Source organism: Pseudoflavonifractor sp. An184 (assembly GCF_002160305.1).
Lineage (GTDB): Bacteria > Bacillota > Clostridia > Oscillospirales > Oscillospiraceae > Lawsonibacter > Lawsonibacter pullicola.
The window spans coordinates 1-56461 of sequence record NZ_NFKI01000013.1 but is presented as its reverse complement, the minus strand read 5'-3'; the positions used below and the strand labels follow the sequence as shown (position 1 = coordinate 56461).

51 protein-coding genes and 1 tRNA gene (1 of these 52 cut by a window edge) are annotated in these 56461 nt (G+C 62.9%); 11 read left to right on the top strand and 41 right to left on the bottom strand.

Annotated features, from left to right (window positions below; translation table 11 throughout):
• The 5 genes from B5F19_RS06540 to B5F19_RS06520 all read right to left on the bottom strand — a co-directional run.
• Positions 1–198, bottom strand: the beginning of a protein-coding gene (locus tag B5F19_RS06540) for a hypothetical protein (RefSeq protein ID WP_087289158.1). 645 nt of this gene lie to the left of the window's left edge; only the first 198 of its 843 coding nucleotides appear in the window; its start codon is at positions 196–198; its stop codon lies beyond the left edge, outside the window.
• A 2-nt stretch (positions 199–200) separates the two neighbouring features.
• Positions 201–3071, bottom strand: coding sequence for a DEAD/DEAH box helicase family protein (locus tag B5F19_RS06535; protein WP_087289156.1), 2871 nt, complete (start codon positions 3069–3071; stop codon positions 201–203).
• A 129-nt stretch (positions 3072–3200) separates the two neighbouring features.
• Positions 3201–3276, bottom strand: a tRNA-Thr gene (locus B5F19_RS06530).
• A gap of 549 nt (positions 3277–3825) precedes the next feature.
• Positions 3826–4386, bottom strand: coding sequence for a 4'-phosphopantetheinyl transferase superfamily protein (locus B5F19_RS06525; protein WP_087289154.1), 561 nt, complete (start codon positions 4384–4386; stop codon positions 3826–3828).
• Positions 4387–4458: 72 nt separating this feature from the next.
• The gene (locus B5F19_RS06520; RefSeq protein ID WP_087289151.1) at positions 4459–4974 is read right to left on the bottom strand and encodes a DUF6512 family protein; all 516 of its coding nucleotides are present in this window, start codon (positions 4972–4974) and stop codon (positions 4459–4461) included.
• Between the two features lie 146 nt (positions 4975–5120).
• Here B5F19_RS06520 and B5F19_RS06515 point away from each other — a divergent pair, with 146 nt between their 5' ends.
• Together B5F19_RS06515 and sstT are read left to right on the top strand one after the other, a co-directional pair.
• Entirely contained in the window at positions 5121–5561 is a 441-nt protein-coding gene (locus tag B5F19_RS06515; RefSeq protein ID WP_087289150.1) for a SpoVA/SpoVAEb family sporulation membrane protein, read from the top strand.
• Positions 5562–5699: 138 nt separating this feature from the next.
• Positions 5700–6917: a serine/threonine transporter SstT gene (gene sstT, locus B5F19_RS06510; protein ID WP_087289148.1), complete on the top strand. Its 1218-nt coding sequence runs from the start codon at positions 5700–5702 to the stop codon at positions 6915–6917.
• 265 nt (positions 6918–7182) lie between these two features.
• On the opposite strand, the gene B5F19_RS06505 is transcribed toward sstT, so the two are convergent.
• Together B5F19_RS06505 and B5F19_RS06500 are read right to left on the bottom strand one after the other, a co-directional pair.
• Positions 7183–8361 carry a YibE/F family protein gene (locus B5F19_RS06505; protein ID WP_087289146.1) on the bottom strand — a complete coding sequence of 393 codons (1179 nt, stop codon included), beginning with the start codon at positions 8359–8361 and terminating at the stop codon, positions 7183–7185.
• A 110-nt stretch (positions 8362–8471) separates the two neighbouring features.
• Positions 8472–10478, bottom strand: coding sequence for an S-layer homology domain-containing protein (locus B5F19_RS06500; RefSeq protein WP_087289144.1), 2007 nt, complete (start codon positions 10476–10478; stop codon positions 8472–8474).
• A gap of 342 nt (positions 10479–10820) precedes the next feature.
• Here B5F19_RS06500 and B5F19_RS06495 point away from each other — a divergent pair, with 342 nt between their 5' ends.
• The gene (locus tag B5F19_RS06495) at positions 10821–11753 is read left to right on the top strand and encodes a hypothetical protein (RefSeq protein ID WP_087289142.1); all 933 of its coding nucleotides are present in this window, start codon (positions 10821–10823) and stop codon (positions 11751–11753) included.
• A 19-nt stretch (positions 11754–11772) separates the two neighbouring features.
• The gene (gene ppk1, locus B5F19_RS06490) at positions 11773–13899 is read left to right on the top strand and encodes a polyphosphate kinase 1 (protein ID WP_087289140.1); all 2127 of its coding nucleotides are present in this window, start codon (positions 11773–11775) and stop codon (positions 13897–13899) included.
• Between the two features lie 44 nt (positions 13900–13943).
• On the opposite strand, the gene B5F19_RS06485 is transcribed toward ppk1, so the two are convergent.
• From B5F19_RS06485 to B5F19_RS06465, 5 genes are read right to left on the bottom strand one after another with little or no spacing between them, the layout of a single operon-like run.
• On the bottom strand, positions 13944–14672 hold the full coding sequence (locus B5F19_RS06485) for a hypothetical protein (RefSeq protein WP_087289138.1): 729 nt from the start codon (positions 14670–14672) through the stop codon (positions 13944–13946).
• Entirely contained in the window at positions 14669–15478 is an 810-nt protein-coding gene (locus B5F19_RS06480) for a hypothetical protein (protein WP_087289136.1), read from the bottom strand. Before B5F19_RS06480 ends, B5F19_RS06485 begins: the two co-directional genes overlap by 4 nt.
• Before the next feature lie 24 nt (positions 15479–15502).
• Positions 15503–16231, bottom strand: coding sequence for a hypothetical protein (locus tag B5F19_RS06475; RefSeq protein WP_087289134.1), 729 nt, complete (start codon positions 16229–16231; stop codon positions 15503–15505).
• Positions 16228–16995, bottom strand: coding sequence for a permease prefix domain 1-containing protein (locus tag B5F19_RS06470; RefSeq protein ID WP_087289132.1), 768 nt, complete (start codon positions 16993–16995; stop codon positions 16228–16230). The genes B5F19_RS06475 and B5F19_RS06470 overlap by 4 nt, the downstream gene beginning before the upstream one ends.
• A gap of 13 nt (positions 16996–17008) precedes the next feature.
• A complete protein-coding gene (locus tag B5F19_RS06465; RefSeq protein WP_087289129.1) occupies positions 17009–17338 on the bottom strand; it encodes a PadR family transcriptional regulator in 330 nt (109 codons plus the stop codon).
• A gap of 280 nt (positions 17339–17618) precedes the next feature.
• On the opposite strand from B5F19_RS06465, the gene B5F19_RS06460 reads away from it, so the two are divergent.
• Positions 17619–18236: a cytidylate kinase-like family protein gene (locus B5F19_RS06460; RefSeq protein WP_087289127.1), complete on the top strand. Its 618-nt coding sequence runs from the start codon at positions 17619–17621 to the stop codon at positions 18234–18236.
• Between the two features lie 77 nt (positions 18237–18313).
• Here the strand turns inward: B5F19_RS06460 and B5F19_RS06455 are convergent, their stop codons facing one another.
• The 7 genes from B5F19_RS06455 to B5F19_RS06425 all read right to left on the bottom strand — a co-directional run bounded on the left by B5F19_RS06455 (position 18314) and on the right by B5F19_RS06425 (position 24695).
• Positions 18314–19486, bottom strand: a complete 1173-nt coding sequence (locus B5F19_RS06455) for a bifunctional histidine phosphatase family protein/GNAT family N-acetyltransferase (RefSeq protein WP_087289126.1) — start codon at positions 19484–19486, stop codon at positions 18314–18316.
• 72 nt (positions 19487–19558) lie between these two features.
• On the bottom strand, positions 19559–19879 hold the full coding sequence (locus tag B5F19_RS06450; protein WP_087289124.1) for a DUF1622 domain-containing protein: 321 nt from the start codon (positions 19877–19879) through the stop codon (positions 19559–19561).
• Between the two features lie 51 nt (positions 19880–19930).
• Positions 19931–20854 carry a dihydroorotate dehydrogenase gene (locus B5F19_RS06445; protein WP_087289122.1) on the bottom strand — a complete coding sequence of 308 codons (924 nt, stop codon included), beginning with the start codon at positions 20852–20854 and terminating at the stop codon, positions 19931–19933.
• A complete protein-coding gene (locus B5F19_RS06440; protein WP_087289120.1) occupies positions 20847–21626 on the bottom strand; it encodes a dihydroorotate dehydrogenase electron transfer subunit in 780 nt (259 codons plus the stop codon). The genes B5F19_RS06445 and B5F19_RS06440 overlap by 8 nt, the downstream gene beginning before the upstream one ends.
• A gap of 72 nt (positions 21627–21698) precedes the next feature.
• Entirely contained in the window at positions 21699–22310 is a 612-nt protein-coding gene (locus tag B5F19_RS06435; RefSeq protein WP_087289118.1) for a hypothetical protein, read from the bottom strand.
• A 28-nt stretch (positions 22311–22338) separates the two neighbouring features.
• Positions 22339–23265 carry an orotidine-5'-phosphate decarboxylase gene (gene pyrF / locus B5F19_RS06430; RefSeq protein WP_087289116.1) on the bottom strand — a complete coding sequence of 309 codons (927 nt, stop codon included), beginning with the start codon at positions 23263–23265 and terminating at the stop codon, positions 22339–22341.
• A gap of 146 nt (positions 23266–23411) precedes the next feature.
• A complete protein-coding gene (locus tag B5F19_RS06425) occupies positions 23412–24695 on the bottom strand; it encodes a dihydroorotase (RefSeq protein WP_087289114.1) in 1284 nt (427 codons plus the stop codon).
• A 243-nt stretch (positions 24696–24938) separates the two neighbouring features.
• Between B5F19_RS06425 and B5F19_RS17675 the strand changes: the two genes are divergently transcribed.
• Positions 24939–25115: a hypothetical protein gene (locus B5F19_RS17675; protein WP_191342565.1), complete on the top strand. Its 177-nt coding sequence runs from the start codon at positions 24939–24941 to the stop codon at positions 25113–25115.
• 89 nt (positions 25116–25204) lie between these two features.
• On the top strand, positions 25205–25600 hold the full coding sequence (gene cdd, locus B5F19_RS06420) for a cytidine deaminase (RefSeq protein ID WP_087289112.1): 396 nt from the start codon (positions 25205–25207) through the stop codon (positions 25598–25600).
• 56 nt (positions 25601–25656) lie between these two features.
• Here cdd and B5F19_RS06415 read toward each other — a convergent pair whose 3' ends face one another.
• The 3 genes from B5F19_RS06415 to gluQRS all read right to left on the bottom strand — a co-directional run bounded on the left by B5F19_RS06415 (position 25657) and on the right by gluQRS (position 29756).
• Positions 25657–27012 (bottom strand): MATE family efflux transporter, encoded by a 1356-nt coding sequence (locus B5F19_RS06415; protein ID WP_087289110.1) that lies wholly within the window; start codon positions 27010–27012, stop codon positions 25657–25659.
• A 209-nt stretch (positions 27013–27221) separates the two neighbouring features.
• Positions 27222–28628, bottom strand: a complete 1407-nt coding sequence (locus tag B5F19_RS06410) for an alanine/glycine:cation symporter family protein (RefSeq protein WP_087289108.1) — start codon at positions 28626–28628, stop codon at positions 27222–27224.
• Between the two features lie 207 nt (positions 28629–28835).
• Positions 28836–29756, bottom strand: coding sequence for a tRNA glutamyl-Q(34) synthetase GluQRS (gene gluQRS, locus B5F19_RS06405; protein ID WP_087289106.1), 921 nt, complete (start codon positions 29754–29756; stop codon positions 28836–28838).
• Positions 29757–29953: 197 nt separating this feature from the next.
• Here gluQRS and B5F19_RS06400 point away from each other — a divergent pair, with 197 nt between their 5' ends.
• Together B5F19_RS06400 and B5F19_RS06395 are read left to right on the top strand one after the other, a co-directional pair.
• Positions 29954–30532 carry an RNA polymerase sigma factor gene (locus B5F19_RS06400; protein ID WP_087289104.1) on the top strand — a complete coding sequence of 193 codons (579 nt, stop codon included), beginning with the start codon at positions 29954–29956 and terminating at the stop codon, positions 30530–30532.
• Positions 30529–31884 carry a PepSY domain-containing protein gene (locus B5F19_RS06395; protein ID WP_087289102.1) on the top strand — a complete coding sequence of 452 codons (1356 nt, stop codon included), beginning with the start codon at positions 30529–30531 and terminating at the stop codon, positions 31882–31884. The genes B5F19_RS06400 and B5F19_RS06395 overlap by 4 nt, the downstream gene beginning before the upstream one ends.
• A 210-nt stretch (positions 31885–32094) precedes the next feature.
• Here the strand turns inward: B5F19_RS06395 and B5F19_RS17085 are convergent, their stop codons facing one another.
• From B5F19_RS17085 to B5F19_RS06365, 7 genes are all read right to left on the bottom strand, one after another.
• A complete protein-coding gene (locus tag B5F19_RS17085) occupies positions 32095–32289 on the bottom strand; it encodes a hypothetical protein (protein WP_140394175.1) in 195 nt (64 codons plus the stop codon).
• 232 nt (positions 32290–32521) lie between these two features.
• A complete protein-coding gene (locus B5F19_RS06390) occupies positions 32522–32722 on the bottom strand; it encodes a helix-turn-helix transcriptional regulator (RefSeq protein WP_087289100.1) in 201 nt (66 codons plus the stop codon).
• Complete coding sequence (locus B5F19_RS06385; RefSeq protein ID WP_087289098.1) at positions 32719–33072, bottom strand: DUF3796 domain-containing protein; 354 nt, start codon at positions 33070–33072, stop codon at positions 32719–32721. The genes B5F19_RS06390 and B5F19_RS06385 overlap by 4 nt, the downstream gene beginning before the upstream one ends.
• Positions 33073–34028: 956 nt before the next feature.
• A complete protein-coding gene (locus B5F19_RS06380) occupies positions 34029–35912 on the bottom strand; it encodes a glycoside hydrolase family 13 protein (protein ID WP_087289096.1) in 1884 nt (627 codons plus the stop codon).
• A gap of 59 nt (positions 35913–35971) precedes the next feature.
• On the bottom strand, positions 35972–36910 hold the full coding sequence (locus B5F19_RS06375) for a nucleoside kinase (RefSeq protein ID WP_087289094.1): 939 nt from the start codon (positions 36908–36910) through the stop codon (positions 35972–35974).
• Positions 36911–36983: 73 nt separating this feature from the next.
• Entirely contained in the window at positions 36984–38486 is a 1503-nt protein-coding gene (gene hemZ / locus B5F19_RS06370; protein ID WP_087289092.1) for a coproporphyrinogen dehydrogenase HemZ, read from the bottom strand.
• A gap of 463 nt (positions 38487–38949) precedes the next feature.
• Positions 38950–39171, bottom strand: a complete 222-nt coding sequence (locus B5F19_RS06365; RefSeq protein WP_087289090.1) for a helix-turn-helix transcriptional regulator — start codon at positions 39169–39171, stop codon at positions 38950–38952.
• 84 nt (positions 39172–39255) lie between these two features.
• Here B5F19_RS06365 and B5F19_RS06360 point away from each other — a divergent pair, with 84 nt between their 5' ends.
• A complete protein-coding gene (locus B5F19_RS06360) occupies positions 39256–39525 on the top strand; it encodes a hypothetical protein (protein ID WP_087289088.1) in 270 nt (89 codons plus the stop codon).
• Between the two features lie 768 nt (positions 39526–40293).
• Here the strand turns inward: B5F19_RS06360 and B5F19_RS06355 are convergent.
• The 10 genes from B5F19_RS06355 to B5F19_RS06305 form a co-directional block, all read right to left on the bottom strand.
• A complete protein-coding gene (locus B5F19_RS06355) occupies positions 40294–40908 on the bottom strand; it encodes an MBL fold metallo-hydrolase (RefSeq protein ID WP_087289086.1) in 615 nt (204 codons plus the stop codon).
• 105 nt (positions 40909–41013) lie between these two features.
• On the bottom strand, positions 41014–41448 hold the full coding sequence (gene dtd, locus B5F19_RS06350) for a D-aminoacyl-tRNA deacylase (RefSeq protein WP_087289084.1): 435 nt from the start codon (positions 41446–41448) through the stop codon (positions 41014–41016).
• 647 nt (positions 41449–42095) lie between these two features.
• A complete protein-coding gene (locus B5F19_RS06345) occupies positions 42096–44336 on the bottom strand; it encodes a bifunctional (p)ppGpp synthetase/guanosine-3',5'-bis(diphosphate) 3'-pyrophosphohydrolase (RefSeq protein WP_087289082.1) in 2241 nt (746 codons plus the stop codon).
• A 45-nt stretch (positions 44337–44381) separates the two neighbouring features.
• Positions 44382–46448, bottom strand: a complete 2067-nt coding sequence (gene recJ / locus B5F19_RS06340) for a single-stranded-DNA-specific exonuclease RecJ (protein ID WP_087289080.1) — start codon at positions 46446–46448, stop codon at positions 44382–44384.
• Positions 46449–46587: 139 nt separating this feature from the next.
• Complete coding sequence (locus B5F19_RS06335) at positions 46588–47256, bottom strand: single-stranded DNA-binding protein (protein ID WP_087289078.1); 669 nt, start codon at positions 47254–47256, stop codon at positions 46588–46590.
• A gap of 208 nt (positions 47257–47464) precedes the next feature.
• Positions 47465–48526, bottom strand: coding sequence for a TPM domain-containing protein (locus B5F19_RS17670; RefSeq protein ID WP_191346126.1), 1062 nt, complete (start codon positions 48524–48526; stop codon positions 47465–47467).
• Between the two features lie 713 nt (positions 48527–49239).
• Entirely contained in the window at positions 49240–50475 is a 1236-nt protein-coding gene (locus B5F19_RS06320) for a toxic anion resistance protein (RefSeq protein ID WP_087289076.1), read from the bottom strand.
• Between the two features lie 59 nt (positions 50476–50534).
• Positions 50535–50741, bottom strand: a complete 207-nt coding sequence (locus tag B5F19_RS06315; protein WP_087289074.1) for a hypothetical protein — start codon at positions 50739–50741, stop codon at positions 50535–50537.
• Between the two features lie 191 nt (positions 50742–50932).
• Positions 50933–51301, bottom strand: a complete 369-nt coding sequence (locus B5F19_RS06310) for a hypothetical protein (protein ID WP_087289073.1) — start codon at positions 51299–51301, stop codon at positions 50933–50935.
• Positions 51302–51315: 14 nt separating this feature from the next.
• Positions 51316–52128: a 5-bromo-4-chloroindolyl phosphate hydrolysis family protein gene (locus B5F19_RS06305; protein ID WP_087289071.1), complete on the bottom strand. Its 813-nt coding sequence runs from the start codon at positions 52126–52128 to the stop codon at positions 51316–51318.
• 651 nt (positions 52129–52779) lie between these two features.
• Between B5F19_RS06305 and thrS the strand changes: the two genes are divergently transcribed.
• On the top strand, positions 52780–54546 hold the full coding sequence (gene thrS, locus B5F19_RS06300; RefSeq protein ID WP_087289069.1) for a threonine--tRNA ligase: 1767 nt from the start codon (positions 52780–52782) through the stop codon (positions 54544–54546).
• Positions 54547–54610: 64 nt separating this feature from the next.
• Here thrS and B5F19_RS06295 read toward each other — a convergent pair whose 3' ends face one another.
• Both B5F19_RS06295 and B5F19_RS06290 read right to left on the bottom strand, forming a co-directional pair.
• The gene (locus B5F19_RS06295; RefSeq protein WP_087289067.1) at positions 54611–55573 is read right to left on the bottom strand and encodes a hypothetical protein; all 963 of its coding nucleotides are present in this window, start codon (positions 55571–55573) and stop codon (positions 54611–54613) included.
• Positions 55563–56054 (bottom strand): RNA polymerase sigma factor, encoded by a 492-nt coding sequence (locus B5F19_RS06290; protein WP_087289065.1) that lies wholly within the window; start codon positions 56052–56054, stop codon positions 55563–55565. Before B5F19_RS06290 ends, B5F19_RS06295 begins: the two co-directional genes overlap by 11 nt.
• Positions 56055–56461 lie beyond the last annotated feature (407 nt).

The window sequence follows — 56461 nt, the reverse complement described above, 5'->3', positions numbered from 1 at the left end:
GTCACCATATAACTGGCCATGTTTCATCGGGGTACCCGTCATATTACAGAATTCAAAATACTCGTTTTCATCAATTTGGGTACGCAATATAGTCGAATTAGCATCAAGAATATTAAAAATTTTAACCATGAAATATGATGCTTTGTCTTGATCTGAAAACCCAATGCCTAATCTTTCCCTATAATCTATCCAGTCCATGTCTACTTCTCCTCAAAAAACTCACAAATCTTCTTATGTGTCAGCGCAAGCCGCTCCCGCTCCGGCATACTGTCCTCTAAGTACAGATACTCGAACCGCTCATAACCGAAGGCGGCGTTGTTCTGACGGAGGAACTCCGTCTCCATAAAAGTCCGCTTGTCTTTGAACTTGGGATCGCTGGCATAGATTTTGCCCTTGGTCTCGGCGATCATTACCTTGTGAATCACACCGTCCTTCCGTTGGAGGATCAGGAAGTCCGGAGTGTACATCCCCACATACTCCCAGCGGCCCCCACTATTCCGGTAGCACTTGATCTTAAACTCGGTCAGCGCCCGGTCTCCGTTGTAGTAGACCTCCAGCCCCAATCCTTCCACCTCCGGGAAGGTGAGTACCTCATTCAGGAAATCCTGTTCAAAGGGGCTGTCGGTGTGATAGGGCAGATAGTGGAAGGAGCGGTCCTTCTGGGGGTGGGAGGAATTCTGCTTTCGGAGCGTGGCCGCGATCGCCCGATTTGCCGCGCTGTCATCTGCCTCCAGAGCCAGAATTGCCGCCTGAATGTCCGGCTTCATTTTCAGTTTACCCTGGTCGTCCAGGATGATCTTCTCCACCTGCTCCTGTTTGGGGCAGTAGGCATCCGGAGTCGTTGTCTCTACCACCGGCGTGAAGTTCGCAATATTCAGCAAGCTGGCCGACTGGGGGATGCGCTCCTCCTTCGTCTCAAAGGAGCGGCTGTCGCAGAACGCCTTCCGGATATTTGCCTCCACCGCGGCCCGGTTGTACTTAGAACTGAAACAGCGGCCCGCTCCCCGCTGATAAGTAATCTTCTGAAATACCTCCCGCAGGACACAGTCATAGGGGCGCAGCTGTTCCATGGTGAGGGTTCCCAGGGAACTACGGACGATTCCATAGAGCCAAGGGTAGTAGACAGCAGGAGTGTCGCCGCGCTCCTCATCATCCACATTTCTCTCTATAATCTTCATGGAGAGGTCGGTGGTTTTGATGATCCCCGTGGCCGCTTGAGTCCCTTCACAAGCGGCAGGCAGTGTCTCCTCCGGCCGTGCCTTATCTGTGATCAGGGTTTCATAGTGGATCTTCAGCTGGTAGAAATCAACTTTTGGGAGCCGAAGATACTTTGTCCGGTCATAGCGGTTCAGCCGGATCTTGTGATGATCCGCGTCGGCAAATTCCTGCAGGGAGATATGGTGCTGCTTTTGCAGCTGGCTGTTGAGTTTGTCCGCGTTGCTGCTGTTAAGGTAAATGAGCGCGGTCTCTAAGGCGTCCTTTTGCACCTGGCGCAGACAGCGGCAGGCCGTCTGGAGCACCATGTTTTTGGGACAGTCCCCCTCCTGGGAGAGGACGATTCCTGTCAGGCTTCGGCAGTCCCAGCCCTCTTTCCCGATCTGCACCAACAGAATGATGCGGATCTTGGAGAAGGACTGGTCCAGGCTGTCAAATTCCATCTGGCTGTCCGCCGGCTGGGGATACTGCTTATTGCCTTTATGGAATTTTAGGATACAGTCAGCGGACAGGCCGTATTCCGCTGTAATGCCGGCCACCAGAGGATAGACCATCTCCTCCAGCTTCTCGATGGTCCCGCAGTAGATCCCCAGCTTGGCACAAGTCCCGTCTGGGTAGACGGTATCCTTGTAGCTGTCCAGAAATTCCCGGACGCCGTGGTCGATGATCCGGCTGCTGTCCGGCAGATCGGCGATCTTCACGATGGGCCGCTTGAGGAAATTCCCCACGCCGTCGATCAGAGGATAGTAATAGACAATATTGGAAATTTCAGCAGAGGAGACGGAGAAGCCAGCTGTCACCTGGATTTTTTCTGCCTTTTCCAGATAGGGCGTACCAGAGAATCCGATAACGGAATTGATGGTCTGATTTTCCGCCCACTTGTTGACCACCGCACGGAGCTTGATCTCATCACTGACCGCGTGGTGAACCTCATCGATAAATACAGATAAAGAGGGCAGCTTTCCGATCAGGTTTCGCAGCTCGTTGGCCTGGCGATCCTTTTCATCATCGCTTTCCTCAAACATACTGATCTGTCCGGCCTTTTCCTGAATACGATCCAGGATCACCTTTTCTGCGTTGGTCACAGCCACCAGGCCGAACAGTTCGGAAAGGGGCTGATGATTGGCGATCTTCTGCACATTGGGATTTTTCGTCTTGTTGGATTTCTTCGCGGTCTTGGACTGATCCAGTACCTCAAAAGACAGCTGCCGCTTGATCTCCGAGGCGGCCGGTTCCGGGATCACCCAGGTGGGGTCAAACCGCTGGATGGTCTTCAAACTTGGCACCACAGAGGACTTCAGGCCGGAGGGAGCGAAGATCATAAAGTTGTGGGCAAAGGCTGGGTTATTCGGTTCATTTCTGGCAAAATACAGATCCAGGTAAATGAATGCTGCCATCAGATAGGTCTTTCCCGCTCCCATGGGGAGACTGAACAGGTAGTCTGTATAGGACACCCCATAGAAGGCCTTCTGGAAGAGTATTTCATAATCAATACTCTCCGGGTCTTTGCGGATTTGCTTTTCCAGCATCTCGGAAACCTGTTCCCCGCTGTCATTTTTTAGACAGGCATATTCAAACAGCGCCGCAGCAGCAGGATGGGCAGCCAGAAAGTCACGGACGCTGGTGGAAATTTCCTCCTGCTCCAAGTCCAGGGTATTGAATGCCCCCTGGCAAAATAACTGCGAGAGCGGCGCACATCCACAGGCGATTTTCAGGTACAGATATGTCTTGATGGCATCCACCTGGGCGTCACGCATCTGGTTCGTCTGCTCAATATATTTTACGACCTCCCGCGCAGTACAGGTGGAGGAGGCAAACCAACGATCCCGTGCGTTGGTGATCATTTGATAAAACATCAGCGGTCTCCTTTTTGATCCTTCGGCGTCCATTCCAATCGATATTTCCCAATTTTTATAATAAACATGGTATCATGATTCGCTGATTTTGTAAAACAAAAAAGCTCCTTGTTGAACAAGGAGCTTTTTTGGAGCTGGAAACGTGACTTGAACACGCGACCTGCTGATTACGAATCAGCTGCTCTACCGACTGAGCTATTCCAGCATATAGACTTTTGAGTAGGCTTAGAGTCGCTGCCCTTACGGACAACCGGCGACCTGCTGATTACGAATCAGCTGCTCTACCGACTGAGCTATTCCAGCATATTGACTTTTGGGCGGGTTGGGATTGCTGACCTTACGGACAACCGACGGTCTTCCTACCACGCGTGAGACGCGCTGCCATTGAGTCACAGCAGTATAGGAAACAAGTCTGATGTGAACCGGGCATAAATAGACGGCTGTATTATTTTACCGGACTTTTTTGCAGAAGTCAAGCACTTTCCGGAATTTCCAGCGTGCAGGTGTAGGACTACAATAGATATTAGACAGGGGAAGAAAAAGGATGAAGGATCGGGCCTCATCGGTCAAAGTTGAGTTGCGACCAACAGCTGGACGCAAGGTTTCCATGTCCTCCCTCTTTTTATAGAACCGTCCAATGTGTATTGCACCCCTACATTCCGGCTCAAAGTGGAGTTTTATTATACGTTTCAGGCACAAAAACAGAGGGCCCGCCCCTTGACCCGGCAGGCCCCCTCCGTCCGAACATAAATTTTCAAAACAGCGTCAGCCACCGGATCTCCTCCGGCGGCTCCTCCCAGGCGCACACCGCCCCCCGCCAGCCCCGGCCGGCGTAGACCCGGAGCCGCCGCCCCTCCAGCAGATACGCCTCCCCCGGGCGGAGCGGTCCCCCGTCTCCGGGCAGCGGGACCGACAGCCGGGAGGGGGGATGGGGGACGCCATAACCGCTCTCCTTCCCCAAGCTCTCCTTGCACGCCCACAGGGCGGCGAAGTCCTCCGGCCGGTCCCCCAGCGCCGCCAGCCAGGACCGCTCCTCCGGCGTGCAGCTGCGGTCCACCAGCTTGGGGGACCAGGCTGGGCGGACCACCTGGATGTCCACCCCCACCGGGCGGTCCGACAGGGCGCACAGGGCAAAGGGCCCGCTGTGGGAGAGATTGAAGTGGTACTGAGGCGCTTCGGGAAAGTAAGGCTTTCCCCGCTCCTCCCTGGCCACCTCCGGCAGCCGGTCCCAGCCCCAGTGGAGGCGGGCCGCCCGCTCCAGCAGGTCATAGGCCTGAGCGCGCTCCGTCAGATGCTCCGCCCCATACAGTACCATGGCTGCTCCTCCCTCCCGCTGTCACCCGTTAGTATAGTCAGTATACCAGAGCCGCGGGGGAAAGAAAAGAGGTCAGCAGGGCAGCTGGCTCCAGGTGTCCGCCCCGGACAGGTCCACAAACAGCAGGAGGTCCGGGGGCGACAGGGTAAACAGGACCATCAGCAGCAGGAGGACCACCACCCCCGCCAGGGGCAGCTTCCATCTCACCCCCTCGAAGGGGCCGGAGAACCGCCGTGGAAACCAGAAGCCAAACAGCAGAAGGAGCAGATACAGCACCAGGTCCGGCCAGAAGGACTCGCCCCCCAGAACGATGTGGTACAGGTACCCCGCCCCCAGCATCCCGGCGCACATGAGCAGCAGGCTGAGCAGCCAGGGCCGAATTCCTGTGGGGCGGTTCCAGGTGAGGACCAGAGCGGCGGCCAGATAGGGCCAGGCCAAAATTTTCAAGTGCTCCCAGAGGCTCTCCCAGATGGGAGCCACCAGAGCTGTAAATGCGTTGGGCCAGAGGGCATACAGTCCGTGGAGCAGGCACCCGGCCAGGGCGGTGAGCAAAAAGGCGAGTCCGATTTGTTTTTTCCCGTATACCATTCCCATACCACCTCTTTCTGGTGTCACTGTATGCGGGAAAGGGCCGGTCCATACCTCCCGGCGCATAGTTTTCTGCCCGCCGGGCAGGCTAACATGCACCGGGACTGTCTGAAGTCCGCACTTTCATATAGAAGGGATGTCTCACAATGGAGATCAGCAATCAGGAGTACAGCCGTCTGGTCCAGGCCCGCGTAAAGCCCTCCCCCCTGTGGCGGGATGTGGCCTGGGCCTTCGGGGTGGGCGGGGCCATCTGCGCACTGGGGCAGGCTCTGCTGAATTGGTACCAGAACCTGGGACTAGACCAGGAACAGGCTGGGACCGCCGTGTCGGTGACCTTGGTCTTTGCGGCGGCGGTGCTCACCGGCCTGGGGTGGTTTGACAAGCTGGCCAAGCGGGCAGGGGCGGGCACCCTGGTGCCCATCACCGGCTTTGCCAACGCCATGGTGTCCCCCGCCCTGGAGTTCAAAAGCGAGGGATTCATCACCGGCACGGCGGCCAAGCTCTTTGTGGTGGCCGGGCCGGTGCTGGTATATGGCATCAGCGCCAGCATCCTCTATGGTCTCCTGCTGTATTTCCTAAGCGGGTAAGGGGAAATTTGTCGTTCCTGCCTGAATTGTCCCTCCTAAAAAGACAGTTGTTCTCCAAAATGCGGGGTAGGCGGCCCGGGCCAAATCGTGGTATACTAAAGTTCCCACTCGAAAAAGGGAAGGAATGGATGGAAAACCATGAAAAATCTGTTAAAAAAGTGGAATGAGAGCAGTCTGGTGCTCCGAATCCTGGGCGGTCTGATCATTGGCGTCGTGCTGGGGCTGGCGGTTCCCCAGGCCGCTCCCATCGGACTGCTGGGCGATTTGTTTGTGGGCGCCCTGAAGGCGGTGGCCCCGCTGCTGGTGCTGTTTTTGGTGATGACCGCCCTCTCCCGCCACCAGGAGGGGCAGAAGACCAACATGTCCCGGGTCATTCTCCTCTATCTGCTGGGGACCTTTATCGACGGCTGCGTGGCGGTAATCACCAGCTTTCTGTTCCCGGTCACTCTGAAGCTCACGGAGGCGCAGAGCCAGACCGCCTCCCCCGGCGGCATCGGCGAGGTGCTGAACACCCTGCTGATGAACCTGGTATCCAATCCGGTGGACGCCCTGGTAAACGCCAATTACATCGGGATTCTGGCCTGGGCGGTTTTGCTGGGCATCGCCCTGCGGAAAGCCGGAGACGGCACCAAGCGGGCCCTGGGCGAGCTGGCGGACGCAGTCTCTCAGGTGGTTCGCTGGATCATCGGCTGCGCCCCCTTCGGCGTTCTCGGCCTGGTGTTCAACTCCATCTCCCAGCTGGGAATCGACTCTCTGGCCAGCTATGGCCGGCTTCTCCTGCTGCTGGTTGGGACCATGGTGTTTGTGGCCCTGGTGGTCAATCCGCTCATCGCCTTCATCTTCCTGCACCGCAACCCCTATCCACTGGTGCTCAAATGCCTGTGGCGCAGCGGCCTCACCGCCTTTTTCACCCGCAGCTCCGCCGCAAATATTCCTGTTAACCTGAAGCTGTGCGAGGAGCTGGGCCTGAACGAGGACACCTACGCCGTGTCCATCCCCCTGGGCTCCACCATCAATATGGGCGGCGCCTCCATTACTATCTCCATTTTGTCGCTCGCCGCGGCCCACACCCTCGGCATCCCGGTGGACTTCCCCACCGCGGTGGTGCTGTGCGTGCTGTCCGCCATCAGCGCCTGCGGCGCCTCCGGCGTGGCCGGCGGCTCCCTGCTGCTGGTCCCCCTGGCCTGCAGCCTGTTCGGCATCTCCAACGACGTGGCCATGCAGGTGGTGGGCGTGGGCTTCATCGTGGGCGTCATTCAGGACTCCTGCGAGACCGCCATCAACTCCTCCACCGACGTGCTCTACACCGCCGTGGCGGAGCTGTCTCAGCGCCCCCGGGCACAGCGGAAGGTTTGACCCCGCCTACGCTTCGCGATTTGAAAAAGCTCCCGCTCCAGAGTCATCCGGAGCGGGAGTTCAGCTTGTCGAAAAAATCTTTTCAACAAGCTGACAGCACTTTCCAGAACGATAAACCGTTCTGGAAAGTGAGGTGATTGCACGTGAAAGACAACCCTGACGGTTTTCTTTCACACTATCTTTCCCTCTGAACCCTTAAAGTATATGGTTTTGACAGTTTGACTCCCGCTTCGGACGGCTCCGAAGCGGGAGTTTTCTCTGTTTTTCAGTTCTCAGGCAACTCGGGGAGCGGCTTCCCGGAGGCCGGGGCCGGCTCATGGGTGTAGAGCAGCACCGCCAGCAGGACGGTCACCGGAACCGCCAGCACAATGCCGAAGCTGCCGGACAGCCCCTGCATGATGGCGATGCCGATATTGTTGGAGTTGATGATCTGCTGATAGGGCAGGTCATAGGCGTAATCCAGCACCAGCATGCTCACGCTGCCGCCGGCAAAGGCCAGAATCAGGGTGTTGCTGTCGGTGCCCATCATATCCCGGCCCACATGCATCCCCGCCTTAAACAGCTCCTTTCGGGAGATCGTGGGGTTCTGGGCGTGGATCTCTCCAATCGAGCTGCCGATGGACATAGCCACGTCCATCACAGCACCCAGGCTGGAGATGAGCAGGCCGGAGAACAGCAGGCCGCCCACCTGAATCCCGCTCACATTCCAGAGGGTGAGCAGGCTCTCAATATCCGACACATTCCATCCGGAAATCCCGGAGGCGATGCTGAAGATTGTGGCGGAAAACCCGGCGATCACCACTCCGGCAACGGTGCCCCCCGTGGCCACCACCGTCTTTTTGGTGGGACCGCCGATGAGGTACATGGTGACCAGCGTGGTGATGATGCACACAAATACCGCCACCCAGAAGGGGGAGTATCCCCGATACACCAGCGGCAGATATACAAACAGGATGCACAAAAAGGTAAACACCAGTCCCAGGGCCCCCTTCAGCCCCTGCTTTCCGCCCACAAGGCAGAGCACCACCAGATAGAGGGCGGCAAAGATATAAATAGTCATCTCTCTGTCCTGGGTGTAAACGGTGTTGATCACTGTATCCCCGGCAATGCTCTGCATCACTACCACGTGCATGCCCACGGTGCATCCGGCGCCGAACAGATACCCGGAGCTGCTGGTGGTCTCCAGCTCCTCCCCCTCCTTGGGGCCGGTGAGCATGCGGACCATGATCCGCTGTTCTCCCACCCGGCTTCCGTCCGGCATGAGGTTGTCCTGGATAATTTCGGTGACTACCGCCTTTTCAAAGGTCTGCCCCTCCCGGGATACCAGCGGTGTCTTGTCCACCTGATTGATCCAGATGACAAAGGCCAGAAAAAACAACAGCAACAGAATGGGGGGCCCCCACCGCTTCAGCAAATACTTGGGGTCCAGATTGAGATTGCGCATCCGTATTTCCTCATTTCCTCACAGTCTGAAAGCGGGCACGCCCCGGCGTCAGCCGGGGTGTGCCCGTAAGTAACATCAGGGGGCTTCAGCGCCCTATCCCCGTCCGCTGATTACAGCTGGGCGAGGGCGTTGGCCAGCTCGTCGGTCATGGCAGTCGCCTTGGGCGCAAACTGTCCATTCTCCGCGGTGAGCAGCCCGCCGTTGAGCACCTGCGCCACACCGCTCTGGGCCCAGCCGGAGACAGACGCGGCGTCGGAGCAGGCATTCAGGGCATCCTGGCCCGCAGACAGGGCGCGGCCCTGAAGGGCGGCATAGCGGCTGAGCATTACAGCCAGCTGCTCCCGGGTGACGGGGGCATTGGGGGCAAAGGTGCCGTCCCCATTGCCGGCCGCGATGCCGTTCTGAGCGGCCCAGGCCACGGCCTGGGCGTAGGCGGCGTCGCCGGACACGTCGGTGAAGGAGGCGCCGGAGGCCGCGGGGGAGCCGGCGTCCTCATAGAGGGCCTGCACCGCGTCGGCACGGGTCATGGGCTGGGCCTCCACCGGAGTTTCAGGGGCGTTCTCCTGCTTCTCAATGGTGAAGGTCTGGTCAATGGCCTCCACCTGGCCGTCGGCGGTGATCTGATAGGTGTCGATGGTGAAGGAGTCCTCATCCATCTCAATCACCGAATAGCTGGGCAGCCAGTTCTGGCTGCGGACAGCGATGTAGTCCTGCTGGGTGGCCAGCAGCTCGTAGAACTTGGAGCCGGAGGCGGAGTTGGCGGTCATGTACAGGGTGCCCTGGGGGTTGACCACGGTGGTGCCGCTCACATCCTCGATGGTGTAGCACAGGTTGTCCTGCTGGAAGGCGGACTGGAGGGCCTGCCCCGCCGTGTCGCCGTCCTCAGGGTACAGGGGGATCTGCTCGCCGGTGGCGATGTTGTAGGCGTGATCCCAGTCGTAGTCCAGACCGGTCTCATCCAGCTGGAACTGGTAGGCGCCGTGGGTCTGGCCGTCTCCGTAGAGGATCTTGGAGCGGCTGTAAGTGTGGTCATGGCCCTGGAGCACCACGTCGATGTCGTACTCATCGAAGATGGGGGTGAGCTGGGTGCGCAGGATCATGCCGTCGGTGTCGGAGTGGTCCAGGCCGGAGCCGTAGATATCCTGGTGGATGGTGACCACACGCCACTTGGCGTCGGGGTAGGCGGCCACGGCCTCGGCGATGGCCTGCTCATGCTCGGCGGCGTTGTAGTTGTTGGTATTCAGCACGATGAACAGGCCCGGGCCGTAGGAGTAGTAGTAGTCGCCGCCGGCCTGGGTGGCGCCGTAATCGGTGGCGTTGGGGTTATTGAAGTGGTAGGTGTAGTCGGGATTCAGAGAGTCGTGGTTGCCGATGGTGGTGGCCACAGGCAGAGAGGCCAGCACCTCCGGGTCCAGATACCCCGCGTACTCCTCCTCCTTGGCCTGGCCGGTCTTGTTGACCTGGTCGCCGGCGGAGATGATGAAGTTCAGGTCGGGGTTCTGCTGCGCCGCGATCTCCAGGGTCCGGTTCCAGCCGAAGCTGTCGTTCCGGGCGGCGGTGTTGGCGGCGCCGGAGTCGGCGTTCAGGGACTCGCTGCCCTGAGTCTGGCCCTTGGAGGCGCCGATCTGGGGGTCGCCCACATAGAGCATCTTGATGGAGGAGAAGCTTCCGGTGGTGTACTCCACGGGCTCGGTCTGGACCCCGTTCTTCTCCACGGTGTAGTAGTAGGTGGTGTTCTCCTGCAGGCCGGTGACCGTCACATGGTTGTAGTCATAGGCCACGCCGTCGGTCAGGCTGGTGTCCACCGCCGCGGCGGTGCCGGTGAAGGCGGTGAGGCTGCTGGGGTCGGTGCCGAAGTGGACCACGGGGGTGGCGGCAGAGCCGTTGTTCTGGCTGTACCAGGCGAAGTTCAGCTGCGTCTCATCCTCGCCGGGGGTGAGGGACACCTTGGTGTAATCCGTGGCGACCGTCTCCCACTCCTGAACCCACTGGTTCCAGGCCTCCGAGCCGCCGGTCACGCTGCTGTCGTTGTACGGAGTGGCCAGCGCGGGGATACAGGCTCCCGCCAGGGCCAGCGCGCTCAGAGAGCAGGCCAACACAGTTCGATATCTGCGCATTTTGTTTGACTCCCTCTTTCTTCCTTAGAGTTTCCAACGGGGCCGTCCGAGGCCAACACAAGCGGCGCACATCCGGTCCGAATTGGGGGACGGTTTCCGTTCCGCGCCACAGTATAGCACCGGAAAAAACCGGCTTCAAGGGCATTTAATCAAGGATTTTCAAACATTTAAATTAGACTTAACATAACCGCTCCAAAGTGTCCGGCTGGAAAAATCTTCTCATTTTTACGAAAAATATACGCCATTTTTACAAAGCTGTGGTATACTAAAAATTACTTATGCTCACGTTCGGCGCCTCCATCCCCGCGTCAGGCGGAGCGTTTAAAGCGAGGGAACAGCATTATGATCTACGGAATCGCGGACGTGGGGTCCAACACCGTCCGCCTGTCCATCTACAAGTGCGAGGGCGGGGAGATCCGCCTGCTCATGAACCGAAAGGTGATGGCCGGCCTGGCCGGCTACGTCCGCCACGGGGCCCTCACCCCCGAGGGGATCGAGGTGGCCTGTCAGACTTTGCAGGGCTACCGCTCCCTCATGGACAACCTGGAGCTGCCCGACCTGCGGGTGTTCGCCACCGCCTCCCTGCGGAACATCTCCAACACGGAGGAGGCGGTGGGGGCGGTGATGGCGGCCACCGGGCTGCGGGTGGACGTGCTCTCCGGCCGGGAGGAGGCCGAGCTTTCCTTCCGGGGGGCCATCCAGAACGCCGGGCTGTACACCGGACTGCTGGCCGACCTGGGCGGCGGCTCCACCGAGCTGGTCTCCTACCGGAACCGGGCCATTCAGAGCGCATGCAGCCTGTCGGTGGGCTCCCTGTCCCTGTTCAGCAAGTACGTCTCCAAGCTTCACCCCACCAAGGAGGAGCGGAGGGCCATCCGCCGGGCCGTGGAGGAGCAGCTGGAGCAGTTCGTCCCCCAGCATCCCCCCGCCCGGCACATCTGCGGCGTGGGCGGCACCGTCCGGGCCGCCTGCAAGGTGGCCAACGCCATGTTCGACCGCCCCGCGGGGGACCGGAGCCTGGACCGGGACGAGCTGAAGGAGATGCTCCAGCGGCTGAAGAAGCCGGGCAGGGACGAGCTGCGGCTGCTGCTGAAGACCGTCCCGGACCGGATTCACACCATCATTCCCGGCCTGCTGGCCCTGGACACCATCGCCAAGGCCTATGGGGCCCAGACCATCACCGCCAGCGCCTGCGGCGTGCGGGAGGGCTATCTCCTGGCCCGGGTGCTGGGGGAACCCCTGGAGGACCAGAGCAAAATCACGCCATCCACATAAGAGAGAGGGAATAGAAGCTATGGCAAAAGAAGTAGATACCCGATATACCCAGGACCGGGAGCTGTCCTGGCTGCGCTTCAACGAGCGGGTGCTGGAGGAGGCCAAGGACGAGAGCGTCCCCCTGATGGAGCGGCTCAAGTTTGCCGCCATCTTCACCAGCAACCTGGACGAGTTCTTCATGATCCGGGTGGGCTCCCTGTACGACATGACTCTGGTGAAGGAGGAGCACATCGACAGCCGCACCGGCCAGACCCCGGAGCAGCAGCTCCAGGCCATTTTCAAGGCGGTGACTCCCCTGTACAAGCAGCGGGACAAGGTGGTGGAGCAGCTGGAGAGCCGCCTGCGGGCCTGCAACATCTGCCGCATGTCCATGGACGAGATGGACACCAAGGAGCGCAAGCAGGTGGAAAACTGGTTCCAGGATGAGGTGCGCCCCATCCTGTCCCCCCAGGTGGTGGATTCCCGCCACCCCTTCCCCCACCTGTCCAACAAGACCCTGAACGTGGTTCTGCGCCTGGAGAGCGAGGGCCAGCAGTCCCTGGGGCTGATCCCGGTGCCCCAGAGCCTCCCCCCCTACTTCACTCTCCGGGAGCGGGGACTGCGGTACATTCTCACCGAGGACGTGATCCTGGAGTACGCCAAGCGGCTCTTCCCCGCCTTCTCGGTCCAGGGGAAGGCGGTGGCCTCGGTGACCCGGAACGCGGACATCAGCCCCGAGGACGAGACCTACGAGGTGGACGAGGACTTCCGCCAGCACATGCGGAAGATCGTGAAAAAGCGCAACCGCCTGGCCCCGGTACGTCTGGAGCTCCAGGGCGGCCGGGACGACCGGGCCATTGACTTTCTGTGCAGGCAGCTGAACCTCTCCCGGGAGCAGGTGTTCTTCTCCAAATCCCCCCTGCGCATGAAGTACGTCTTCTCCCTGGAGGGCCAGCTGCCCCCCGAGAGCAAGACCGCCCTGTGCTATCCCCCCTACACCCCCAAGGCCAGCAACTTCCTCCGCCCGGAGGAGAAGGTGCTGCCCCAGGTGCTCCACCACGACGTGCTGCTGTTCTACCCCTTCCAGTCCATGGACCCCTTCCTGCACCTGGTGCGGGAGGCCTCCTCCGATCCGGACGTGCTGTCCATCAAAATCACCATCTACCGCCTGGCCTCCAAGGCCAAGCTGGCCGAGTACCTGTGCGCCGCCGCCGAGAACGGCAAGGAGGTCACCGCCCTCATGGAGCTGCGGGCCCGCTTTGACGAGCAGAACAACATCCAGTGGGCCGAGCGCATGGAGGAGGCGGGCTGCACCATCCTGTACGGGGCGGAGAACATCAAGGTCCACTCCAAGGTGTGCCTCATCACCCGCCGGGACAAGGGCAAGATCCAGTATATCACCCAGGTGGGCACCGGCAACTACAACGAAAAGACCGCCAAGCAGTACACCGACCTGTGCCTGATGACCGCCCGGCCGGAGATCGGCGAGGACGCCGCCGCCCTGTTCCGGAACATGGCCACCGCCAACATGGAGGGAAACTACAAGCAGCTGCTGGTCTCCCCCTACCAGCTGCGGGACAAGTGCATGGAGCACATCGACCGGGAGATCGCCAAGGGCAGAGACGGCTATATCTTCCTGAAACTCAACTCCATCACCGACCGGAAGCTTATCGACAAGCTGGCCCAGGCCTCCCAGGCGGGGGTGGAGGTGGTGATGAACGTGCGGGGCATCTGCTGCCTGCTGCCGGGCATCGCCGGCCTCACCGACCGCATCACCGTGTTCTCCATTGTGGGGCGGTACCTGGAGCACACCCGCATCTACCGCTTCGGCCGTGGGGAGGACGCCGCCCTGTACATCTCCTCCGCCGACTTTATGACCCGGAACACCGAGCGGCGGGTGGAGGTGGCCTGTCCGGTGCTCTCCCCGGAGGTGCGGAAGAAAATCTTCCACATCATCGACGTGCTCACCTCCGACAACGTGAAGGCCCGCCAGCTGGGCCCCGACGGGGAGTGGCACGCCCGGAAGGTGGGCAGCGCCCCCTGCTGCAGCCAGGAGGTCTTCCAGGAGGAGGCCATCCAGGAGGAGCAGTCCATCCCCGAGCGCCCCGCCAAGCCCAAGAAGGGCAAGGAGTCCCTCTGGAAGCGGCTGTTCGGCCGGGGAAAATAAACTCAAACACCGCAGCGGGCGGCTCCAGATGGAGCCGCCCGTTTTTATCTTTCCCAGGCTTCGGCGTTCTGGAGCTCCGCCCGGTCCAGCTCCCGCCCGGATTCATCGTAAAAGACCGCGGTCAGGCGGCAGTTGATGGGAGAAATTTGGTAGTATCCCTGATAAAGGCCCCACTCCTCCACATGTCTCCAGATATAATCCCCGGTGCCCCGCATCTCCTCCTCGCCCAAGACAAACTGAAAGGCCCCCTCTTCCATGGGCTCCCCCTCCAGAGTGACAGTTTCAGAGCGGTACTCCGGCGAGCTGTCCGGCCACGGCCAGCTCCTCAGGATGTCCTCCCGCTGGGAGCTGTAGGAGGAGCTTCCCCCGAACGAAGCGTACCAGTGGGAGACCTCCACGGTCAGCTGGGCGGAGGCCGTCCCCTGGGGCGCGCCCGCCGCCACCACACAGATTTCTCTGCCCGCAGTAGCCCACTCGGGTATCGGGGCCAGCACCGGCCCGTCCCCCTCCCGGGGCCACAGGCGGAACTCATTTTGCCGCCCCATCACCAGCCAGCGCGGGGTCAGTCCCACCAGCCACTCTCTCTGGTCCACCTGGACGCTCCCCTGAAATTGGGAGTGGGGGGACAGGAAGGCCTCCCGCTCCAGGCGGCGCAGCTCCCACCGGGCGGGGACGGGCCAGCCGGCGCACGTCCAGATCAGCGCGCCCAGCACCCCGGCCAGCAGGAAGTTCCGAAAAATCCGCCCCCGGCGGCCCAGTTTTCCTCGTTTCACGGTCCATCCTCCTCCCGCTCCAGCAAAATGGTGATGGGCTCCTCCCCGATGTCCAGCACCAGGCGGACCCACTGGGCGTCCCGGGGCACGCTGCTCACCTGGCCGTCATCCCACCACCCCAGGCCGGAGCGCCTCCAGCTGGGCCCATAAACCTCCCGGTACCGATTGTGCCCATTCTGGTCCACCACCAGCCCCCGGAGGACGTTGCTCATCCGCCCCTCAGCCCGGCTGATGTAGACATTTCCCTGGTCATCCTCGGCCCACCAGTATTCGTTATAGGAGGGGCTCTCCCAGAACCGGGGGCTCGACGCCCGCCAGGTCACCTCCAGGGTCCCCAGGTCGTCCCCCTCCTCCAAGAGGCACAGGGTCCCCTCCGCCTGAATGGCGTACTGCCCCGCCTGGACCGTCCCGCCGGAGAAGGGGATCTCCACCGCCCAGCTGTCCTGGGTGCCCCCAACGTTCGGGGCGGTGACCTGGGTCCAGAGCCACCCGCCGATTTGGCAGACTCCCACAGCCAGCACAACGCCCAGGGTGATCTGGCTGGCCCGCCATAGGTACCCCAGCCAGGGCTTGTGGAGCTTGGCCAGCTCCCTCCCGATCTCTTCCGGGTCGCCCATGCCGGACAGGGCCATCTGGGTGGCCTCCCATGCGGACAGGTCCGGGAAGATGCGCTGTAAATCCTGAATTTTGTCGTCCAGGTGGCCGTCCAGCTCGGCCCGGACCGCTTTCCGGTCGGGGCCGAATCGAATCCCCTCCGTGGCCCTGTCCAGCCACTGGGCCACGGGGTGGCCGTTATCCTGCTCCATGGTCTCATCCCCTTTCCGAACAATCTATTGGTTCAGAAGAATATCATTCAGAACATCATACAGTCCTGGGTCATAGATGACGCCCGGCTGGAAATTCTCCGGCAGGGTCCCCTCCTGCTCCGTAAGCGGACCCCCGTCCGTCCGGTACAGCTCCAGGGTATAGGGCAGGCCCTCCAGATCCTTGGTACCGTACTTCAGATCCCCGTCGGTGGTGAGGGCGGAGTCGATGGGAAACCAGAAGGCCCACACCCCGTCGGCCCAGCGCTCCCCCTGAATCGTCTCCACCGGCTCCTTTGCGTTCTCGATCCGGCCTGTGATGGTCGCCTGGGCTCCGGCCGCCTCCTCCGGGACCTCCAGGAACAGCAGCACATGGAACAGGGTCCCGTCCTCTCCCTGGAGAAGGGCGGACAGAGGAACCGGCGTGATCTCCTCCTCCCGGGGCCACAGGGTCAGCCTATTGCCAAAGGGGTTGTTGAGCTGAAAGAGGCAGCCCACGGCAATTTGATCGGTATACCGGCCCACCAGGACGGCCCTGGCGGAAGAGGTCCCCAGCTCCCCCACGGAGAGGGGCGTTTCCCAAGTGCACATAATTTCGCTTCGGGCGAGAAATCTGGTCCGCTCCATCTGCCGGAAGGTCAACTCCGCCGTGGGCATGGGCCCGCCCTGGCTGGCCCAGACCACAAAGCCGAAGCACAGGGCCAGCAGCAGATTACGCGCGATCTTTTCCTTTCGGCTCAGCGTTCTCTTTTTCATTGCGTCTCCTCCCGCTCCAGCACCACGGGGATGGTCCCTTCACCCGTCTCAATGTTGATTTGAATCCACTGTGCCTCCTGGGGCACGCCATAGACAGTCTGTTCCCCACTCCACACCAGAGCGCCTGTAAATTGCACGGAACCGACATAGGGGAGCATACGTTCCCCATCCCAGGTCTGGTCCCAGATGCTGGTATAGACGGTTCCCCGGTCGTCCACCGCGGTCCACGCCTGGCTGAACTCCCCGTCTGGCATCTCCCAAAAGCGGGGGCTGGCCGCCCGCCAGGTGATGTGCAGCTCCCCCATCCCCTGGATCAGGGCCGCTTCCTCCACCCAAAGGGTATAGTTGTTGATCCGCACCGGCTCCTGTCCCGCAAAAGCTGCTTCCACAACCCATCCGGGCTCCGCTTCCCTATCACTTCGGATACCCGCATGGGGGGCCAAGGTCCCCACCTCTGCCAGAAAGCTCAGCAGTACCAGACCCAGCAACACCTGACTGGCCCGCCATAAGTACCCCAGCCAGGGCCTGTGAATTTTGGCCAGCTCCTTCCCGATCTCCACCGGGTCTCCCATCTCGGCGGCGGCCCGCTCCTTTGCCTCGTCCTCGGTCAGGCCGGGAAAGATGCGCTGAAAGTCCAGGGCCTTGTCCTCCAGGTGCTCCTCCAGCTCCCGGCGCACCTCTCTCCGGTCCGGCCCAAAGCGGATGCCCGCCGTGGCTTTGTCCAGCCAGCCCTCCGCCGGGGTCCGCTCTTGTTTCTCTCCCATGGCGTTCCTCCGCTCAGGTAAAGGAGAGGACCTGGTCCACCCCGTGGGAGAACTGCGCCCACTCCGCCTTCTTCTCCGAGAGCAGCTCCCGGCCTCGGGGGGTGATGGCGTAATACTTCCGCACCCGGCCGGTGGGGGCCTCCTGCTGGTAGGCAGACAGGTACTTGGCTTTCTCCAGGGCGTGGAGGATGGGGTAGAGGGTGCCCTCCTTCATCTGGAAGGTGTCGTTGGAGCGGCGGGAGAGCTCCGTGATCATCTGATACCCGTACATGTCCTCCTTCTCCAGCAGAGAGAGGACCAGCAGCGTGCTGCTGCCCGCGATCAATCCTTTGTCCAGCTTCATCCAAAAAACCTCCTTTTGAAAACTTTTATCTACTCTTGATGCCTTGTCCTTCTAGGTATAGAATACCTTGATATTCTAGGTATTGTCAAGGGGGAGCGGCCCGTACTTTTTCACAAGATTTCCCGGATATTTTCAGCAATGCCGCCTATCCGCCGGCTTTTTGCCCGCCGGTTTTTCAGGACCGCACACAAAAAACTGGCGCAGAGGGGTGGATTTGTTGTATAATAGGGGCATCCATACGGGAGTTGGGCTTCCGGAAGCGCAAAGGAGGCATGTTTCCATGAAAAAGAACATCATCACCATCAGCCGGGAATTCGGCAGCGGCGGCCGCACCATCGGGAAAACCGTGGCCGAGCGGCTGGGCGTCCCCTGCTATGACAAGGAGCTGGTGAAGCAGGTGGCCCTGGAGAGCGGCTTCGATCCCAAATTCATTGAGGAGCGCGGCGAGTCCGCCCCCGGGAAAAACCGCTTTGCCTACGCCTTTCTGGGCCGGGGAACGCCTGGCGTGATGGGGGGCATGTCCGCCTCCGACTTTCTGTGGACCATCCAGTACCGGGTCATTCAGGATCTGGCGGAGAAGGGGCCCTGCGTCATTGTGGGCCGGTGCGCCGACTACATCCTCCGGGAGCGGGAGGACTGCCTGCACACCTTCATCCACGCCGCCGTCCCCTTCCGGGCCGACCGCATCGTCCGGCTGTACGGCGAGTCGGAGAAGGCCCCGGAGAAGCGGCTGGCGGACAAGGACACCCGCCGCCGGGTGAACTACAAGCACTACACCGACCGGGAGTGGGGCATGGCTCAGAACTACCACATCACCTTGGACTCCGGCGTGCTGGGCATCGACCGGTGCGTGGAGATCATCCTGGATCTGGCACAGCGGGATTATCCCGAGAAATAAAGAAATGCCTGCGGCCGCTTTCAGCGGCCGCAGGCATTTTTCTATCCTATGGCAGGGTCCCGGCCGTTCAGCCGCCGTCAAACGGTCTGGCCGGCCGGTTCTCCCATTCCGATGTACTTTTCCAGAATATCCAGGGTGCGGCCCCCCACCTGCTCCTCGCCGGCCTTGTGGAAGTCGTGCTTGGCGCAGAAGCGCTGGACCGGCTCATTGGCGGCGGAGCACCGCAGGCGCAGGCTGGTGCGGCCCTTGGGGCGGTAAAAGGAGACCGCCTGACCCAGCAGCTGGACCCCTAGTCCCTTCCCCCGGAAAGCGGGAGTCAGGTAGCACAGGGACAGGAACCCGGCCCCCTCCTCCTGGCAGCGCTGGGGGGAGAGCTGGAGCAGCCCGGCAAACTCCTCCCTGGCCATGACGGCAGTCACCGCCCAGGGGTCCTGGTCCATGACCTGGAGGGCCCCCTCCCAGAAGGCGGGACCGTCAAAGGGCACGTCCGCCCCATGGATGGAGATCCAGGCGTCCCGCCGGGCGGCCAGGTAGGCCTCCCGGTCCTTCTCCCGGTTCAGGGGCCGGAACCACAGATTCACGTCCTCCCCTTTGTTAGGCCCCTTCCGCCACCAGGACTGGCGGGCCAGAGTGGAGATGGAGTCGTCCAGGTGGGTATTGTCCCCCTCGAAGATCACGTGGAAGCTCTCCCCGTCCCAGGCCAGGCAGGTGACGGCGGTGTTGTCCGCGTGGGGCAGGGTGTGCCAGTCCTCCGGCTTCACCCCCCGGACGTTGGCCAGAAACTGACGGATGGCGGTGCCGTGGCTGAACAGGGCCACCGTCTGGTCCGGGTGTTTTTGCGCGATGGCCCGGATGGTGCGCTCCATCCGCTCCCCCACCTGGCCCAGGCTCTCCCCGTTGGGGGCCCGCCAGACGGGATCGCTGCGGTTAAAGAGGGTCAGCCGCTCCCCGTCCGTCTCCCGGATCTCTCCCCAGGGGCGGTCCTCCCAGTCCCCCATATGGACCTCCCGCAGGCCGGGGTCGGTGTGCAGAGGTAACCCCTTGGGGAGGTAGACGGCTTTGGCCGTGGTCTTGGTGCGGTACAAATCGCTGGAGTACACCGCGTCCACGGGCACACCGGCAAAGCGGCCCTCCAGGGCCTCGATCTGACGCAGTCCGTTGGGGGTGACCAGAGCGTCGTACCACCCGTGGATGCGGCGGTATAAATTCCCCTCCGCCTCAGCGTGGCGGATCAAATAGAGTGTGGTCATATGGAGTTCCAGTCCTTTATGTAAGCGTTGAAACACGGTCTGGGCGGAGGAGCGCTCCTCCGCCCGGAGCCGTCAAGTGTGGTGCTCCTTCATCTCAAAATGGATGAGCAGGGAGAGCAGGGCCCGGAGAAGGACCACCGCACCCAGCACGATGAGTTCGTTCAGGTCCCGCACCAGGACGGTTTTCAGAATCTCCGCCGCCATTTTAAACTCCAGGCTGGTGGCCAGACCGTTGGCCAGCTCGAACTTCACGTCCCGAGGCGTTCGGCTGACCAGCCCCCGGCAGTAGTGCCAGAAGGCCCGGAGGGCGGACACCGCCACCACGAAAATGCCCATCAGCTCGCAGATGGAGATGATCGGGGGCAGGATATCAATAATCAGTTCCTCCAGCATGGCGGGACCTCCCAACCAGAAATCACAGGGGCGGACATGCCTCCGCCGCAGTTACCAGGGCTTCACTCCGCCGGTGAGCTCGGAGACCTTCGAGAGCCCCTTCCGGGCGGCGATCTGCTCCAGGCCGTCCCGGACGGAGATGGGGGCGTAGGGGTCGGCGAACAGGGCGGTGCCCACCGCCACGGCGGAGGCCCCCGCCAGCATCAGCTGGGCCGCGTCCTCCCCCTTGGACACCCCGCCCATGCCCAGGATGGGCATGCCGGGAAGGGCGCAGGACACCTCCCACACCATCCGCACCGCCACGGGCAGGACGGCGGGGCCGGACAGGCCGCCGGTGTTCATCTTCAAAATGGGCCGGCCGGTGTTCACGTCGATGCGCATCCCCCGCAGGGTGTTGATGAGGGACAGGGCGTCCGCCCCGGCGTCGGCCACCGCCTTGGCGATCTCGGTGATATCGGTCACATTGGGGGAGAGCTTCACCATCACCGGGGTTTTCCCGGCGTGGGCCTTGGCCACCTTGGTGACCTCGGCGGCCAGCTCGGGCCGGGTGCCGTAGGCCAGCCCTCCCGCCTTCACGTTGGGGCAGGAGATGTTCACCTCGATCATGTCCACTCCGGCCCCGGACAGCTTCTCGCACATGACGCCGTACTCCTCCGGGGTGTTGCCGGAGATGTTGGCGATGACTTTTGTATCAAACTGCCGCAGGAAGGGCAGCTCCTCCTCGATAAACGCGTCCACCCCGGGGTTCTGAAGCCCCACGGAGTTTAGGATGCCCATGGGCGTCTCGGCGATACGGGGGGCAGGATTTCCCTCCCGGCGGTGGAGGGTCAGCCCCTTGGCGCAGATACCCCCCAGCTCCCCCAGGTCGTAAAACTGGTTGTACTCCCGGCCGAAGCCGAAGGTGCCCGAGGCCACCACCACGGGATTTTTCAGGTTCACCCCCGCCAGGGTGACGCTCATATCCACGTTAGGCATCCCAGTCCACCTCCTTGGAATCAAACACCGGGCCGTCCTTGCACACGTGCTTCCGGCTGCCATCCTTCATGTCACATGCGCACACCAGGCAGGCCCCCACGCCACAGCCCATGCGCTCCTCCATGGACACCTGGCAGGGCACGCCGAACTCCTGGGCCACTTTGGCCACGTTCCGGAGCATGGGCTTGGGGCCGCAGGCCAGGACGGCGTCGTAGTTCTTGTCCTCAGAGAGCTCCTGGCGGACCAGGGCGTCCACAAAGCCGTGGCAGCCCAGAGAGCCGTCGTCGGTGGCGGTCAGCACCTTGGCGCACTCCTTCTCCAGGCGGTCCAGCAGGATGGCCTTCTCCTTGGAGCGAAAGCCCACAATGGCGGTGGATTTCCCCGCCGTATACTGGGCGCAGCCCAGCATGGGGGGCACGCCGATGCCGCCCCCCACCAGCAGATAGCGGCCCTCGGGCTTCATAGTAAATCCGTTGCCCAGCAGCCCCATCACGTCCACGCTGTGGCCCGCGGGGCGGTTGGCCAGCCACTGGGTGCCCTCGCCCCGGACCTCGAAGACGATGGCCAGGGTGTCCTCCGGCTCCTCCTCCATACAGGAGCACACGGAGATGGGCCGGCGCAGGAGCAGGGAATCCCCGCATTTGACGTGGACGAACTGGCCCGGCCCCTTCCAGGAGGTGCGGACCATGTCCCCCACCTCCAGCACCATATAGACGGCGTCGCGGTTGAGCCAGTCCTTGGATACGATCTTACACTTGCGTTCTACTTTCATACTTGGCATCACCCTTTCGGGAAATTCTGATTCTCTGTTACAAAACGGTTCAAACGGCGGCGGTCCGGGGCGTCACCCCTCCCAGGGGGGCTTCTTCTCCTTCTCTCTCCTGGTCTCCGCCGGCCGCCGGCCCCTGGCCCAGTTCAGGGCGCACGTGGGGCAGCCGCTCAGGGAGCTGTGCTCAGTGCCGCACACAGGGCAGGTGACCTGCTCCTCCGCCGGTTCACTGGGGATCTTCGGGGGCTCGGGGAGGTAGAACTCCGCCCTGCCGCACTGGGCGCACCGGATGACATCCGCCTCCAGCCAGGAGGCGAACAGCCCGTCCCGGGCCACCGGCCCCATCAGGCCCTCGTCCCCCAGGTGAAACAGCTTGGTCCCATACTTTTCCATGGGCCCGCCGCAGCGCAGGCAGGTCTGACCGGTGCGCAGGACCTGGCGGGCCTTCTCCTGCCGTTCCTGGGCGGCCTGCTCCTTCTGTTCTTCCCGCTGTATATTGGCAGCGATCTCCTCCGGGTCCACTGCCCGCCCGGTGGCGAGGGCACGCTCACCCCGCTCCTTTTGGCCGAGGTCCCGGAGCGTCTTGTAGCACTCGGAACAGGTGGGCTGAGTCACTCCGCCGCACAACGTGTCATCCCGGTTGAAAAAGCCCAGCTCCTTCCCGCAGAAAATGCATCTCTGCGCCATGATTGCGGCCTCCTTTTGAACCGTGGTTTTACAGTACCGTCACAAACTGGGCAATATCATCCCGCATGGCGATGGCGGCGTCCCGAGCGGCCTGGGCGAAATCCAGGCCGTTGTTCCCCGTCTTCTTCCAGGCGCACATGATACCCCGGGAGGAGTTGACGATGGCCCCGTGGCCCTTCTCGTTGAAGGCGTGCTTCACGTCGGCGGCGGTGCCCCCCTGGGCCCCGTAGCCGGGGACCAGGAAGAAGGTGTGGGGCAGCCGGGCCCGCAGTTCCTGAATCTGCTCGGGGTAGGTGGCCCCGGTGACGGCCCCGGCCATGGTGAAGCCGTACTTGCCCTGGGTGCCGGCGGCGATGGACTCGTTGAGCTCGCCCATGGCCTCGTAGATGGTGCGGCCGTCGGCCAGCTTCAAATCCTGGAGCTCCCCGGAGCCGGGGTTGGAGGTCTTGACCAGCACAAAGGCGCACTTGTCCTCCCCCTTGGCGGCCTCCAGGAAGGGCTTGATCGAGTCAGACCCCATGTAGCCGTTGAGGGTGACGCAGTCCGCGTCAAAGGACTTGAACACCTCGCCCTCCACCGGCACGCCGGAGAGCCAGCCCTCGGCGTAGGCGGTGGCGGTGGAGCCGATGTCCCCCCGCTTGATGTCGGCGATGACGAAGAGGCCCTTGCCCTTGGCATAGCGAATGGTGCGCTCCAGCAGCTCCATCCCCCGCCAGCCCAGATTCTCATAGTAGGCCGCCTGGGGCTTTACCGCCGGGACCACGCCGCACAGGGCGTCGATGAGCCCCACGTTGAACTGCCAGATGGCCTCGCAGGCCCCCCGCAGGCTGAGGCCGTACTGCTCATAGCAGGCCTTGCGGATGTGCTCGGGCACATACTCGATGCGGGCGTCCAGCCCGGCCACGGTGGGGTTTTGTTTTTCGATGATCTTCTCCTGTAACACGTCAAAGGACATAAAAATGTTTCCTCCCTTACCGGAATTGAGTGAGGAGATAGGAGATAGCAGATAGGAGTGATGGTGTCCGGCTCCGCCGGACATTTTTCAATGGCGCACCTGCGGTGCGCACCTTAACTCCTATCTCATATCTTCTCACTCCTATCTCAAATTTCGTCTTGATAGATGATGTTCCCGCCTACGATGGTGTACTTCACGCGGCCCTTTACCTTCCGTCCGGCGAAGGGGGTGTTCCGGGCCTTGGAGACGAACTGCTCCGGGTCGATGGTCCACTCCTCCTCCGGGTCGAAGATGGTGATGTCCGCGTCGCTGCCCAGGCTCAGCCGCCCCTTGGTGGGCAGGCGGAGGATGGAGGCGGGGTTGTAGGTCATCCGCCGGATCAGGTCGGGCAGCTTCATCCGCCCGGTGTGGTAGAGCTCAGTGAGGGTGATGGCCAGGGAGGTCTCCAGGCCGATCATGCCGCTGGGGGCCTTGGCCAGGGGGCGGGCCTTCTCTTCGGCGGAGTGGGGGGCGTGGTCGGTGGCGATGGCGTCGATGGTGCCGTCCTTCAGCCCGGCGATGATGCCCTTGATGTCCTTGGCGGTGCGCAGGGGCGGGTTCACCCGGGCCATGGAGCCCTGGGTGAGCACCTCGTCCTCGGTGAGGGTGAAGTACTGGGGACAGGTCTCACAGGTGAGGGCGACTCCACGCTTCTTCATCCGGCGCACGATATCCACCGCCTTGGCGGTGGATATGTGACAGATGTGCACATGGGCCCCGGTCTCCTCGGCCAGCATGGCGTCCCGCATGACCATGATCTCCTCGGCGATGGCGGGGCGGCCCTCCATCCACAGCTGGCGGGAGACGCTGCCCTCGTTCACCGCCCGGTTGGCCACCATGGAGGTGTCCTCGCAGTGGCACAGGACGGGGAGCTCCAGCCGCTTGGCGTGGATGAGGGCGTCCCGCATCAGATTGGCGTTGTCCACATTGCACCCGTCGTCGGACAGGGCGATGGCCCCCGCCTTTTTCAGGGCGTCGGCGTCGGTGAGCTCGCCCCCCTGCAGCCCCACGGACACCGCCCCGATGGGGTACACGTGGACGCCGCAGGCCTGGGATGCCTTCTCCCGGATATACTGGATCTGCTCCGGGGTGTCCACCGTGGGCTTGGTGTTGGCCATGCAGGCCACGGCGGTGACGCCCCCCCGGGCGGCGGCGGCGGTTCCGGTAAAAATATCCTCTTTGTAGGTCAGCCCCGGGTCCCGGAGATGGACATGCATATCCACCAGTCCGGGACACACCACCATTCCGGTGGCGTCAATGACCTGATCGGCCTCCGCCCGGATGTCCCGCTCCAGCTGGAGCACCCGGCCGTTTTCCACATACAGGTCCAGAATGGAGACGGTGCCGCTCACCGGGTCCACCACCCGGCCGTTTTGAATCAAAAGACTCATGGTTTTGTTCCTCCGTCGTCCAGCCCTCGGCTGGAACGTAAAATCAAGGTAGTCAAATGTGTAAAAAATGCGCAAAGGGCACTACGTTAAATTATAGCGGAAGCAACAGGATTTAGCAACGGATTTTTCCCCGCTTCGGGAAAGAATAAGCACAGGCCGGCCGCGCCCGCTTTCGACGTGAGATCTCCCGCATTTCTCTTTCGCCGAAAGCCGGCGGGGCGGCGGAAAAGGAGGAGACGCGGAATGAACGGACACGGTTTTGGCACATTTATGCTGGGCCTGACCGCCGGAGCGGCGGCGGGCGCAGCCCTGGGCATGACCATGGCTCCTTCCCAGCGGCGGGTGAAGCGGGCCGCCCGCAAGGCGGCCAAGCACGTGAGCGAGGCGGTGGAGACCCTCACCGACGCCATGGGCATGTGACCCCATCTGCGCAGGGGAAAAGCCTTCCCTTGCGCGGTACTTATCCGCGGTCTATAATGGGAACAGACCATCTCAAGGAGGGATGCCCCATGACCGACCAGGAGCTGGTGGAGCGAGCCTTTGCCATGCACCAATTTTCCTATGCGCCCTACTCCAGATTTCCCGTGGGGGCGGCGCTGCTGTGTGAGGACGGGACGGTGTTCACCGGCTGTAATGTGGAAAACGCCGCCTTCGGCTCCGCCATCTGCGCCGAGCGCACCGCCCTGCTGAAAGCCGTCAGCGAGGGACACCGGGACGATTGGACCACCCTTGCCATCGCGGGCCGGGGACAGGACTACTGCTGGCCCTGCGGAAGCTGCCGCCAGATGCTCTATGAGTTCGCCCCAGACCTGCGGGTGCTGGCCGCCCGGGGGGACGGAACATTTCAGGAGGCTCTCCTCTCGGAGCTGCTGCCCTGCGGCTTCGGGCCCAAATCGCTGGCGTGACGCCCCGCCGCACAGTCAGAGCCTGCCGCAAAGAAAACATGCGGCAGGCTCTGATTTTATTTCCCCTCCAGGGCGCGGATGCGGGGCCGTATGGTCCTCCGGTAGAGGGCCGCGGCGGCCAGACAGGAGAGGACCTCGGCGCACAGGAAGGACAGCCAGACCTGACCGGGGGCAAAATACAGAAACAGGGCGGCAATGGGCAGCAGCAGGACAATCTGCCGCAGCAGGGACACCAGCAGGGAGCGGGTGCTCCGCCCCAGGGACTGGAAGGAGGCGGAGAGGATAATGCTCACCGCCGCGACGGGAAAGGCCAGGGCGGTCATCCTCAGGGCCGGGACCCCCATGGCCGCCGCCTGCTCCCCCGCCTGGAAGCAGTACCGCAGCAGGGGCGAGGCGGCCAGACACAGCAGAACCGCACCCCCCAGCCCGATGCCCACCGCCAGAGCCAGGCTGAACCGGATGGACCGGGTGATCCGGCCCGGGGATCGGGCTCCGTAGTTGTAGCTGAGGATGGGGATGAGGCCGTTGCTCACCCCGAAGATGGGCATAAACACAAAGGTCTGAATCTTGAAGTAGACCCCCAGCACGAACACCCCCGTCTGGGACCACAGGGTGAGCAGCTGGTTGAGGCCCAGGGACATGAAGCTGGACAGGGACTGCATGACCACGGCGGGGGCGGCGATGCGCAGCATCTCCCCCGAGAGGGCTCCGCTGGGCCGGAAGCCCCGGAAGGAGACGGAGAACTCCCGGCGGATGCGCCACAGCAGGAAAAATCCGATGCAGGCCCCGGAGATCTGTCCGATCACCGTGGCCACCGCCGCCCCGGCCACCCCCATATCCAGGCCGAAGATGAACACCGGGTCCAGGACGATATTCAGCACCGCCCCGGAACCCTGGACGATCATAAAGCCGGCGGGGTGCCCGGTGGTCTGGAGCAGCCGCTCGGTCAAAAACTGCATGCACATGCCGATGGACGCCCCGCAGCAGATGGTGAGGTACTCCACTCCCGCCCGGGCCACCACCGGGTCGCCGGTGGACAGCCGGAAAAACAGGGGGGCTCCAAACAGGGCGAAGGCCAGAAACAGCAGCCAGCACAGGGTATAAAACAAAAATCCGTGACAGGCCACCCGGTTGGCCTCCTCCCCCTTCCCCTCCCCCAGGCGCTGGGCGAAGGTGGCGTTGAAGCCCACTCCAATGCCGGTGCAGAAGGCCACCATCATCAGCTGCACCGGGTAGGCATAGCTGAGGGCCAGGAAGTCCAGGTCGCTCACCTGGGCCACATAGATGCTGTCCACCAGGTTGTAGACGGCGCTCACCAGCATAGAGACCATGATGGGGGCGGACATGGTGAGCACCAGCCGGTCCACCGGCATGGTCCCCAGGATGTTTCCCTGGTCCCGTGTGCCGCTCATGGCGCTTCCCTCCCCTCAAAGGCCCTGACGTACCGCAGGTCGGTGCACACCAGCATAAAGGCAGGCATATGTATCCCTCCATTCTCACCTTGCATCATAGCAGACCAGGAGGTCTTTCGCAAGTGCGCCGGAACGGGAATGCAATCCAACTCCGCAAAAAGCGGCCCCCGGCGTATGGCCGGGGGCCGCTTCGTCTATTTTTGAACCGTTTAGTTCCAGTAGTCGGTCTTTTCCTTCAGGTCGATGCTGGCGGCCTTGAACACGGGGTTGCGGCCGGTCTTGCGCTGGGCCGTGTAGTCCTTCAGAGCGGCCAGGGCCGGGCGGGCGAGAATAAAGATCACCGGAATGTTGATCATCACCATGACGCCCATGAGCACATCGGCCAGGTTCCACACCAGGTCGATGCTCAGGCCGGCGCCCACGAAGATCAGCAGCACGGCCACGATGCGGAACACCACCATAAACTGCTTGGAGGGGACCCGCTTCATCAGATAGGCCAGGGCGTTGTCCACATAGTACAGGTTGCCGATGAGGGTGGTGAAGGCGAAGAGGACCATGGCCACGGTGATGAAGATGGGGCCCACGCTGCCGAAGACGGCGGACAGGGCGGCCTGCACATAGGGGGCGCCCTGGGCGGCCTCGGTGGGCTCCACGCCGGAGCACAGGAGCATCAGAGCGGTGGCGGAGCAGATGAGCAGGGTGTCCAGGAAGACGGACAGCATCTGCACCAGGCCCTGCTTCACCGGGTGGCTCACGTTGGCGGAGGCGGCGGCGTTGGGGGCGGAGCCCACGCCGGCCTCATTGGAGAACAGGCCGCGCTTGATGCCCTGCATCAGAGCGGAGCCGGTAAAGCCGGCAAAGATGGCCTGGAAGTCGAAGGCGCCCTGGAAGATGCGTCCGAACACCTGGGGCAGCAGCTCCAGATTCAGCACCACCACGATGATGGCCACCAGCACATACAGGCCGCCCATGAAGGGCACCAGGGTGGAGGCCACGGCGATAATCCGCTTGCCGCCGCCCATGACGCAGAAGGCGGTGAGCAGGGCGGCGACGCCGCCGATGATCCAGGGGGTGACGCCCTCGTTGTAGAAACCATAGCCGGAGAAGGTGGACTGGAGGTTGAAGGAGCACAGCATGTTGAAGCCGCCGGCGTAGGTGGCGATAAGGCTCAGGGCAAAGAGCATGGCCAGGGGGCGGCTGTGGAGGGCGGCCTCAATGTAGTAGGCGGGGCCGCCGTAGCTCTCGCCGGTCTCCGTGTTGCGGCGCTTATAGATCTGGGCCAGGGTGGACTCAATGAAGGCGGTGGCGCCGCCGATGATGGCGATGAGCCACATCCAGAACACGGCCCCGTAGCCGCCGATACAGATGGCCACCGACACGCCGATGATGTTGCCGGTTCCCACGCGGGAGGCGGTGGACACCATCAGAGCCTGGAAGGAGGAGACAGAACCGGCCCGGTCGGGGCGCTCTGTCACCACCCGCAGGGACTCCCGGAACATCCGGAACTGGATGAAGCGGGTGCGGAAGGTGAAGTAAAATCCTCCGGCCAGCAGAATGATAATGAGCAGGTAGGTGTACATGAAATTGCTGATTGCTAGAACGATGTCGTTTAGCATGTCTGATTCGCTCCCTTTCTTTTGTTTTCCTCTCTCTACACATGCCGCCCCGCGGGAGGCACGAACGCCCCGGGCGAAAGAAAGCCCTGCGGACCGTTGTGCGGGACGCGGGGCTTTGGGTGCGTTTCATTATACCGAAATGCGCGGCTTTTTTCCAGTGCTTTTTGTTGGTTTCCGATGATTTGTGAAAGATGACGAAAAGCGGGGCTACCTGGGCGCGGTCCTGTCCTCTTTGGGGAGCTTTTCCCAGGAAAACTGGGGGAGCAGCTCCGCCGGGGTGATGGGGACGGGCTCCGGGATGAGCCCCGCCAGATGGGCCAGACGGCCCACCAGCTCCGGGGCGGTGTATCTGGACTGGAGCTTCCCCAGCTCCTGGTCCCGGTCCCGCTTGGCCAGCCGCCGCCCGTCGGGGGCCAGGAGAAGGGGCACGTGACCGTACTCCGGGTGAGGGAATCCCAGCTCCTCCTGGAGCCAGAGCTGCCTTGGGGTGGAGTCCAGCAGGTCGCTCCCCCGCACCACCTGGGTGACCCCCATGGCGGCGTCGTCCACCACCACCGCCAGCTGATAGGCGTACACCCCGTCGGACCGGCGGAGGATGAAGTCCCCGCAGTCCCGGGCCAGATTCTGGGAGAAGGGGCCCTGGATGCGGTCCACGAAGGAGACCGTCTCCTCCGGCACCTCCACCCGCCAGGCGGGGCGGCGGGTGCGGGAGAGCTCCTCCCGCTCCTGGGAGGAGAGACGGCGGCACCGGCCGTCGTAGATTACCACCCCGTCAGAGCGGTGGGGGGCGGAGGCGGCCAGGCGCTCCGCCCGGGTGCAGTAGCAGGGGTAGACAAGGCCCCGCTCCTCTAACTGCGTAAAGGCGGAACGGTAGATGTCGGTGCGGCGGCTCTGGTACACCGGCTCATTGTCCCAGTCGAGGCCCAGCCACTCCAGATCCCGCATCACCTGGTCGCACCAGGCCTGGGTGCACCGGTCCGGGTCCAGGTCCTCCAGCCGGAGGACCATCCGCCCCCCCTGGCTCCGGGCCGCCAGCCAGGCGAGCAGGCAGGACCACAGGTTGCCCAGGTGCATCCGCCCGCTGGGGCTGGGGGCAAAGCGGCCGCACACCGCCGTTTTCTTCTCCATGGTCTCAGCTCCTTTGCTTGTTCGCCTCTACCATACCACACCCGCCCGCCCGGCGCAAGGACCCCCTTGCAAAACGGGCGGGAAGCCGTATAATAAAAAGCGGGAGCCCGCGGGCTCCCAGCCGATCAAAAATTTTTCTTTGGATGCAATAAAACGCCGCTCTGGTGCATTATACAGATGACAGGAGTAACGAAGCCATGTGGACTGTGCTTGCCGCGCTGCAAACGGAATACGGAGCCATTCGGGGGGAGGAGCTGGAGCCCCTGATGGCGGGGCTGGCCGCCGGGGACCAGGAGGCCCTGGGACAGCTGTACCGCCGCACCAGGACGGCGGTGTACGGCCTGGCCCTGTCCATCCTCCGCCACGGCCACGACGCCGAGGACGTGACCCAGGACACCTTTGTCCGGGCCTGGGAGAAGGCGGAGCAGTACCGACCCCAGGGGACGCCCATGGCCTGGCTGCTGGCCATCGCCCGGAACCTGGCCCTGATGAAGCTGCGGGAGCGCGCCCGCACCCAGGACCTGCCCCCGGAGGACTGGGCGTCCTTCGCCATCGACTCCCACGACGTGACCACCGAGGACCGCACCATCCTGGCGGCGGCCCTGTCCACCCTGTCCGACCAGGAGCGGCAGATCATCATGCTCCACGTGACGGCGGGACTCAAGCACCGGGAGATCGCCCAGCTCCTGGAGCTGCCCCTGTCCACGGTGCTGTCCAAGTACCGCCGCGCCCTGTCAAAGCTGAAACAGAAACTGGAAGGAGGCGACGCCCGATGACGGATCAGGAACTGGAGCAGAAACTGCGCACCGCACTGGAGCACGCCGCCCCCGACGATTTCCAGGGGGTACTGGCCCGCATCTCCCCAAAGGCGCGGACAGAACAGACCCCCATCCCCTTTGAGGCGGCCGCCCGGAAGAAGAAGCGCCGCTGGGCCCCGCTGGCGGCGGCCGCCTGCCTGGCCCTGATTGTGGCGGCAGGCGGAGGGGGCTGGTACCTGCAAAATAACACGGTGGCCTCGGTGGTCTCTCTGGACGTGAACCCCAGCGTCACCCTGAATGTGAACGCCAAGGAAACCGTTCTCTCCGCCGTCCCGGTGAACGAGGACGGGGGGGACATTCTGGCCGGGATGGACCTGACTGGGGTCCAGCTGGACGTGGCCATGAACGCCATTGTGGGGGCCCTGCTCACCAACGGCTATGTGGATGAGCTTGCCAACTCCATCCTCATCACTGTGGAGGACGACGACGCCGGACGGGGGGCCCGGCTCCAGCAGGAGCTCACCGACCAGGCGGACGCCATCCTGGCCAACACCTCGGTGAACGGGGCCATCCTGTCCCAGACCATCCAGAACAGCCAGCAGCTCCAGGAGCTCTCCGACACCTACGGCATCACCACCGGCAAGGCCGCTCTCATCCAGACCATCGTGGACAACGGGAACAGCCTGCACACCTTTGAGGAGCTGGTGGGGCTGTCCATCAACGACCTGAACCTGCTGTACACCTCCCTGATCACCGCCCCCGCGGAGCCGTCCACAGGGGACGGGACCTCGGGGAGCGGGACGGCGGCGGAGCCCGCCCCCGCCATCCAGTCCTCCGGCCAGGCCAGTGACAGCGCCTACATCGGTGTGGAGGCCGCCAAGAGCGCCGCCTTCGCCCACGCGGGGCTGGACGCAAGCCAGGTGACCATGGGCGAGGTGGACTTCGACTATGAGGACGGCCGCATGGTGTATGAGCTGGAGTTCTACGCCAATGGGGCGGAGTACGAGTACGACATCGACGCCAGCACCGGGGCGGTGGTGAAGTCCTCCCAGGAGGGGGGCCGGACCCAGACCGGCTCCGGCGCGGGGAGCGGCGGGGCCTCGGGGAATGTTCCCTCCGGCGCGGGGAGCGGGACGGCCCAGTCCGGGGCCGGCGGCACTTCCGCAGATATCGGCAGAGAGGCCGCCCTGGCCGCCGCCCTGAATCACGCCGGGGTCTCCCAGGATCAGGTCTACGGCCTGGAGGTCAAACAGGAGTACGACGATGGCCGCCTGGAGTACGAGATCGAATTCAAGACCGGCGGCTGGGAGTACGAGTACACCATCAGCGCCGCCGACGGCGCCATTCTGGACTACGAGCGGGACGACTGAGACCGGCAAAAAAGCACCCCCATCGGGGGTGCTTTTTTGCTATTGCAGGCGGTAGCCCTCCTCCACCAGGGCGCGGACCTTGTTCCAGAATCCGTCGGCGTCCCGGGTGCGGAGCCGCAGGTACCCGGCGCCGGGTGGAAGGAGATCACCCGCTCCGTATGGTTGATCCAGGCGGTCAAAATACGGTCTGTATTCGGCTCCTGGCCAGACTTACCGGGCATAGTCCGCCTTCATCTGCTGGATGTATGCGTCGATCTCCTCCTGGGAGTAGCCGTGGTCCTGCATCATTTCGGTGACCGCCTGGACCTCAAACTCAATGTCCTCCCGGGATTTGACATAGTCCTCAGACTGGTCGTTGTACATATGCCTGGGCTGGAAATCTCCTCTTGAACTCTTTTTCCACAAACCGTTGCACTTCACTTGACAATCCGCTCGGGCAGAAAGTAACTCGCCGCCGGGGCGGCGAAATACCCCCCTGCATACAACGAACCCAATCCGAAATCTGCCCCCTCATCCGTCACGGCTTTGCCGTGCCGCCTTCCCCCCAGGGGGAAGGCTGGAGAGGCGCGGGCGGCAAAATGCGAAAAAGAAAGCCGCCGCCCCGCAGGACAGCTCCCTGCAAGGCGGCAAGCCCGCATCAATCCTCAAAGAAAAACAGCTCCTCCACGGTGCATCCAAACACCTTGGCGATGTCCATGGCCAGCTTCAGGGAGGGGTTATACTTCCCGTTCTCCAGGTTTCCGATGGTCTCCCGCCGGACCCCCACCTTTTGGGCCAGCTCCTCCTGGCTCAGTTTATCCCGCGCCCGGTACTCCCGGATCTTTGTGGTCAGGCTCATGCGACCTCCTTCATCTCCTTCCACTCCAGCCAGCTGTGGTGCAGGCAGAAGAAGATCAGCGCCACAGCGAAGCTGGAGGCCAGGGCGGGCCCCACCGGATTGCTCTGGGGGTCCAGAGCAAAGAACACCAGCATGAAGGGGGCCAGAGTGACGCACTGGATGAGGTAGGCGGCGGTGGCCGAGCGGCGCAGGGTGTGCAGGAACAGCTCGTCTGGATTCACCCAAAAATACCGGAAAAAGGCCAGGAAGCCCAGAAAACCGATGAAGTCGATCTTTCCGGTTGGGAAGTACAGCAGGGCCGCCAGGGCGGGCAGGGACAGCAGTCCCAGGTAGTTAAAGGGATGTTTCATGGAAAAAACTCCTTTCCAAGCGTCTGCGCCATCCCGCCTCCGGAGTGGGGCGGCACAGTTTGATGTGAGAAATTTCTAACATCTTATGAGTGAAATATATCACATTTCCAGAGGACTGTCAAGCGATTTGTGTGAAAAATATCACATTGCCCAGACAAATTACACGATACAGCATAACACTTTGGATTGAGCAAAAAGAGTTCGCATCGGCCCCTGTGAAAGAATGGGGGACCCACACAACCAGGACTCCAGTGGGACTACTCGAGCCGCCATCATCCCAGCAAAAAAGAACGCAGTATAGGAAACCATCATGTGGGTGATCTGAGCTGCCAGGAGAGCGCGCGGCCGGCAGGAAGAAATGTAAATACGATGGCACAGGAGATACGGCGGGACTGTGCACATGTATTTGCAATTTCATCTTGTGTGAGATAAATGGTTTATGTCACTCATTCCCATTACGAATCATACCTCCCTGTCAATTTTTGCACATCTGGTGGACCGCACGCTTGCCCTAACAGGAGTCTTTTATTCTTCCCCACCGGCTTTTGGGAATCACACGCCTAGCGGGCGGCTCCCCTTATACAAATAAAGGGGGCACGACCCAGGTCGTGCCCCCTCAGCTTGTCGGAAAACCTCTGTTTAGACGAATCCACCCGAGTATTGGCGGGGGAGCTCGAGGGGGCGGCAGCCCGCCTCGAGTGGGATCAAATGCCCTGAATGCTTTGTAGGGCAAGGCGTTCAGCGAGCGCAGCGAGGACTTTTCCACCGCGCAGCGGCGGGAAAGTAACGGCATTTTTTCAGGCTGTCGGAAAAGTCCTTGGACTTTTTCGACAGCCTGAGGGGGCACGACCCAGGTCGTGCCCCCTTCTGTTCTAAAGAGTAAGAAAAATGAAATTTGGAGCAGAGGGAGCGGTCCTTCAAGCGGCCCGCTCCCGGAAAGGCCCGCATTTGTCCGGTCAGTCCGGCTCCTGCGGGCCGTCGCTGCCCACAGACAGCTTCAGCAGGCTGCCGGTCCGGGGGGGCAGGGTGAGCACATGCCCCTGGGCGGAGATCTGAAACCGGGCCGACCCCAGGAGGAGCTCGATGCGCTCCGCGTCCTCCAGACGCAGCTCGGCGGACTCGCCTCCGGTGTTGAAGGCGGCCAGGATGGTCTCCCCCTCCGCCGACCGGGTGAAGGCCAGCAGGGGACCCTGGGCCGCCCGGTAGCGGATGTCCCCCCGGCGCAGGGCGGGGGACTCCTGCCGCAGGTGGCCCAGGCGGGTGAACCAGCCCAGCAACTCATAGTCCTCTCTCCCCCAGGGGAAGGTGCGGCGGTTGAAGGGGTCCTCAAAGCCCTCCATCCCCGCCTCGTCCCCATAGTACACCGTGGGGGAGCCGGGGAAGGCAAACAGCAGGGCGGCCCCCAGCTTCAGCAGCTCCTTGCCCCGGCGGCGCTGGTCGGCCTCCATGCGGAAGCTGGCCCGCCACTCTCGGGAGCGCTCCCGGCACTCGCTGCCCACCCCCAGGAGGGTGAGGATGCGGGGGGTGTCGTGGGTGCCCAGGGAGTTCATGGCCGAGTAGTAGGCGAAGGGGGGGTAGTTCTCCCGCAGGGTCTCCATGGTCTCCATGAAGTCCGCCGCGTCGCCCCCCCGCAGGTAGTCCAGAGCGGCCCCCCGGAAGGGGTAGTTCATCAGGCCGTCGCAGTGCCTGCCCAGGATGTGCTTCCGGCGCACCCCATAGGCCACCTTGGTGGAGCCGTCCTCCCACACCTCGCCGATGACCACCGCGTCGGGCTTCTCCGCCCGGGCGGCGGCGTGGATGCCGGCCACAAAGTCGTCGGGGAGCTCGTCGGCCACATCCAGCCGCCAGCCGTCCGCTCCGGCCCGGAGCCACCGGCGGACCACCGAGTCCTCTCCGCCGAAGATGAACTCCCGGTAGGCGGGGTCGTGCTCGTTCATGGAGGGGAGGGAGTAGATGCCCCACCAGCTCTCGTACTGGTCGGGCCACTGATAGAAGTTGTACCAGGAGTAGTAGGGGGAGTCCTGGCTCTGGTGGGCCCCCAGCTCCGGGTAGAAGCCGTCCCCGTTGAAATAGCGGCTCACGAAGCCGGTGTGGTTGAACACCCCGTCCAGCATCACCCGCATATCCCGGCGGTGGGCCTCCCGGCACAGGCGGGAGAAGTCCTCCTCGGTGCCCAGCATGGGGTCGATGGCGCGGTAATCGGCGGTGCCGTACCGGTGGTTCTCCGCCGCCTCAAAGATGGGGCAGAAGTACAGGGTGCGCACCCCCAGGCTGTGGAGGTAGTCCAGCTTTTCCTCCACCCCCTGCAAGCTGCCCCCGAAGAAGTCCCGGTTGCGGATCTCCCCGCTGTGGTCGGGGCGGTACTCCGGCTCGTCCTGCCAGGCGGCGTGTACCCACCGCCCTCCCACCATCCCCTTGGGGTCGGGGACCCGGAGACGGCGGAACCGGTCGGGGAAGATCTGATAGGTCATCCCCTCCCCAAACCAGGCGGGGACCGCCTCGCCGCCGTCGTACACCGTGAGCTGGAAGGGGCCCAGCTGCTCCCCCTTTTTGCCGTCCAGCCGCTCCAGGGTGAAGGTATACCACACCAAGCCCACATAGTCCACGGTATCCAGCACGCAGGTGAACACGTCCCGGTCCCCGTCCAGGCCGGACCAGGGCATGGGGATCTCCGCCGTCTCATCCGCCCAGAATTCAAAGCGGGCGGACAGGCGGGCCCAGGAGTAGCCCTCCGCCCGCGGAGGGCGCAGCGTCAGCGTCACCTTGGTCCCCGAGGCCACCGCCCCATAGGGGTCCTTATACCGGATGTCCCGGGAGTCAAAAATGGTTGGTCCTGTCATGGTATCACCTTAGTTTCTCGTTCTTTGTTGGGCGGCCGCTGGCCGCCCCAACAGATGGATCAGGAGTAGTGGTAGCTGCCGCCGCCGATGAACTCCCGGAGGAGGGAGTCTTGATCCACCAGCTCCGGGGCGATGGGCTCGAAGTACTGGAAGGCCTCGATGAGCTCCAGCAGCTCGGCGCGGCGCACGTTCTCCTCGGGCACCGCCTGGAGAAGGGGCAGGGCGTAATTCTTCATCACCGACACCTCATAGGGGAGGGAGGAGTCGAAGATGATATCCGCCCGGTTCTTGTAGGGGGAGATGTACAGCTTCTCCCCCCGGCGCACATTGGCCCACATCTCCAGGGTGTCCTCCACATCGGTGCCCCGGAAGTTGTAGTCCCGCACCGCCCGGCGGGTCAGGCGCATCCAGGTGCCCTTGAAGCGCAGGACGGAGCCCTCGTTGACGTTGGACCGGGCGGAGATGTACAGCTTGGTGGCCTCCGGGTGGCGGCCGGCGATGTCGTTGTTGAGGGCGTGGATGCCCTCGAACACCACGATCTCATTCTTGCCCAGCTTCAGGGGAGTGGCCCGGCTGTCATTGCGCATATGCCGGGCAAACTCATACTTCGGAATCCAGATCTCCTCCCCTTTGGACAGGGCGGTGAAGTGCCGGTCCAGCAGCTCCATATCCAGGCACAGGGGGGATTCGTAGTCGATGTCCCCCTCCGGGGTCCGGGGAGCGGTGCGGGGGTTGATGGTATGAAAGTAGTTGTCCATCGCCACCGCGTGGGTGTTGACCCCCCGGCGCTGGAGCTCCTCGGCGATTTTCATGGCGGTGGTGGTCTTTCCGGAGCCGGAGGGGCCGGAGAGGAGCACGATGGGGCTGTGTTCCAGATTGGTGAGGATTTTATCCGCGGCCAGGGACACCCGCTGGGCGTAGTTGTCGTCGCACTCGGCCAGGAACTCCTGGACGTCCGTCTGGATGCGGCGGTTGATCTCCTGCAGTTGATAAGCCATGGGAAAAACTCCTTTCTGTCAATCGGCTGTGTTCAAATCCGCGCTCTGGGCATGTTGACATGTCAAGCAGGGCCTAAGTCCGGTCCCGGTAAAAGGCCGCGATTTCGTCCTTCTGGGCCAGAATCTTGTCCCGGGAGGACAGGTAGTCGTGGGGGTACTTGGGGTTGGGCAGGCGGACGATCCGCCCGTTTTTCCGGTCCACCAGCTTGGTGACCCCGCCGCCTCCGATGGAGACCACCGTCTGCAGCTCCTCCATCATGATGATATTATAGACGCTCTCCTTGCCGGGGAGACACCAGCCCACGTTTTCCAACGAGCCGGACATGTACTTCTGCCGGTACAGGTAATAGGGCAGGAAGCCCGCCTCCCGCAGCGTGTCCCGGGAGAAGTCCAGCATGCGGGCGGTCTCCTCCCCGCTGGGGAGAGCGCCGCCCTCCTCCATCAGCCGGGAACCCTTCTTCAGGGCCAGGGTGTGGACGGTGACATTCTCCGGACGCAGGGCCAGCACCCCCTCCAGGGAGCGGCGGAACCCCTCAAAGGAGTCCCGGGGCAGGCCGGCGATCAGGTCCATGTTGATGGAGTCGAAGCCCACCTCCCGGGCCAGGGCGTAGGCATCCAGAATGTCTTGGGCGGAGTGTTTCCGTCCGATGGCGGCAAGCACCTCGTCCTCCAGGGTCTGGGGGTTGATGGATATGCGCTCCACCCCCTGGTCCCGCAAGACCTCCAGCTTCTCCCGGGTGATGGTGTCCGGGCGGCCCGCCTCCACGGTATACTCTACGCAGGTTTCCAGGGGGAGATGCGCCCGGGCGGAGGAAAACAGCCGCTCCAGCTGTCCGGCGGACAGGGTGGTGGGGGTGCCGCCCCCCACATACAGGGAGTGGATGGACAGGCCGCTCTCCCTCAAAACCCGGCCGGTATATTCCACCTCCTCCAGCACCGCCTCCAGATAGGGCTCCACCAGCTTCAGGGTCCGGCCCACGTCGGCGGACACAAAGGAGCAGTAGGCGCACCGGGTGGGACAGAAGGGAATCCCGATGTACAGGGACACCTGGTCCTCCCGTACCTCCCGGTCCACCGCCAGGCTGGCCTGGGCGCAGTCCACCGCCAGCTTGGCCCGGAGGGGGGAGACCCGGTACTCCCCCTCCAGCTCGGCCTGGGCCTGCTCGGGCGTGCCCCCCGCCAGCATGCAACGGGTGGGCAGCTTCACCGGGCGCACCCCGGTGAGGGCCCCCCAGGGGGGCTCCTGGCCCAGCACGGCGGTCCCCGCCTGGTAGAAGGCCATCTTCAGGGCGTGCTGGAGGGTGTGGTACACCCGCTCCGGGGCCTCGTCCAGAAGGCGGCTCTCCACCTGGGTCTCTCCCTGGGCGGTCCCCTCGGGGCGGGTGACCCGGGCGGTCACCGCCGTCCGGTCCGGCTTCCGGTCCAGAGAAAAAACCGCCTCGTTGCCGGAGGGGGCGTACCCCTCCGGGTACTCCGGGCGCTCCCCGGGGAACAGCATGAGCATCATCTGCTCCACCGAGTATTTGTAGCGCTCCGGCTGCCAGTTGTAGTTGGGAATTTCAAAATACAGCTTCATAACAGTACCACTTGAATTGTTTTTTTGGGGAGTTTCGCCGCCTCCCTATTTTTAGCCTTCCCCCTGGGGGCCGACTTGGCGGAGAATTTTAAATGGTGCGGTTCCACTCCTGCGCCTGGCTTTGCCGAGCCAACGCTCCGGGTTCGTTTCCGCCGTAGGGGCGGCCTTTGGCCGCCCGCGGGCGCGCACAGCGCGCCCCTACTACGCAACCGTTTCGGTTATACCGTAGGAGAGGGGCAGTCTACGGAGCAAGCATTGTCAGAAGAATACCGTAGGGCGGGGGCTGAAGGTGAATCGGCCGAAGGCCGAGAGAAGCCACCCTGGGGTGTGCCCCCGCCGCCGTAGTTCGAAACGCAATCCGTTAACCGGCGGGCCGGTCTGGGACCGGCCCCTACGGCGTTCACCGGACAGGCTTTTGTATTTTTGTAGGGGCGACCCCTGCGGCCGCCCGCCTACACAGGTCCTACGGCATCCGCTCCCGGGTCTCGCTGCGGCCGGTGAGGTAGTCCAGGCTCACGTCAAAAAAGTCAGCCAGGGCCAAGAGTTGAGGATATTCTGGGCGGCGCGTGCCGGATTCATAGTATTGATAGGCCCGCAGGGATTTTCCAAGAGTGTCACCAACCTCTTGTTGCGTCAATCCCTTTTCTTTCCGCAAAATGCGGAGACGCTCAGATAAATCAGGCATGGAAAAGAACACTCCTTCTTGACATGCAACTTGTGGTCGTATATAATGAATATGACCAAAAGTTGCATATTGGAGGGATATAGGATGAACTGTCTGCTTCACAGTATTTTCTTCGACAACCCCGAACTTCCGGAACAAGTCTGCCGATTCTGCGAGAGCATCCCGGAATATATCCAGGCCCGGGAGGAATATTACGCGCTGGCCCAGGAGCTGGAGGAGACCATGGGCCGCCAGTGGTATTTTACCTTTGAAGACCGGCTGAATCAATACTGCGGCTGGGAGAGCCGGGCGTATTATCTGTTCGGTCTGAATCTCCGCCGGGAGATCCTGGAGGGGCTGCTGGGGGAGAGGTAAAGGGCGCGCGCCCTGCCGAAGCGACCGGAGCTTCCCCAGAGGGCGGCTCAGGTGTGCCGCCCCTACGAAAGAGCCGGGCAATTCCCGGTGGGCACCCTCATCCGCCCCCTTCGGGGGCGCCTGTCCCTACCCCCTTTGGCCTTCGGCCATTTCCCCCTGACGGGGGGAAGGCTTACGGACGACCGCAAGAGTCGCCCCTACGGATGCCATCCCAATTCGGCGGCGGGGGCACACCCCAGGGTGGCTTCTCTCGGCCTTCGGCCAGCCACCCTCCCCTAAAGGGGGAGGCATTGCGGGAGGGGCAAATCCCTATCCCCTCTGTCTCGCTGCGCTCGACATCTCCCCTTGATAAGGGGAGTCGTCCCCTCCCCTACGGCATAACCGAACCGGTTGCAGTAGGGGCGCGCTGTGCGCGCCCGCAGGCGGCCAAAGGCCGCCCCTACGGTGGAAATCAAACCCGGAGCGTTTGCTCGGCCGGGTCAGGCGCGGAAGTAGAACCGCACCAGCTCTCATTTTCCACCCACCCAGGGCCCAGTGGCCCGGCAGGAATTTAGAGTGTCACTCAGATTTTGCGCGCCGGTAATTCTGCAAAATCCAGCAGGTACGCGTTCCCCGTAATGGGGGGACCGGGGGTAAGCGGTCCTGTGGACCTAGGCGGAGCGTCAGCGGAGCCGTAGTCCACCGGCCGCGTCCCCCGGCGATTCTTTGGTGACTTTCTCATCGCTGAGAAAGTCACTCGCCCCGCAGGGCGAAACCCTGCAAAAAGGCTTACCCTCTCATAGCCTCCATCAAAAACGGATTATACCTCCGCTCCTGCTCCAGGGTGGAGGTCCGGTCGTGTCCGGGACACACATGGAAGTCCCCCTCCAGCTCTCCCAACCGCTTGAGGGAGGCCATGATCTGCTCATAGCTGCCCCCCCGCAGGTCGGTGCGGCCGCAGGAGCCGCAGAACAGGGTGTCCCCGGTAAAGAGCACGTCCCCCACCCGCAGGGTGACGGAGCCGGGGGAGTGGCCCGGGGTCTCCATCACCTGGATGGTGAGGGAACCCAGGGTGAGACTGTCCCCCTCCTTGTAGTGCTTCAAACCGGCCACCTGCCCGGCCAGTGGGTACAGGGTGGACCCGGCCCCGTTGGCGTCCGCCTGGTGGATATACACCTGGGCGTCCGGGAAGCGCTTCTTCAGATCGGGCACTCCGGTGGTGTGGTCGTAGTGGCCGTGGGTGAGGAGGATGTACTCCACCTCCGCCCCGTCCTTTTGAAGCACCTGGGCGATCTTGTCCGCCTCGTCGCCCGGGTCGATGACGGCGGCCTTGTTGGTCTTGTCGTCCTCCAGAATATAGCAGTTGGTGCCGATGGGTCCCACCTGCATCATTTTTACCTTCATAAAAATCTACCCCCGTGTTTTTAGATAGGAGTGATGAGATAGGAGATAGGAGATAAACGCGTTATCCGGCGAGATGGGAATATCTCCTATCTCCTCACTCCTATCTCATAACTCAAATAGGATGGTGACCGGTCCGTCGTTCACCGAGGCCACCTGCATGTCCGCGCCGAACTCCCCGTGCTCCACCTGGAAGCCCCGGGCGCGGCAGGTCTCCATAAAGCGCTCGTACAGGGGGACGGCCAGATCGGGCTTGGCGGCCCCGGTGAACCCCGGGCGGCGAGAGGAGGTGTCGGCGTACAGGGTGAACTGGGACACCACCAGAAGGGAGCCCCCCACCTGTTCCAGATTCAGGTTCATCTTGCCGTTCTCATCCTCAAACACCCGGAGATTGCAGATCTTCTCCGCCAGCTTGTCGGCCACGGCCTCGGTGTCGCTGGGGCCCACCCCCAGCAGGACCAGGTATCCCTTTTCAATGGCCCCCACCGTATTGCCGTCAATGGAGACGGAGGCGGAGGATACTCTTGTGACTACTGCACGCATTGTTTCACAACCTTTTAGATTCTTGTGAGAATTTCACCGTCACGGCGGCGGGAGGGGCAAGCCCCTCCCCTACGGCTTTCCAAAAACGATTCTTAATCTGGGTAGGGGAGGCCCTTGGGCCTCCCGTCCGAATTCACACCAGGAGCGATGGCTCGGCAAAGCCAGGCGCAGGCGGTAAACCGCAACAGCGGCAATTTTTGCAAACCCAGGGCCCAGTGGCCCGGAATAAATCGCGGAGGCCACTCAGATTTTGTGCGCCGGGAATGCTTTGCCCACCCCAAGGGGTACCCCCCGTAATGGGGGTTCTAGGGGACGGGCGGCATGGAGGCGGGAGGCTTTGCCGAACCGCCGATTGCGCCCGCCCCCTAGCGGTTCTCAAGGTGAATTGCCCCAAAGGGGCAAGAGAGGGTGGCCTGGGCCATTGGTGACTTTCTGGCCGTCCAGAAAGTCACTCGCCCCGCAGGGCGAAACCCTGCAAAACGGCGCGCCCCACAAAAGGAAATCCGAAACCTGCCCCCTCATCCGCCCCCTTCGGGGGCACCTTTCCCTATCCCCTCTGGCCTTCGGCCATCTCCCCTTGACAAGGGGAGTCGGCCCCCGAGGGGAAGGCTAAAAGGGGGGGCGGCGAAATCCCCCTGCAAAATCCATTATTTCCCTGACACCCGCGCCACATGGTAGACGCCCTGGATATTGTTAAGCTTATTGATGACGCCGGCCAGCTCGTCCTTGTCCTTGACCTCCACCTCGATGCGGACGATGGCGTGGCCGTCGGGCTGGGAGCGGGCGGACAGGGCGGTCACCTTCACCTTGGCGGCGGACAGGGCCATGGCCACGTCCAGGGTCAGGCCGTCCCGGTCCTTGGAGGACAGCTCCAGGGAGGTCTTGTAGTTGGGCAGGGGGCTGCTCACCCAGGCCACCCGCACCCAGCGGGAGGCCTCCTCCGGCTTGCGCCGGTCCGGGTCGGCGTTGGGGCAGTCGGCCCGGTGGACGGACACGCCGTAGCCCCGGGTGATGAAGCCCACCACCGGATCGCCGGGGACGGGGGTGCAGCACTTGGCGAATTTCACCAGACAGTTGCCCAGCCCCTCCACGATGATGCCCGAGTCGGAGTGCTTGTTGGAGCCCTTCAGCTGCAGAGGGTCCACCTGGGCGGTGGAGCCGGGGACGATGACGCTCTCGGCGGTGGTGCGGGCGGCGGCGGCCGCCTTCTCCGCCTTCAGGCGGCCCAGGCGCAGCAGCTCGTCCTTGATCCGGGCCACGCTCTTGACGGCGGTGGTGCCCCCGTAGCCGATGGAGGCGTACAGCTCATCCAGGGTGCCGAAGCGCACCTTCCGAAGGATGTTGGGCAGCACGTCCTCCGCCGTGATGGCGGAGAGGGGGATCTTGGCGTGTTTCAGCTCGGACTCAAACAGAGCCCGGCCGGTGGCGATGTTCTCCTCCCGGCGCTCCCGCTTGAACCACTGGCGGATCTTGTTCCGGGCCTCGTTGCTCTTGGCGATCTTCAGCCAGTCCCGGCTGGGTCCCTTGGCGGACTTGGAGGTGAGCACCTCCACAATGTCGCCGTTTTTCAGCTGGGTGTCATAGGGGACCATCCGGCCGTTCACCCGGGCGCCCACCATGCTGTTGCCGATGGCCGAGTGGATATTATAGGCGAAGTCGATGGGAGTGGCCCCGGCGGGCAGGCTCTTCACATCCCCGTTGGGGGTGAACACAAACACCTCGTCGGAGAACATGTCCACCTTCAGGGTGCGGACGAACTCCTCCGCGTCGGTGTCCTGCTGGCTCTCCAGCAGCTTGCGCACCCACTCGAAGTCCCCCTCGCTGCCCAGCTTCTTATTGGCCATCCCCTGCTTGTACTTCCAGTGGGCGGCAATGCCGTACTCCGCCGTCTGGTGCATCTCCCAGGTGCGGATCTGCACCTCAAAGGGGATGCCCTCCCGGCCGATGACGGTGGTGTGGAGGGACTGGTACATATTGGGCTTGGGGGTGCCGATATAGTCCTTGAAGCGGCCCAGCACCGGCTTGAACATGTCGTGAATGCAGCCCAGGACGTTATAGCACTCGGGGATGTCGTCCACAATCACCCGGAAGGCATACAGGTCAAAAATCTCGTCCAGCGTCTTGTTTTGAGTAAACATTTTGCGGTAGATGGAGTAGGTGTGCTTCACCCGCCCATAGACCTTGCAGCGGATGCCCTCCTGCTCCATGCGCTGCTGGATGCGCAGCTGGATGGAGGCCAAAAACTCCTCGTGGGCGGCGGAGCGCTTGGCCATCTCGTCCTCGATCTCCTTGTACCCCACCGGGTCCAGGTAGCGCAGGGACAGGTCCTCCAGCTCCCACTTCAGCTTCTGCATGCCCAAGCGGTGGGCCAGAGGGGCGTAGATCTCCATGGTCTCCAGGCTCTTCTCCCGCTGTTTCTTGGGGGACTGGTACTCCATGGTGCGCATGTTGTGGAGCCGGTCGCAGATTTTAATGAGGATCACCCGGATGTCATGGGCCATGGCCATGAGCATCTTCCGTAAATTCTCCATCTGCTCCTCTTCCTTGGAGACGTACTGCACCCGGGTCAGCTTGGTGACGCCCTCCACCAGATCGGCCACCGAGGTTCCGAACTTCTTGGCGATCTCCTCGTGGGTGGCGCCGGTGTCCTCAATGCAGTCGTGGAGCAGGGCGGCAATCACCGAGTCCACATCCAGGCCCAGGTCGGCCACAATGTCGGCTACCGCCAGGGGGTGGATGATATAGGGCTCGCCGCTCTTGCGCAGCTGGCCGTGGTGCTCGGTATCCGCATAGGTAAAGGCCTCATACAGGCGCTTGGTGTCCAGATTCGGAGTATAGGAGGCCACCTTGTCCTCCAAAGCCTGATAGCGTTCCAAAATTGGGTCCATACGATCACCTTTTTCTTAAATTCAGCCGCCGCCGGCGGCTAAATGCTATGTTTCCTGCGTAGCCTCCCGCAGGCGGCGCAGAATGGCGGAGGCGTTCAAATCCACCTTGTGCTCCAAACGGTGGAGGGTGATCTGCACCCGCCCGGACTGGCGCTCCAGGGAGATGAGCCCCCGCTCCTCCATGACCTCCAGACACACCAGGGTGTGGTTGGGCCGCTCGCTCTGGCCGCCGGAGCGGGCGGATTTTTGGGCGATGCGGGCCAGGGTGTCCTCCAGAAAAGTCTGCCCGGCGCACTGGCGCTCCAGATAGCGCCACAGGCAGACAAATTCCGCCCGGGTGGGCAGCAGGGACTGGGCCTCCTGGGGGGAGAGGGGTTCCCCCTGGCGGTACTTCTCATAGATGGACTGCTCCAGCTGGGCCCGGGTCATGGCGTGGCGCAGGTCCACCACCTGGAGCTGGACCGAGCGCACCCCGCGGAAGTCGTTGATCTGGGGATAGAAGGCCACGTCCACCCGGCAGCCGGGGGTCAGCCCCAGCTCGCTCCCATCCACCGAGAAGAAGATGGCGTCCAACGGGACGCCCCGCCCCTCCAGCCGCAGCTTCAAATGCCGCCCCCGGCCCACCTGGGCGGCGCTGATCACATGGGCCCCGGTGAGTACCAGCACCGGCCTGGGATTGCCCGCCCCGCAGGGCTCCAGGGCGTCCAGGGCCTCCACCGCCTCCACGGTGAGCTCCTGGGGCAGGACCGCCGCGTCGATGTCCAGCAGGGAGGGCAGCTCCTCTCCCGCCTGCTCCTCCAGCACCAGCTGGCGCAGGCGGCGCTCCAGGGCGGGGATGTTTTCCTCCCGGACGGTGAAGCCGGCGGCCATGGCGTGGCCCCCGAAGCCCTCCAGCAGGTCCTGGCACTGGGTCAGCAGGTGAAACAGGTTGACCCCGCCCCAGGACCGGCAGGAGCCCTTGCCCATTCCCTGGTCCAGGCAGACCATAAAGACCGGGCAGGAGTACTTCTCCGTCAGGCGGGAGGCCACAATGCCCACCACACCCTGGTGCCAATGCTCGTCCGCCAAAAGGATGACGCCCGACTGGGGCCGGCGCTCCAGCCGCTGAACGCACTCCTGGAAAATCTCGCACTCAATGGTCTGCCGCTCCCGGTTCAGGGCGCACAGCTCCTGGGCCAGAGCGGCCGCGCGGCCCGGGTCCCGGGTGAGGAGGAGCTCGGCGGCCAGATCGGCCTGCCCCATCCGCCCCGCCGCGTTGATCCGGGGGGCCAGGGTGTAGCCGATGGACACCGAGGTCACCGGCTTGTCCCCCAGGCCGGCCTCCTCCATCAGCTGGGCCAGCCCCACCCGCCTGGGGTGGGCCAGGGCGGCCAACCCGGTCTGGACAATGGTCCGGTTCTCCCCCGTCATGGGCATCACGTCGGCCACGGTGCCCACCGCCGCCAGATCGGCGTACTCCCGGAACACCAGGCCGGCCCGGTCCGGTCCCGCCGCCGCCATGGCCAGCTTCAGGGCCACCCCCACGCCGGCCAGCCCCTTGAAGGGGTAGGGACAGTCGGGGCGGTGGGGGTCCACCACCGCCGCAGCCTCCGGGATGGCCTGCTTGCACTCATGGTGGTCGGTGATGACCACGTCAATCCCCAGCTCCCGGGCAAACTCCACCTCCCGGGCGGCGGTGATGCCGCAGTCCACCGTGATGATCAGCGTGACCCCCTGCCGGGCCAGGTGGAGGACGGCCTCCTGATTGAGGCCGTAGCCCTCCTCCAGCCGGTCGGGGATGTAGGAGCGCACCCGCCCCCCCAGCCGGGTGAGGCAGTCGGTGAGCAGACAGGTGGCCGTAATGCCGTCCACGTCGTAGTCCCCATAGACCGCAATGGTCTCCCCCCGCTTCAGGGCCCGGGTGACCCGGAGGACCGCCCTGTCCATGTCCTTGAGCAGCATGGGGTCCAGCAGCGGCTCTTCCCCGGGGGTGAGCAGCTTCCATGCCTGCTCCGGCTCTGTCACGCCCCGGGCGGACAGGACGCAGGCCAGAAGGGAGGGAATGCCGGCCCGCTCCAGCTGGGCCCGCCCCTCCGGGGAGGGATGGGCGATTTTCCACTGCTTATACCGCATGGCCGGTCACCTCCTTCCGCCTGTGTGGGACCAACAGGTATATTACGGCAGTATCAAAAAATATTATAGCATAGTTTGGTGAATTGTTACAAGTAAAAAAAGAGGGGCGGCCTGGTCCGGCCGCCCCCTGGCGTTTGCGCTATATGGCCCCTCTGCTCCCCCCACGGACGGGCAACTCCCGGCCCAGCCGGACCTCCTCCAGAGGGAGCAGGTTCATAATGGACACCTCAAAGGCGGTGCGCTCCTCCACCCGGTCCCCCAGATTCTTGGTGTATGTACGGCTCTGCAGGCGGCCGTCCAGGCCCAGAGAGCTGCCCACCGCCATCTCTCCGCACAGGTGGGCCAGGCTGCCCCAGGCGATGCAGGGCAGGTAGTCGGCCCGGCCGTACCGGCGGTTCACCGCCAGAATCATGTCGCAGATGGTCCGACCCAGGGGGGTGGAGCGCAGGCTGGGAGGCTTGCACAGGGTGCCGGAGAGCAGCAGACGGTTCTCGTCCTCCCGCTCCTCCAGGAGCAGCTCCTTGGCGAACACGCTGATGACCAGGCGGCTTCCCACCCCGGAGCGGTTGTTGAAGGTGCGCACCTCTCCCCGGACTGTGACCTCCTCCCCCCGCTCCAGCCAGCCGCAGCCCTCCAGCAGGGCGCGGGGAGCCATCACATTCACTTGATCGGCCGCCCCGGACAGGCGGCCCACCACCAGGGGAAAGGAAAAAAACTCCACCTCATGGTTGCGGTGGGAAAAGGCGGGCGGGTGGGCGGCCCGGCCGTGGAGGACCATGCGGTTGACGTCCGTCCCGGTCTGCTTCATCCTGGATCACACTCCCAAACTCGTTTGTTCCTCCTATCTATATGAGGTCTCGTCCCCCTGTATGTCCGGAATTTCCACTCCAAACCGTATTTTATATTTCAGTATATCCGTTTTGTATTTGCAAAACATAAAAAAGCGGACCGCACCTGACTCCAGGTACGGTCCGTTTCTTGTGCGTACTGTGATAAGGAAGCGGCCTTCCGGGGCGTTATCTGCGGCCAAATCCGCCGCCCCGGGAGCCTCCCCCGAAGCCGCCGCCCCGGGAGAACCCTCCTCCGCGGGCGCCGCCGCCGAAGCCGCCCCCGCGGGAACCGCCGAAGCCGCCTCCAAACCCGCCGCCCCGGGAGAAGCCCCCGCCGCGGGCTCCGCCGGAAAATCCGCCGCCCCGGCTTCCTCCCGAGCCGCCGAAGCCGCCGGGCCCCTGGAAGCCGTTGAAGCCGCCTCCGCCGGGCCGCCCGCCCGGGCCCCGAGGCCCTCTGGGGGGAGGCGGAGGGGGCCGCCGCCAACGCCGCCGGTACCAGCCCCAGCCGGGGCCGTGCCAGAACAGGATGGGACGGAACACATAGGGGGGATTGGGCACGCCGTAGTACCGCTGGCGGTAGGAGGTATAGCGCATGCTGTCCAGCACGCTGGCAATCACCACCAGAATCACCAGCAGGACCACCACCGCGCCCAGCATCTCCCCGGCGCTGCGTCCGCCGTATACCTGATTCCCGCTGTTGTCCAGATAGCCCAGACCGTAGTTGTCCAGGTAGAACTCGTTGATTCCGTCAAAGAGGTTCAGCACCCCCGCGCCAAAGTTTCCGGCCATGGCGTCCTCATAGAGGTACCGGTCCAGATAGGAGGACACCTGGCTGTCCGTCATGGGGTAGTCCGGCCCCACCGCCAGATAGCAGTCCCCGTTTTCCGCATTCACTACCAGGATGCCGTCGGCGGAGGCCAGCTCGATCTCCACCCCCAGGTTATAGGCGTAGTCGCCGATGTCCTCCGAGAGGGAGGACACCGTGGCCACGGCGATGAGGCTGTCGTACCGCTCCACCCAGTTGGCGTTGTACAGGGCGATCTGGTTCTCCTGGGCGTCTGAGAGCACATCCGCCCCGTCGCTGATCCAGTTCAGGTAGGTGCCGGCGGACAGAGAGGTGTCCAGCTCCGACGAGGGGGGCGGCACAGCCTCCGCCTGGGCGCCCCGCCACCGGCCGATTCCAATGGCGGCGGCGATCATCAGCACCGTGAGCAGGACGGCCACCCCTGTTTTTCGAAAAATTTTCATGGCGTCTCCATTTCTCAAGTATGACATTTCCCTAAAAAGTTCGCTGATCCCGGGCGGGGACCGCAGTCCGGGTGCGCACCCTCATCCGTCTGGTCTTTGACCAGACACCTTCCCTCTGGTAGGGGGAGGGCCCGATGGGCTTGGTCCTCCCGTCCATCGGGGGAGAACCGGGCGGCCCCATGTGGCCGCCCCTACGAAGAGATTACAAACCATCCGGGACGGGCGGGTCTGGGACCCGCCCCTACGGCGGAAATGAACCGGGAGCATTGGTTCGGCAGAGCCAGGCGCTGTTGTGGAACCGCAGCAGCTGCAATTTTTGCAAACCCAGGCCCTAGTGGGCCGGGAGGAATCGCGGACAGCCACTCCATTTTTGCGCGCCGGAAATTCAATACCGAGCCAAAGGGATAACCCCCGTAATGGGGTCCGGGGAAAGCGGTCCTATGGACCTAGGCGGAGCCGTAGTCCATCGGCCGCGTCCCCGGTGGCGTTTTGGTTCCTTTGCCGCCATGGGCAAAGGAACTCGCCGCCCGCAGGCGGCGAAATCCTCCCTGCGTAACATGAAATTGTTGCAAAACCTGCCCCCTCATCCGTCTGGCCTTCGGCCAGCCACCTTCCCCCCAGGGGGAAGGCTTTTGGAGGGGGAGCACCTCTCATCCGCCGGGGGAAGGCTTAAAAGGAGCAGACTGCAAAATCCCCGCGGTCAAAAATAGAAATCAGCCTCTCAGTTCCAGCAGCTTCTGCTTCAGCTCGCCCTCGATTCTTCCCAGCTCCACCTCGGCCTCTTTCCGCTTCTGGCTGCCCTCGTTCTGAATCTTCATCACCTCGTCCAGGGTGGAGATGAGCTGCTCGTTGGTGTGCTGGAGGGTCTTAATGTCCACGATGGAGCGCTCGGCCTCCCGGGCGGTCTCCACGGTGCCTATTTTCAGCATGTCCGCGTTCTTCTGGAGCAGCTGGTTGGTCATCTCGGTAACGGCGGACTGGGCCTGGGTGGCCTGGCGGGAGTGCTCCAGCCCCAGGGCCAGCACCATCTGGCTCTTCCACAGGGGGATGGTGTTCACCAGGGAGGACTGGATCTTCTCCAGCATGAGGGTGTCGTTGTTCTGGAGCAGACGGGTCTGGGGGCCCATCTGGACGGAGATCATCCGGGTGAGCTCCAGGTCGTGGATCTTCTTCTCAAACCGGCTGCACAGGTTGGCAAAGTCGTTGTAGGCCTGGGCGTCCTCCTGGCTCCCCGACTTGGCCGCCTTCTGCTTTAAATCCTCCAAATCGTGGGTGCGTAAATACTCCAGGCGCTTCTTACCGGCGATGATATACATGGTGAGCTCTTTGTAGTACTTGGTGTTCAGCTCGTACATCTGGTCCAGCATGGCGATGTCCTTCATCAGCACCACCTGGTGGTTCTCCAGGGCCCGGACGATCTTGTCCACGTTGACCTCCGCCTTGGCGTAGCTGGCCTTCATGGCCTCCAGCTTGTCCCGCTTCTTCTTGAAAAAGCCGAAGATGCCGCCCTCGTCCTCCTCCTGGCCAAAGCCCTTCAGCTCCACCACCAGGGAGGACAGGGCCTCGCCCACCTCGCCCAAATCCTTGGTGCGCACGCTGTTCAGGGCGTTCTCCGAGAAGGAGGCGATGTTCTTCTGGGCGGCGGCCCCGTACTGGAGCACCACGCTGGAGTCGGTGACGTCGATCTTCTGGGCGAACTCGTCCACCATCTTCCGCTCCGCCTCGGTGAGCATGGACTCGTCCAGCTTCACCGCGTTGGCGTCCCGCTGCTTCTGCCGCTCCTCCTCGGAGAGGACGCTCTCACCCTGCACCGGGGCGGCTTCCTGGGCCGCCGCGCCGGGGTCCAGGGTCAGGGTGGGGGCCTCCGGGGCGGCAGGGGCGGCGGCCGCAGCCGCGTCCGCCTCGGGCGTCAGAGTCAGGTGCGGGGTCATATCCAGATTATCGCTCATAGTCGTGTTCCTCCTAAAATTTACATTTCCTACGTCTGTATGTTTGTATGTTATCTGTCTTATGTTTCAGTATGCAGCCATTTCCAGAACCAGCGAAGGGCGCAGGCCGCAAACAGCAGGAGCAGCAAGATATAATGTCCCCAGCTTGAGGCGTCAGTTTTCAGAGCGCTCCAAATCTGCGCGCCCCACAAAACCGCCCCCACAGTCCATATCAAAGCCACGATCAAACAGATTTTTTTGCCGGGAGACTGCTTTTCAGGTTTCATCAATAATCCCTCCCCTTTTCTTACAGCTCCAGGGTAGTCCTCTCCCCGGAGGTCTTGGGCCGCTCCGGTCCACTCAGTCCCTTCTGGGCCAGCAGGTTCTCCATGATGGTGACGTCGGTGGAGATGTCCATAGCGTCCATCCGGGCATAGGTGTTGAAGATTTTGAAAGAATATCTAAAAATTGTTTCCAGTCAGTCGTCTCTTCGAAGGTGGTAAAAAAACTCATACCACAGGGTCAGCGTCCATATGGAACAAAGCCCCAGGACAATCCACTGCTCCGGCATCACAAGATTTCCGGCCGCTCCACTGAGAATCAGCAGACCGGTAACAAGGGCTGCGCGAAAAAGCCGCATTCCATGCCCCATTTCTCTGCCAACCCAGCGGGACAGTTCCAGCAGGGCGCACAAGACAGCGCCCGCGGCTAACATGATGCCGTTGGGAAAATGCTCCCCGTCTCCAGCAGACAGCCAAATCAAAATAACTGCCATCGCAGCAAACAGCAGGGCTGATCCCAGAGGCCGCCAGCTGCTTTTGGGGGTGGCGTCCCTTTGAACTTTCATGGGATTTCTCCTTATTATAACTCCAGGGTGGTCCCATCTCCGGAGGTCTTGGGCCGCTCCGGTCCGGCCAGCCCCTCCTGGGCCAGCAGGTTCTCCATGACGGTGATGTCGGTGGAGATGTCCATGGCCTCCGCCCCAAAGAGGGAGTCCAGCTGTTTGTCGAAGGCCTTCACGATGGTGCCCATCATGTCCTCCACCTTGGCCTTGGTGGCGTCGATATTCTCCCCGGAGATGCCCACGGCGTCCATCCGGTCATAGGCGTTGAGGATTTTTAAGGTGGTGGGCAGGAAGTAGTTCAAAAACCGGCGGATCTGGGGGAGCTTTTTGGGCTCCTGGATCACCTGGTCGATGATCTGCCGGGTGACCTCCTCCAGGTGGTCGATCTGGGCGGAGATGGTCTCGTCCTCGATGCTGTCGTTGAGGCGGCGCATCTCACTTAAAGCCCGCTCCCGCTCCAGGATCAGCTTGTCGATCTCCAGATTGCCGGTGCTCTTGGCCTGCTGGGCCTGGCGGGCCTTCTCCTCCTGCTCCCGGCGCTGCCGCTCCTCCCGCTCCGCCTGGGCCTTCTCCCGGGCGGCGTGGGCCTCCTCGGCGCGCTTCTGGGCCTCCTGCTCCGCCTGCTTCTTCTCCTCCTCGTCCTCCCCGCCGGCGATCTGGTAGCTCTTATCCGGGAAAATGGCCTTTCCCACCACAAACGCCGCCACCGAGACCAGGGCGCACAGGATATAATCCACCGGCTGGTACAGGCGCAGGCCCAGCCCGAACACCAGCCACACCACCCCCACCAGATAGATGGGGATTACCGAACGCTTTACATGCTTTGCCATGGCAGTTTCCTCCTCCGGCCAATGTGCTGTTCAGGACCGGATATCTTGCCCCCATTGTATCATTCCGCCGGTAGGGGGTCAAGAAAATTCCCTGGATTTCAGGCAAAGTGCCTCCTTTCCCCACGGGGATATCCGATGTTTCAATTTCCCACCTTGACAATTCTCCTCCCCGGTGATATAGTACCCCTGTCAAATTGGCAACGATGGAGAAGAAGCCGCAAAATCCGCCCAGAGAGGGACGCAGAGGCTGGAAGCGTCCTGCGAGCTTTTGCAGCCGGTACCACTCCAGAGCCGCTGGCGAATGCAGAATGCAGAATGCAGAATGCAGAATGGACCTCCACTCTGCCCCTCGCGTTCTGTTCGGCAGAAAGCTATGCCGGGCCCGCCCGTTACAGCGGTCACAAGCGACGGCCTGTTTTGGGGCCGTAAGCAGGGTGGAACCGTGGGACGTATTGGATTATTTACGCCTCACCCCTGACACACTCAGGGGTGAGGCGTTTTGTTTTGCCCCGAAACACTGGCTTCCCCTTTAGGGGAAGCTGTCGAGCGAAGCGAGACTGATGAGGCCGGATACAGGACCGCCTCATCCGTCATTTGCTCCGCAAATGCCACCTTCCCCTGAAGGGGAAGGCTTATGAGGAGGTTATTTCTATGTCCGAAGAAGTGAAAAACAACGAATTTACCTTTGAAAATCCCGAGTACCGCCAGACCTACTGGCACACCTGCTCCCACATCATGGCCCAGGCGGTGAAGCGCCTGTGGCCCGAGGTGAAGCTGGCCATCGGCCCCTCCATCGACGAGGGCTGGTACTACGATATGGACGCCCCCTTCGCCTTCACCCCCGAGCACCTGGAGAAGATCGAGGCGGAGATGCGGAAGATTTGTAAAGAGAAGCTGAAGCTGGAGCGGTTCGAGCTGCCCCGGGCCGAGGCCCTGAAGTTCATGGAGGAGAAGGGCGAGCCCTATAAGGTGGAGCTTATCAACGACCTGCCCGAGGACGCCCACATCTCCTTCTACAAGCAGGGGGAGTTCACCGACCTGTGCGCCGGCCCCCACCTGGACTCCACCGGCCGGGTGAAGGGCAACGCATTAAAACTCACCGCCTGCAACGCCGCCTACTGGCGGGGCGACTCCAACCGGGAGACCCTGCAGCGCATCTACGGCATCGCCTTCCCCAAGAAGGACGAGCTGGACGCCTACCTGCAGCGCATTGAGGAGGCCAAGAAGCGGGACCACCGCCGCCTGGGCAAGGAGCTGGGACTGTTCATGCTCCGGGACGAGGGCCCCGGCTTCCCCTTCTTCCTCCCCAAGGGCATGGTGCTGAAGAACACTCTGCTGGACTACTGGCGTCAGATCCACAAGAAGTACGGCTATGTGGAGATCTCCACCCCCATCATCCTGAACCGTCAGCTGTGGGAGCGCTCCGGCCACTGGGACCACTACAAGCAGAACATGTACACCACCGTCATCGACGGCGAGGACTACGCCATCAAGCCCATGAACTGCCCCGGCGGCATGCTGGTCTACGCCAGCGAGCCCCACTCCTACCGGGATCTGCCCCTGCGGGTGGGTGAGATCGGCCTGGTCCACCGCCACGAGCTGTCCGGCGCCCTCCACGGCCTGTTCCGGGTGCGCTGCTTCAGCCAGGACGACGCCCACATCTTCATGACCCAGGACCAGCTCAAGGACGTGATTCAGGAGACCGTCCGCCTGTTTGACGAGGTGTACTCCACCTTCGGCCTGAGCTACACCATCGAGCTGTCCACCATGCCCGAGGACCACATCGGCACCGTGGAGCAGTGGGAGCACAACCAGGACATCCTGAAGGACGCCATCACCGACATGGGCAAGGACTTCGTCATCAACGAGGGCGACGGCGCCTTCTACGGCCCCAAGCTGGACTTCCATCTGGCCGACTCCCTGGGCCGCACCTGGCAGTGCGGCACCATCCAGCTGGACAGCCAGCTGCCTGAGCGCTTCGAGCTGGAGTATACCGGCGAGGACGGCCAGAAGCATCGCCCCGTCATGATCCACCGGGTGGTGCTGGGCTCCATCGAGCGCTTCATCGGCGTCATCACCGAGCACTTCGCCGGGGCCTTCCCCGCCTGGCTGGCCCCCGTCCAGGTGAAGATCCTGCCCGTCACCGACCGGGCCGCCCAGTACGCCGACCAGATCGCCCAGAAGCTGGACGGCGACGGCTACCGGGTGGAGGTGGACCACCGCAGCGAGAAGATCGGCAAGAAGATCCGGGAGGCCCAGCTGGAGAAGGTCCCCTATATGCTGGTGGTGGGCGACCGGGATATGGAGAATGAAACGGTCTCCCTGCGCCTGCGCTCCGGCGAGGACCAGGGCGCCATGTCCCTGGCCGACTTCGAGGCCATCATCGCCGAGGACGTGCGCACCAAGGTGATCCGGTAATCAAACCCAAATTCGATTTTATCAAAGCAGGCCCCCCGGCGTTCCGGGGGGCCTGCTTTTGCGTCTATTCGGTTGGTTCCGGCTGGTAGGTGAGCAGCTGGGACAGCTCCAGGTGGTCCAGAATGTCCCGGATCTCCTCCAGCTCCATCTGGGTGCCGTGGAGCGTGCAGATCGTGTGCTCTGTGCTGATGGCGGTATAGAAAACAGATTTTCCCGTGACCGACGGAATGATCTCAATGGACACCACCGCCCCGTCCTTAGTCTCGTACTGCTCCTGGTACTCCTGTCCTGTCAGGTCCACCGAGTACCAGTCCGGCCAGGTATACCGTGCGTTATAGGTAAAGCCAAATTCAAAGGCCGCCCCATCCTCCCCCGTATACTCTCCGCTGAAATAACGGCCCCAGACCTCCCCGGTAGCCAGGTCCGCGTCATAGCCATAGGACATGCCCATGGGGGACGGGGTGTACTGGCCGTCCAGCCAGAAAGCGTGGGGGACTGCTTCGGGCCAGAAGGACTCCAGATCAGCCATGGAGTCCGCCCAGTAAAAGACGGTCTGGGTCTCGGTCTGGCTGTCCTCCCAAATGCAGCGCTCCCTCCAGTCGTCCTCCGGGCCGCCCTGCTCGCGGCTCACCAGCGAATATCCAAGCTGGGACATATTCTCCAACACCTGCTCCAGAGGTACAGGTTCATAGTCTCTGGGCAGATTTTCCCGCACGTGCACCTCCGGGGTGGGCTCTCCGGCCTCCTCCGCCTTGATGACCTCCCAGCGGCCGGCCCCCTCGTTCTTCACCCGTTGGATGGTATTCTGCCGCAGGGCTATGCCCACCGTCCCGGCGGTGCAGGCCGTCAGGGCCAGGGCGGCCGCCAGCAGCACCAGAATCCGCCGCCTTCCCCACTTCCGGCCCCCGCTCCGCTCCGGCAGCCGCTCCAGCTGCTCCTCCAGCCGCGCCGAAAATCCCTCCGGGATGGGGCAGTCCTCCCTCTGGGCCCGCTCCCGCAGCTCCCGGTCCCATGGTTCAAAGCTCATAGATACCCTCCTCTCGCAAACGCTCCCGCAGCTTGTCCCGGCCCCGGGACAGGCGGGATTTGACGGTCCCCTGGGGCGCCCCCAGCACCTGGGCGATCTCCCCCACCGACAGGCCGTCGTAGTAGTAGAGCGTCACCGCCAGGCGCTGCTCCTCCGGCAGGGCCTGGACCAGCTCCCACAGCCCCAGGGGCTCCTGGGCGGGGGCGGCGGCACAGGCCGCCTCCTCCAGGGGGACGGTGGGCCGCGCCCGGCGGCGCTGGTCATAGGCGCAGTTCACCGTGATTTTCAGCAGCCAGGCCCGGGCCGACTCCCGCCGCCGCAGCCTGGGAAAGGCCTGCCAGGCCAGCAGGACGGCCTCCCCCACCGCGTCCTCGGCGGCCGCGTCGCTGTCCAGAAGCGCCCGGGCCGCCCGAAACAGGGCGCGGCTGTGGGCCTGGACCAGGGCGGCAAATTCCTGCCGCTCCCCATGGTCTTCCTTCATCGTCCACCGCCTCCTCTCATTTGTCCGGACACTATATAGATGGGTTTGAGAGAGAAATGGTTCCCAAGTTTTTAAAAAATGCTGTTACTTTTGCGCCGCTGTGCGGCGCAAAAGTCCTCGCTGTGCTCGCCGAACACCTTGCCGTGCAAGGCGTTCGGAGCATTCGATCCCACTCGAGGCGGGCTGCCGCCCCCTCGAGCTCCCCCGCCATAACTCGGGCGGATTCCTCTTAATAGAGGTTTTTCGGCAAACTGAAAGTGCGGGCCATAGGCCCGCACTCAGGCTGTCGAAAAAGTCTAAGGACTTTTCCGACAGCCTGCAAAAATGCCGTTACTTTTGCGCCGGTGTTCGGCGCAAAAGTCCTCGCTGCGCTCGCTGAACGCCTTGCCATGCAAGGCATTCAGGGC

Coding starts and splice junctions, on each gene's coding strand:
- B5F19_RS06335 (WP_087289078.1), bottom strand. CDS start 47,256: ATGAAGCAGACCGGGACGGACGTCAACCGCATGGTCCTCCACGGCCGG.
- B5F19_RS06460 (WP_087289127.1), top strand. CDS start 17,619: ATGAAAAAGAACATCATCACCATCAGCCGGGAATTCGGCAGCGGCGGC.
- cdd (WP_087289112.1), top strand. CDS start 25,205: ATGACCGACCAGGAGCTGGTGGAGCGAGCCTTTGCCATGCACCAATTT.
- B5F19_RS06345 (WP_087289082.1), bottom strand. CDS start 44,336: ATGGACCCAATTTTGGAACGCTATCAGGCTTTGGAGGACAAGGTGGCC.
- B5F19_RS06360 (WP_087289088.1), top strand. CDS start 39,256: ATGAACTGTCTGCTTCACAGTATTTTCTTCGACAACCCCGAACTTCCG.
- pyrF (WP_087289116.1), bottom strand. CDS start 23,265: ATGTCCTTTGACGTGTTACAGGAGAAGATCATCGAAAAACAAAACCCC.
- B5F19_RS06520 (WP_087289151.1), bottom strand. CDS start 4,974: ATGGTATACGGGAAAAAACAAATCGGACTCGCCTTTTTGCTCACCGCC.
- B5F19_RS06385 (WP_087289098.1), bottom strand. CDS start 33,072: ATGAAACATCCCTTTAACTACCTGGGACTGCTGTCCCTGCCCGCCCTG.
- B5F19_RS06455 (WP_087289126.1), bottom strand. CDS start 19,486: ATGACCACACTCTATTTGATCCGCCACGCTGAGGCGGAGGGGAATTTA.
- B5F19_RS06465 (WP_087289129.1), bottom strand. CDS start 17,338: ATGAAGCTGGACAAAGGATTGATCGCGGGCAGCAGCACGCTGCTGGTC.
- B5F19_RS06305 (WP_087289071.1), bottom strand. CDS start 52,128: ATGGCAAAGCATGTAAAGCGTTCGGTAATCCCCATCTATCTGGTGGGG.
- B5F19_RS06425 (WP_087289114.1), bottom strand. CDS start 24,695: ATGAGTCTTTTGATTCAAAACGGCCGGGTGGTGGACCCGGTGAGCGGC.
- B5F19_RS06400 (WP_087289104.1), top strand. CDS start 29,954: ATGTGGACTGTGCTTGCCGCGCTGCAAACGGAATACGGAGCCATTCGG.
- sstT (WP_087289148.1), top strand. CDS start 5,700: ATGAAAAATCTGTTAAAAAAGTGGAATGAGAGCAGTCTGGTGCTCCGA.
- B5F19_RS06535 (WP_087289156.1), bottom strand. CDS start 3,071: ATGTTTTATCAAATGATCACCAACGCACGGGATCGTTGGTTTGCCTCC.
- hemZ (WP_087289092.1), bottom strand. CDS start 38,486: ATGAAGCTGTATTTTGAAATTCCCAACTACAACTGGCAGCCGGAGCGC.
- B5F19_RS17675 (WP_191342565.1), top strand. CDS start 24,939: ATGAACGGACACGGTTTTGGCACATTTATGCTGGGCCTGACCGCCGGA.
- B5F19_RS06435 (WP_087289118.1), bottom strand. CDS start 22,310: ATGGCGCAGAGATGCATTTTCTGCGGGAAGGAGCTGGGCTTTTTCAAC.
- B5F19_RS06315 (WP_087289074.1), bottom strand. CDS start 50,741: ATGAAACCTGAAAAGCAGTCTCCCGGCAAAAAAATCTGTTTGATCGTG.
- B5F19_RS06445 (WP_087289122.1), bottom strand. CDS start 20,854: ATGCCTAACGTGGATATGAGCGTCACCCTGGCGGGGGTGAACCTGAAA.
- thrS (WP_087289069.1), top strand. CDS start 52,780: ATGTCCGAAGAAGTGAAAAACAACGAATTTACCTTTGAAAATCCCGAG.
- B5F19_RS06450 (WP_087289124.1), bottom strand. CDS start 19,879: ATGCTGGAGGAACTGATTATTGATATCCTGCCCCCGATCATCTCCATC.
- B5F19_RS06380 (WP_087289096.1), bottom strand. CDS start 35,912: ATGACAGGACCAACCATTTTTGACTCCCGGGACATCCGGTATAAGGAC.
- ppk1 (WP_087289140.1), top strand. CDS start 11,773: ATGGCAAAAGAAGTAGATACCCGATATACCCAGGACCGGGAGCTGTCC.
- B5F19_RS06395 (WP_087289102.1), top strand. CDS start 30,529: ATGACGGATCAGGAACTGGAGCAGAAACTGCGCACCGCACTGGAGCAC.
- B5F19_RS06495 (WP_087289142.1), top strand. CDS start 10,821: ATGATCTACGGAATCGCGGACGTGGGGTCCAACACCGTCCGCCTGTCC.
- B5F19_RS06515 (WP_087289150.1), top strand. CDS start 5,121: ATGGAGATCAGCAATCAGGAGTACAGCCGTCTGGTCCAGGCCCGCGTA.
- B5F19_RS06295 (WP_087289067.1), bottom strand. CDS start 55,573: ATGAGCTTTGAACCATGGGACCGGGAGCTGCGGGAGCGGGCCCAGAGG.
- B5F19_RS06320 (WP_087289076.1), bottom strand. CDS start 50,475: ATGAGCGATAATCTGGATATGACCCCGCACCTGACTCTGACGCCCGAG.
- B5F19_RS06440 (WP_087289120.1), bottom strand. CDS start 21,626: ATGAAAGTAGAACGCAAGTGTAAGATCGTATCCAAGGACTGGCTCAAC.
- B5F19_RS17670 (WP_191346126.1), bottom strand. CDS start 48,526: ATGAAAATTTTTCGAAAAACAGGGGTGGCCGTCCTGCTCACGGTGCTG.
- B5F19_RS06290 (WP_087289065.1), bottom strand. CDS start 56,054: ATGAAGGAAGACCATGGGGAGCGGCAGGAATTTGCCGCCCTGGTCCAG.
- B5F19_RS06475 (WP_087289134.1), bottom strand. CDS start 16,231: ATGAAAAAGAGAACGCTGAGCCGAAAGGAAAAGATCGCGCGTAATCTG.
- B5F19_RS06525 (WP_087289154.1), bottom strand. CDS start 4,386: ATGGTACTGTATGGGGCGGAGCATCTGACGGAGCGCGCTCAGGCCTAT.
- B5F19_RS06480 (WP_087289136.1), bottom strand. CDS start 15,478: ATGGAGCAGGATAACGGCCACCCCGTGGCCCAGTGGCTGGACAGGGCC.
- B5F19_RS06470 (WP_087289132.1), bottom strand. CDS start 16,995: ATGGGAGAGAAACAAGAGCGGACCCCGGCGGAGGGCTGGCTGGACAAA.
- B5F19_RS06365 (WP_087289090.1), bottom strand. CDS start 39,171: ATGCCTGATTTATCTGAGCGTCTCCGCATTTTGCGGAAAGAAAAGGGA.
- B5F19_RS06375 (WP_087289094.1), bottom strand. CDS start 36,910: ATGGCTTATCAACTGCAGGAGATCAACCGCCGCATCCAGACGGACGTC.
- B5F19_RS06390 (WP_087289100.1), bottom strand. CDS start 32,722: ATGAGCCTGACCACAAAGATCCGGGAGTACCGGGCGCGGGATAAACTG.
- dtd (WP_087289084.1), bottom strand. CDS start 41,448: ATGCGTGCAGTAGTCACAAGAGTATCCTCCGCCTCCGTCTCCATTGAC.
- B5F19_RS06355 (WP_087289086.1), bottom strand. CDS start 40,908: ATGAAGGTAAAAATGATGCAGGTGGGACCCATCGGCACCAACTGCTAT.
- B5F19_RS06410 (WP_087289108.1), bottom strand. CDS start 28,628: ATGCTAAACGACATCGTTCTAGCAATCAGCAATTTCATGTACACCTAC.
- B5F19_RS06415 (WP_087289110.1), bottom strand. CDS start 27,012: ATGAGCGGCACACGGGACCAGGGAAACATCCTGGGGACCATGCCGGTG.
- B5F19_RS06500 (WP_087289144.1), bottom strand. CDS start 10,478: ATGCGCAGATATCGAACTGTGTTGGCCTGCTCTCTGAGCGCGCTGGCC.
- recJ (WP_087289080.1), bottom strand. CDS start 46,448: ATGCGGTATAAGCAGTGGAAAATCGCCCATCCCTCCCCGGAGGGGCGG.
- gluQRS (WP_087289106.1), bottom strand. CDS start 29,756: ATGGAGAAGAAAACGGCGGTGTGCGGCCGCTTTGCCCCCAGCCCCAGC.
- B5F19_RS06505 (WP_087289146.1), bottom strand. CDS start 8,361: ATGCGCAATCTCAATCTGGACCCCAAGTATTTGCTGAAGCGGTGGGGG.
- B5F19_RS06310 (WP_087289073.1), bottom strand. CDS start 51,301: ATGAAAGTTCAAAGGGACGCCACCCCCAAAAGCAGCTGGCGGCCTCTG.